The sequence below is a fragment of the Gilliamella sp. Occ3-1 genome (genome assembly GCF_001690655.1).
In the GTDB taxonomy this organism is placed as follows: domain Bacteria; phylum Pseudomonadota; class Gammaproteobacteria; order Enterobacterales; family Orbaceae; genus Gilliamella; species Gilliamella apicola_P.
Genome location: NZ_LZHQ01000025.1, coordinates 1 through 52,240 on the forward strand (window position 1 = coordinate 1; position 52,240 = coordinate 52,240).

Below are 52,240 nucleotides of genomic sequence, written 5' to 3' on the forward strand. Positions count from 1 at the left end.
GACAGTTCGGTCCCTATCTGCCATGGGCGTAGGAAAATTGAGAGGGTTTGCTTCTAGTACGAGAGGACCGAAGTGAACGCACCGCTGGTGTTCGGGTTGTGATGCCAATTGCATTGCCCGGTAGCTACGTGCGGAATAGATAAGTGCTGAAAGCATCTAAGCACGAAACTAGCCTTGAGATGAGTTTTCCCTGAAGAGATTCAGTAAGGTCCGTTTGAGACTAAGACGTAGATAGGTCAGGTGTGTAAGTGTAGTGATACATTGAGCTAACTGATACTAATGAACCGAGAGTCTTAACCTTACAACTCGGAGTTGTTTTGGGTTACGCGATATTGAGTTGATTAAAAGTTGAAAGAACAGTTTGTTCCGGATTGAGAGATGAGTATTGATATGAGATAATGAATAGATATTGATACTGATTGAGAGAGACAGGATATGTCTGGCGGTAATAGCGCGGTGGTCCCACCTGACCCCATGCCGAACTCAGAAGTGAAACGCCGTAGTGCCGATGGTAGTGTGGGTATTACCCATGTGAGAGTAGGGTGCCGCCAGACTTTTAAATATAGAGAGCCTAGCAGCAATGCTGGGCTTTTTTGCTATTTATAGAAAATTATTGAATAGTATGTTACCGATTGTTTATATTAATTCTATTACTATAATAAATATTTAATAAATGAATACTTTAATAGCTTTTAATAAACCATCTAATGTTACGACTCAATTTTCGCCGCATGAAAAGTATCAGACATTAAAAAATTTTATAAACTTACCTAGGTTTTATCCTGCAGGTCGGTTAGATACTGATAGTGAAGGGCTATTATTGTTAACGAATGATGGTAAATTACAAGCTAAAATTAGCTCACCAAAATTTAAATTACCAAAAACCTATTGGGTGCAAGTTGAAGGACTTATCAATCAAAAGGCTATATATAAACTAAGAAAAGGTATACAATTAAAAGAATTTTATACTGCGCCAGCTACAGTAACCTTTCTTGACGAACCAACACAATTATGGAAAAGGGTTCCTCCCATTAGAGAACGTAAAACAATACCTACATCTTGGATTAGTATTACCATTTCTGAAGGCAAAAATCGACAAGTTAGACGAATGTGTGCTGCAGTTGGTTTTCCTTGTTTAAGACTGGTTAGAGTACAGATCGGTAAATACAATTTATTTGATCATCAGTTATTGTTAGGTGAATGGCGATATATCACAACTCAAAATCTTTATATCTAAAAAGTATTACTCATTGTTTATAAATAACTTATTATTCTTTTTATCATTGCGCAAAAAGATCTGGTAAAGAAACAAGACAGTCTTTTTTAGAATACATTGGGCTTTATTCTAAAATGAGATAAAATTATCTTAGAAATGATCATGGGATAAATTATTTATGGTTGAACAAAAAAAAGAAGGTTTTTTCTCTCGTTTAAAAAAAGGTCTTTTTAAGACTAAACAAAATATTGGTTCTGGTTTTCTCAGTTTATTTAAAGGGAAAAGGATCGATGATGCTTTATTTGAAGAATTAGAAGAGCAGTTACTTATTGCCGATGTGGGTTTTGACACAACACAAAAAATTATTGATACCTTAACTAAACAAGCATCAAGAAAAGAACTAAAAGATGCTGACGCATTACATGGTCTTTTAAAACAAGAAATGAAATCTATTTTAGATGGAGTAGACAAGCCCTTTGATATAGAAAGTCATAAGCCATTTGTAATATTGATGGTTGGTGTTAATGGTGTTGGAAAAACAACAACAATTGGTAAATTGGCTCGTCAATTTCAACAACAAGGCAAATCGGTTATGCTTGCGGCGGGTGATACCTTTCGGGCAGCGGCTGTTGAACAATTACAAGTTTGGGGAGAACGGAATAACATCCCAGTTATTGCACAACATACCAATGCAGATTCTGCTTCTGTCATATATGATGCAATACAAGCAGCAAAAGCAAAAAAGATAGATATATTAATAGCTGATACCGCAGGACGCTTACAAAACAAATCTCATTTAATGGATGAGCTAAAAAAAATAGTACGCGTAATTAAGAAACACGATGAAACAGCCCCGCATGAAATTATGTTAACTATTGATGCTGGTACTGGCCAAAATGCAATTAGCCAAACCAAGCTATTTAATGAAGCTGTTGGTGTCACAGGGATGACCTTAACTAAATTAGATGGTACTGCAAAAGGGGGAATTATCTTTAGCATTGCCGATCAGTTTAATATTCCTATTCGTTATATTGGTGTCGGGGAAAAAATTGAAGATCTAAGGCCTTTTATTGCTGATGATTTTATCAATGCTCTGTTTGATGAAACAGATGAATAGAGATCAATCATGATTCAATTTCAGCGTGTAAGTAAAGTGTATTCTGGTGGAAAACCTGCACTACAAAATATTAGCTTCACTTTATTACCTGGTGAAATGGCTTTTTTGACTGGACACTCTGGTGCAGGTAAAAGTACGCTAATGAGATTAATCTGTGGTTTAGAGAGAGCGAATGATGGCAACGTACTGTTAAATGGCGTTGATGTTTCAAGTTTAAGACGCCAAGAAATGCCATTTTTACGTCGCACAATTGGTATGATTTTTCAAGATCACCAATTACTGATGGATCACACTGTTTATGATAACGTGGCTATTCCATTAATCATTTTAGGCAAACCTGCTGAAGAAATTAAAAGAAGAGTTTCCGCTTCACTGGATAAAGTTGGATTACTCAATAAGATGAAATTTTATCCGATACAGCTATCAGGTGGTGAACAGCAACGAGTGGGTATTGCTCGCGCTATTGTTAATCGCCCGAGTGTTTTGCTTGCTGATGAACCGACGGGTAATTTAGATGACAAACTTTCAAAAGATATCTTAAAGCTTTTTGAGGAATTTAATCAAGCTGGTGTAACGGTTTTGATGGCAACGCATAATATGGGACTTATACGACGCAAACACCATCGGATACTGCATTTAACTCAAGGGCATTTAGAGGTTAAAAATTAATGACTTTTGCTAATATTAAACCTACTAAATCGAAGAATAAAGACGAAAATAGCTTTTTTTCTCGTTGGAAAAGACAAATCGGTTATGCTTGGCGCAACACGTTTAATGACTTTTCTCAGCATATTATTGCCTCACTACTGACCATTTTTGTTATTGCCATTTCAATTACTTTACCAACTATCAGCTATTTACTTTGGAAAAACGCCAATCAAACAGCACAGCAATGGAACCCAACGCCTAATTTAACTGTTTATATAAATAAAGCGTTAACATCAGAACAAACGACTGAATTGGTCACTAAACTTAAATCTTATCATGAAGTCGATCGTGTCAAATATCTTTCTCAAGATGAAACAAAAGAAGAATTTCAAACATGGTCTGGATTTAGTAATGCACTAGATTTACTAGACGAAAATCCATTACCTGCAGTAGCAATTGTTATACCAAAAGACGAAGCAAAAAAGACAGTTATATTGCATCAATTGCAAACGGAATTACTTACTATTGATGGTATTGATGATATAAAATTAGATGATAGTTGGTTTACTCGTTTAACTGCGTTAACTAATATGGTTAAATCTATCGTATGGATTATTTCTATATTTATGATTATAGCTGTATCCCTTGTGATAGGTAACAGCATCCGTTTAAATATATTCTCTAGAAAACAGACGATCATCGTTATGCAATTAATTGGAGCAACAGAAGGATTTATTTTGCGTCCTTTTCTTTATAGTGGGATTTTTATAGGCTTTATTAGTGCTATTATATCGTTACTGTTATCAGAAATATTTATTTATCAAATAGAGTCAATTATATTGAAAGTTTCAGATGCTTTTGGAACAATAATTCATATTGAAGGACTATTATGGGATGAAAGTTTATTGATTATACTTATAACCATTAGTATTGGATGGCTTTCATCATTAATTGCGACTAAAAAATATTTAAAAATAGCGCAAATTGTTTAGTTATTTTAGCTAAAATAATGAACTAATTTATAATTTATTGGTCTAATCTTTAACGAACGGTAGTTTAACGTTTTATTGTTGCATACTTAATGTAGCAAAATTTATTATTTAAAGGGGGAATTAAATGAGTACTGATTTAAAAATGCAAGTAGGTGCTTTAATCCCACAAGGAAATATAGAATCATACCTTCGCATGATTAACACCTACCCAATGTTAACTGCAGAAGAAGAAAAATCATTAGGTGAAAAACTCTATTATCACGATGATGTAGATGCAGCTCGCCAGTTAATTTTATCTCATTTACGATTTGTGGCACATATTGCCCGTGGTTATTCAGGTTATGGCTTACCACAAGCGGACTTAATTCAAGAAGGTAATATTGGCTTGATGAAAGCGGTACGTCGATTTAATCCTGAAATGGGCGTTCGCTTGGTCTCATTTGCTGTGCACTGGATAAAAGCTGAAATCCACGAATACGTATTGAAAAATTGGCGTATTGTTAAAGTTGCAACAACAAAAGCGCAAAGAAAGTTATTTTTTAATCTAAGAAAGACTAAACAACGTTTAGGATGGTTCAGTAATGCTGAAGTGGACATGGTGGCTGATGAGCTAGGTGTAAGTCGTAAAGATGTACTTGAAATGGAATCACGTATGTCAGCACAAGATATGTCATTTGATATAGATAGTGATGACGATGATAATTCAATTATTGCACCGGCGCTTTACTTAGAAGATAGCAATTCTGATTTCTCAAAATCAATTGAAAATGATAATTGGGAAAATGATGCAACAGATAAGCTACACGATGCATTATTAAAATTAGATGAACGTAGTCAAGATATAATTAAAGCACGTTGGTTGGATCCTGATGAAAGCAAATCAACACTACAAGTTTTGGCTGATAAATATAGTGTTTCAGCGGAGCGTATTCGCCAACTTGAAAAAAATGCAATGAAAAAATTAAAAGTTGCTATTCAAGCATAATTTTTATTAATGTTAACTTCCTAAGCCTTACTTTTAAAAAAGTAAGGTTTTTTTTATAATTTAAAAAATTCAAACAATAAAAACTTATCGTTTTATTTTAATTTTTTATTGTTTAATAAACTCCCCAATGCTATACTGTGTTCACTTTTTATAAAACGAAAGGATCTAAAAATGAACACAGATATGACTAAAACACATTCTCGATTGAATCAATATTGTCGATTTATGACATTATTAACATTAATTCCAATTCTAATTTTGTTAATTAGCGCAGTGTCTCCACTCTTATATTATTTTTTTGATATACCAAATCTTGGACTTGAATTCGCAGGGTTTTCTTTTTTCACTAGTGGGGGAGATTATGTTGATCCTAAATCCTTAGCAGGATGGCAAGCGGCTATCGCAACATTAATGGATACTTCATTAATACTTCTTTTAGTTTATGCGTTTTATCAACTTAGACTACTGTTTATCAATTACAGTCAATCCGAATATTTCTCAGTAAAATCAGCCAACCATTGTTACATCTTTGGCAAATTGCTTGTTTGTTGGGTGGTTATAAGTTTTTTATCTGAACCTTTATTAACAACGATCTTAACTTATAATCAAGAGGAATCAGCACGTTACTTTTCTATTTCTTTTTCTAGTGATGAAATTATAACGTTATTTCTTGCGATTAGTATTATGCTCATTGGTCAAATACTAAAAAAGGCCTGCCAACTAGCTGAAGAAAATAAACAATTTATTTAAAAGGAGTCATCTGTGCCAATTATAATAAATTTAGACGTAATGCTTGCTAAACGTAAAGTTAAATCAAAAGATCTAGCGGTAGCAGTTGGTATTACAGAACAAAATTTATCATTACTTAAGCAAGGTAAAGTAAAAGGATTTAGACTAGCAACACTCGAAGCAATCTGCAAACATCTAGATTGCCAACCAGGTGATATACTAGAATATACCAACGAAGAATAACTTATTAACTTATTAACTTATTGCAAGTAATGCTGCCTCTTGTGCGTGAATTAAGGCTGTATCAAAAAAAGGTATATTACGATCGGATTGAGAGATTAATAACCCAATTTCCGTGCAGCCTAAAATAACACCTTCTGCGCCATTTTTAACGAGTTTATCAACAATATTAAGATAGGCTTGCTTAGAATCAGGCTGAATAATACCTTTGCAAAGTTCATCATAAATGATCTCATTAATAATATTTCTGTCTTGAGATTCAGGAATAAGCACATTTAAATTTTTATCGATCAGTTTAGATTTATAAAAGTCCTGCTCCATTGTATATTTAGTCCCTAACAAAGCGACCGATTTAATATTTTGTGCGAGTAAATGTTTAGCTGTCACATCGGCAATATGAATAATCGGAATATTAATTGCTTTTTGGATTTGATCTGCAACTTTATGCATAGTATTGGTACAAATAACAATAAAATCTGCACCAGCTAATTCAACTCTTTTAGCCGCATCAATTAAAATTTCTGCGCTTTTGTTCCACTCATTATTGGCTTGGCAACTTTCAATCGCTTGAAAATCAACACTATATAAAATTATTTTTGCTGAATGCAGGCCACCTAATGATTTGGCAATAGTTTTATTAATAACTTGATAATAAGTTGTGGTGCTTTCCCAACTCATCCCCCCGATTAAACCGATTGTTTTCATTTTTCATATACCTAAAATTTATTTATTTTTTGTTAACTCGTTTTACTAAATAGTAGAATAGCTATGTTATAAAGTCTATATAAAAAATAATGTAGTTATAAATATGGCCTTTAAGGTAACAATCTCAAATGAAGAAAGGAAAAAAACAGTTATGGCTTGCATTGATTATTTATTTCATACTTTCCTTGCCCTGCTTTGCCGATCTCAAAGTGATTCTTTGTGATAACAAATATCAAAAGATAGCACCTGTTCCAAAGGCGATAGGTAACGGTCAAGATCCCAAAAACAACCTTTATTGGGCCGTGGCTTATGGCTTTAAAACCTATTTTGCTAAACAAAAAGAGTGTCAAGTTGTACAAATTAATCGACCAAGATCAGGAAAAATATTAGAAGAAATAATTTACAAACACCAAGACAAAGATGTCTATCTAATTGCACAGGCGTATAATGGCAAATATATTAATAATACGGTTGATGATTTTATTGATTATTCAGCAGGCAAAAAGGCAAAAGCGTTTAAATTAGATAATAAAACAGTGATAGCGGGGGGAAGTGCAGATCTGGTTATCTATATTGGTCATGATTCACTAATGGAATGGTCATGGAAAAAATATTTACCTGATAGCTGGCGCTGGGAAACGTTATCAAAAGAACAACAAGAAAAACAAAAATCACGTTATGCGGCAGTATTTGCTTGCAAAAGCCAACAATATTTTACGTCACCACTATCGAGACTAGGTATTACCCCACTTATTTTAACTTTGCACCGTATGGCGCCCGAAGCTTATAGTGTACACGCAATGATTAACAGTTGGTTAAATGGTGAATCAAAGGCTGATATTCGATTAAAAGTGGCAAGCACCTACAGTCAATATCAAAAACTCAGCAAGCCTGCTTTGCATATTTTTACCACAGAATACAGCCAATAATTGGCTAATATTTTGTTTTCAATAACCTTAGATAAATTGTAAAGGTGTAATGAATTATGACAATACCAAAAATAGTTATTCTAACCGGTGCTGGTATTTCTGCCGAATCGGGTTTATCAACCTTTCGTGCCCAAAATGGATTATGGGAAGGTTATGATGTTAATGATGTAGCAACTTACGAAGGCTATATACGCAACCCAACAGCGGTACATGATTTTTATAATATGTTACGCCGTAAATTACAAAATCCAGACGTAAAACCGAACGCAGCCCACTTTGCGCTAGCTGAATTAGAACAGAAATTAGGTACTGATAACGTCTTAATTGTGACACAAAATGTGGATAACTTACACGAACAAGCCGGATCTAAAAATATTATTCACATGCATGGTGAATTATTAAAAGTCCGTAATGAAAAAACAGGACAGATAATTGGTTGCTTTAACGATGTGAATTATCAACAAAACAAATTCATTCGCCCACACATAGTCTGGTTTGGTGAAATTCCGCTACAAATGGAACAAATTTATAATGCGCTTTTGCAAGCAGATTACTTTATATCCATAGGCACATCTGGCAATGTCTATCCTGCTGCTGGATTTGTACAAATGGCTAATCAAGCTGGCGCTAAATCGATTGAACTTAATTTAGAGCCCAGCTTAGGTGAAAGCCTGTTTCAAACCAAAATTTACGGACCAGCAAGTAAAATTGTTCCTGAATTTATTAAAAAATTTATCTAACTATTATTCAAGTTTATCTAAATAATACTTACCACCCAAATTATTTATTTGGGTACGAATCCATTTTGCTTTTCTTTGAATATTGCTATTGGGCTTAACAGGACTCCATTTTCTTGGATTGGGTAAAATAGCAGCCAGTAAACTTGCCTGAGTGGAAGTTAATTGGTTAGCACTAACGTTGAAATAGTGGCGAGAAGCTGCTTCAATACCAAAAACTCCCTCATCCCATTCAACGCTATTTAAGTAAATTTCGAGTATGCGCTGTTTAGACCAAGTAAGCTCAATCCAAAGCGTAAACCACGACTCAAACCCTTTACGAACCCAGCTACGCGATGGCCATAAAAAAATATTTTTGGCAACTTGCTGTGTAATTGTGCTGGCGCCGTGAATTTTCTTATTATTTTGATTATGTTTTAAAGCACGATTAATTGCCTTTAAATCAAATCCCCAATGATTAGAAAAGTTTTGATCTTCGGCAGCAATAACTGCCATTTTAATATTATCAGAGATTTGCTCCCAATCTTTCCATGTGCGTTGTTGATTAATATCCCAATGAGTGATTTTTCTTTCTACCATTAGCATAGAACCAAAAGGATTAACCCAACGCATTAATAGAACAAGGAAAACGGACAATAGCATAAATCCAATTATCACTTCTTTAATTGTTCTCAAGATTTTTTTGAATAAAGGTTTCATGCTGATTCAGATAAAATAACGTAAAAAATTAGCAAATAAGATACGATATATTATTGATTAAATAAATAACTTTTTATGAATTCAACAATCTGAATTGGTTTATTTATATCAAAAACTGGTAAAGAAATATCTAATGGCTCATCACTCACTACCGCTATTGTAAACTCGTCAATATAGAGTGCTTTTTTATTTATTTTACGATGGCAAATAATTTTAGGAATCTTTTCGTTTTTAAATCCTTCAATCAATATAATTTCAACATCTTTAAATTGGTTAATTAATGTGATTAAATCTATTGGTTTGTTTTGTGTTTCGCAAATCAAAGCATATCGATTATCACAAGCAACAATTGTTTGTAACGATCCAGCTTTACGTAATTCATAGCTATCTTTACCAGGAATATCGATGCCAATATCGTGATGAGCATGTTTTAAAGTACCCACTTTAAAATTTTGTTCAACGAGTAACGAAACGATTTTTTTCAATAATGTTGTTTTACCACTACTACTATAGCCACTAATGCCGATAATTTTTTGGTTGTTCATAGAATCCTTTTTTCAAAAGTGTTATATTGCAATGTGCAATTAATATTGCATCATTTTATACAATGCTAACGATAAAGGTAACCATATGTATGATTTTTTGAATGATTATAATCAGACTGTCCATCCCAAATTGCTCAAGAGTTTTATTGATATTACTGAGCAAAAATTTAGTGGTTATGGTTTAGACCAATGTTGTAATCAAGCAAGAGAAAGCATAAAAAAACAATTACAGTCGCCCAATGCTGATATTCATTTTATGCTTGGTGGTACTATTACTAATTTGACGGTAATTTCTCATATTTTACGACCTTATCAGGCGGTAATTGCTGCTGATACAGGGCATGTAAATGTACATGAAACAGGTGCCATTGAAGCAACGGGCCATAAAGTATTAACAGTCCAAACTGAAGATGGAAAATTAACTCCTGAACTACTCAAGTCGGTGTTAACTTATCATTGTGATGAGCATATGGTACAACCTAAGCTTGTATATATATCAAATACAACTGAACTAGGTACTATATATACTAAGCAAGAACTAAAGAGATTATATCAATTTTGCCAAAAAAATCACCTTTATCTTTACTTAGATGGTGCTCGTTTGGCAATGGCTTTAGCTGCAAATGGTAATGATATATCTTTTCCTGACTTAGCAAAATACACAGATGTATTTTATATTGGTGGTACAAAAGTTGGTGCTTTTGCTGGTGAAGCGGTAGTGTTTAATAACTTATCAGTTAATCAAAATTTCCGTTTCAGTATGAAACAAAAAGGAGCAATTTTAGCAAAAAGCTGGATTGTGGGTTCACAAATGAATGTATTGATGCAAAATAATCTTTATTTAGAACTGGGTAAACACAGTAATAACATGGCTAATAAATTAAAACAACTTTTTGAAAATATTGGATTAACATTTATAACGAAACCACAAAGTAACCAGTTGTTTGTTAATTTTCCTAATAAGCTAGCTAAAAAAATTCTTACACATTATGCTGTTGATAATCTTGGTCAAACGGACTCTAACCATATCGGTTTGCGGTTTTGTACTTCATGGTCTACTCAAGATGAAGATATAGAGTTGTTTGCTAAACAATTAAGAAAGTGGTTAGCATAACATATTGATAAGCATAATAAGATTAGATAAATAATCAATTATATTGGTTATATTATCAATTGATTATACATTTATCTTATTTTGGTTACTTTGCTTGCTGATTTGCCCGTTTTAGTTCTTCAAGTGTATTAATATTAATAAAACAAGACGCTTTATCATTAAAGTCGACTGATTTTGCATTAACTTGTTCTAAAAATAACATTAATTTACGATTGCCTTGTTCTAAATAAATTTTTAGTTGCTGGGCAACTGTTTTATGAATAAGCAGAATGATTGGATGGTGGTATTTCTCATCAAAAGGATAGATTGCTTGATGATTTTGCATATATTTTGATAAACGTGTGATTAAATCATTAGGCAAAAATGGCGTATCACAACTGACAAATAAATTCCAATCGGTTTTGCTGCGTAATAAGCCACTGTAAATACCCGATAACGGCCCGCAAAATCCTGCTATGTCATCACTAAATACCGGATAACCAGCTATTTGGTATTGTTCAGTATGACGATTGCAATTAATCATAATTGCATCAACGTGAGGTTTTATGCAATCAATGACATGTTGGTAAAGTGGTTTTTGATGTAATAATAACAGTCCTTTGTCGTTGCCATTCATGCGGGTACTTTTACCTCCAGCTAGAATGATTGCAGTAATAGAGGGTTTTTCCATAAATTATTTCTCTTTTACGTTGCGAAAAAACAAAATAACATTACTATATAGCAAAGTTATTGCAAGTCGTAGCGTATCATTTTTTTATGATTGCTTAATTATCATTATCTTCGAAAGGTTTGAAGATTTACTAAAGGTAACAATTATGAAATGTCATCGTATTGATGAAGTAATGGAATTATTGCAATCCGCATGGGAAGGCGATTCTGATCTTAATTTATTACAATTTTTAGCTAAATTAGGTAAAGAGGCTGGTTTTGAAGGTGAATTAAAAGATTTGAGTGATGAAGTTTTAATTTATCATTTAAAAATGCGAGGTTCGGATAAGAATGATGTTATTCCGGGTCTAAAAAAAGATTATGAAGAAGATTTTAAAACCGCATTGTTAAAAGCTCGTGGGATTATAAAAGAATAAGGAGAATCATTAAAATGAAAAAAACACTTATCGCAATTAGTATTTTACTTTTTTCTGTAAACTGTTTTGCAAATGAAAGCCCAACTATTACTAAGGCTGACACGTCAACGAATGTATTTGAGCCGATTGAATTAGGTAAACAATATGCTGCGCTACCAACTAATCCATCGCCAGACAAAGAAGTTATTGAGTTCTTTTCGTTTAATTGCCCAAGCTGTTTTAGATTTGAAATTCAAAATCAAGGCTCCCAAACGATTAGTAAAGCTTTACCAGAAGGAGTCAAATTTAAACGCTACCACTTAGAAGATTTTGGACCATTAGCTAAAGATCTTGCGCAAGCATGGGCTGTGGCTAATGTACTAGGTATAGAAGATAAAGCTTCAGATGCACTTTATAATGCTGTTCAAAAAGATAAAACAATAAAAACAGCAGATGACATTAAAGCTGTTTTTGAAAAATTAGGTGTTAGTAATGAAGTGTACGATAAAACTAAAGATAGCTTTTTGGTTAATGCGTTTATGGCACAACAAGCAGATGCGATTAAAGAGATGAAACCAGATTCAATCCCTATGGTTATTGTTAATCGTAAGTTTTTTATCATATCAAATCAACTTAATGTAACTAGTGATGATGCATTTATTAATGATTATGCAAGAGTTACTGCATTTGTAGCAGGGTTAGATCCTCATGCAAAAATAGAAGAAAAAGCGCATTCTGATAAAAAATAAATGGTTAAAAAGTTTAGAAACAACATAAGTTAATCACTTATGTTTGACGTTTTAAGTCCCATTGTACCATTTTGTACAATGGGATTTTTTATTATAGTAAAATTGCTATTCTCGTTCTAAAGCATAAATTGGATCGAGTTTAGCTGCCCGTCTAGCAGGGAAATAACCAAAAATAATACCAATTATGCTTGAAAAACTAAATGCCGCTATAATAGCTATTGCCGAGAAATTCATTGCAAATGATGTAACAACAGAATTAAAAATAAACCCGATGGCAAACGAGAGTACAATACCTATTGTTCCGCCAATTAAACATACTAATACAGCTTCAATTAAAAATTGCTGTAATATGTCGCTTGACCGAGCACCAACGGCCATTCGTACGCCAATTTCTCGAGTTCTTTCTGTGACTGATACTAACATGATATTCATCACACCAATACCGCCAACAACGAGTGAAATCAGCGCAATAGCCGAAACCAATAACGTCATTACCCAAGCGGATGAGTTGATTGTTTCTCGTATATTGTCGGAATTAAAGATGAAAAAATCTTTTGTACCATGTCGTTGTAACATAATTCGATTAATAGCTTGTTCGGCAACAGATAAATTAACATTATCTTTAACACGTACCGTAATGCTTTTTAAAGATGTTTGACCTACCATGCGGTTAATTACAGTAGTATAAGGTAACCAAACATTCAGGCTTTCATTGCTACCAAATCCTTGCTGTTGTTTAGTTGCAACACCAATTATTCTTACTGGTAACTGTCCAACCATTAAAATTTTTCCAATTGGGTTTTGATTTGCAAATAACCGTTTAACAGTATTGTCATCAATCACTGCATCTTGTGCCGAGGCAATAATACTTGCTTCATCAAAAGATTTTCCTTGAGAAATAGTGTAACCACGAACCGCAAAAAATTGCTCCCCTACACCATTTACTGTTCCAGTTACTGCTAAATTATTAATTCGGAAATAAACACTGGTTGCAAGGTTAGGAGTCGTACTGTGGACAAAGTTTTGTTGCGCCAAAAAATCTGCGTCTGATGAGCGTAATGTAGTAATTTTATCCGCATTACGATCACCAAAGCCCGATCCTGCATAGATTTCTAACGTGCTAGTTCCTAATGAGTTAATGTTAGATAAAATTTTCTGCTTTGTACCTTGTCCTAATGCAACAACAGAGACTACCGAGGCAATACCAATAATTATGCCTAACATGGTTAAAAATGTCCGTAGTCGCTGCGAAAGCATTGATAGCATAGCCATTTTAAAAGCATCGCGAAAACGGTAATATTTTGCCAGTAGATTATCTTGGGTTCTGGTTGCTTCGATTTGCTTAACTTGCCGATTATCATTTTGTTTAGATTGATAATTAGGGTTAATAGAATCAGAAATAATATTACCGTCACTAATTTCAACAATCCTTTGGGCACTTTGGGCAATATTTGAATCGTGGGTAACAATAATAACAGTGTGACCTTGTTGATGTAATTCTTGTAATATAGCCATCACTTCTAAACCGCTTTTACGGTCGAGTGCTCCCGTTGGTTCATCAGCTAAAATGATTTGTCCACCGTTAATTAAAGCTCTGGCAATACTGACCCGCTGTTGTTGCCCTCCAGATAACTGGTTAGGTTTATTGTGGATTTTTTCGGCAAGCCCTAAACGTGTTAAAATTTCGCCCGCTCTTTTTTGACGTTGTTCATTGGTAACACCAGCATAAATAGCAGGAATTTCTACATTACCTTGTGCGGTTAATGCATTTAATAAATGGTAACGTTGAAAGATAAAACCAAAATGCTCTCGGCGTAACTGAGCTAACTCATCAGGTGACAATTCACTTGTTGTGCGTCCTCCAATAGAATAAGTGCCTGAGGTTGGTTTATCTAAACAGCCTAAAATATTCATCAAAGTGGATTTACCCGATCCTGATGAGCCAATAATCGCCACCATTTCACCTGCATTAATTGTCAGATTTATGCTTTTAAGAACCTGTATGGTTGAATCGCCTGCTGGAAATTCACGAACAATATTCTCAAGCTTAATAAGAGGTATATTATTGACCATATTAGAATCGAATCCTTGGGGCTCTTGCATTATTACCACCTAGTGAAGCACCATTAGTGCCACTGACCACAACCATATCACCCTCTTTAATCCCTGATTTTATCTCAACATTGACATTATTATCGATACCCAAAGTAACTTCATGTTCTTCGATCTCATTATGTTTATCTAACAGGTAAATAATGGCTTTATTATTGCTCAATTTTTTTTGAATTGCTTGAGATGGAATGGTTAGTACATCTTTTGCTTCAGACAAGACAATATAAACTTGCGCTGTCATTGAAATTCTTAACACATGGTCGGGATTATCTACATCAAATAATCCATTATAATAAATTGCGCTTTTTGTTGTTGATGATGAACTTAACGAGGTTGTTTCAGTATTAATTGAGTCTGGTGCAGGCTCTATAGCCCTTAGCGTTAAACCATCAAAACGTCTATTAGGTTGGCCTAAAATGGTAAAGTAAACAGGCATTCCTTTTTTTACATTGATCACATCGGCTTCAGAAATTTGCGCTTCAATGGTCATTTTATCAAGTTGCGCTACTTTAACAATGGTTGGTGCACTTTGAACAGAGTTAACAGTTTGTCCTTCATTGACTGGAATTGCAACAATCACTCCATCAATGGGAGAGCGAATTTTAGTATATCCCAAATTAACTTTGGCGGTATCGACTGCAATTTGTGCTTTAACAATATCAGCATCAAGTGCTGCAATATCGGCTTTGATTGCATCGAGTTCGGCTTTTGCAGCATCTAACTCCGATTGAACGCCAACGCCTTTATGAACGAGTTTATACTGGCGATCATAGGTTAATTGATTGTTAACAAACCTCGCTTTTTTTGCTTCACGTTGTGCCTCTAAACTATTAAGTGACGCTTCAGATTGTTTTAAATCATTGCTTTGTTTAAGATCGTCAATCTCAGCAATCATATCGCCTTGTTTAACTTCATCGCCCAATTCAACATAGAGTTTTTTAATTTGTCCAGAAACCTGCGCACCAACACTAACTTGTTTAAAAGCACTAATTGTTCCATCAGCTAGTACGGTTTTTTCAATATTACCTTTGGTAACTGGTGAGGTAATATAATCAACTTTAGGTTCTGAATCAGATATAGCTAAGTATGCAATATAAATAATTGCAAAGAAGATAGTAGCTATAACGATATATTTAATTTTAATCGACTTTAACAATCCTTTTCATCCTTTAATTTATTTGAATTTTTTATATTTTATCTTATTAAATAAAATGGTATTGATAATCATTCTTAATAAATTGTAATAATTATGAAAATTATCTAGTACAAATTCTCTATTTTAGGCTAAAACAACATAATTTCCTGAATTTTTTTACAAAAATTGAAGTATTCAATAAGCGATAACGCGATCTTTATTCGGATTTATTGGTGATTACGCTATAATGGCACAAATTTTTGTAATTGGTAAAGTTAGAAGAACAATGGCGTTAAAAATAACCAATAAATGTATTAATTGTGACATGTGTGAGCCTGAGTGCCCAAATGAGGCAATCTCAATGGGGTTTGATACTTATGAAATTGATCCCAATAAATGTACAGAATGTGTCGGTTATTATGATCATTCGACTTGTCAGCGAGTCTGCCCTATTCAAAATGCCATTATTGCGGATCCTGAACATATTGAAACAAAAGAAGAGTTATTAGTAAAATTTGAGGGGCTTAAGTCTTCTTAAATCAGTTTAATTTAATATCAATTCGAAGTTCTTTTGGAATTTCAAAAGTGATATTTTCTAAAATGCCATCTGTCTCAATAAGCGATGTACAACCTAAGTTTTTTAAATGATCAATCACCTGCTGTACTAAAATCTCAGGCGCAGAAGCTCCTGCTGTTACGCCGATCGTATGTGTGTTTATTAACCACTCTTTTTGGATGTCAGATGCAAAATCAATTAAATAAGCTTGTTTGCTGTTTCGCCTTGCTAGCTCGGCTAGGCGATTTGAATTAGACGAATTTTTAGAACCTACGACTAAAACAATGTCTGCGCGTGATGATAATTGTTTCACTGCTTGCTGGCGATTGGTTGTGGCATAGCAGATATCATTTTTGCGTGGGCTGCGAATATTAGGAAAACGTTTTTTTAAAGCATCTATAATTTGAGCCGTATCATCAACGGATAACGTTGTTTGAGTGGTAAAGCAAAGATTATTTTCGTTTTTTACCTGTAGCTTTTTTACATCATCAATTGATTCGATTAAATAAATACCACCTTCGGGATTGCTATATTGTCCCATTGTACCATCTACTTCAATATGCCCAGCATGGCCGATTAAAATAACTTCTTCACCACGATAACTCGATCTAGCCACTTCCATATGTACTTTGGTTACAAGTGGGCAAGTGGCATCAAAAACACGGAGTTTACGTTGTTTGGCTTCCTCACGGATAGCTTTAGACACTCCATGCGCTGAAAAGATAAGAATTGAGTTATCGGGTACTTCGCTAATATCTTCAATGAAAATTGCCCCTAATTCTTTTAGGCGATTAACGACATAGCGATTGTGTACTACTTCGTGACGGACATAAACTGGTGCGCCAAACAATTCTAGTGCGCGTTCAACAATTGTGATAGCACGATCAACACCAGCGCAAAAACCGCGAGGATTGGCCAAAATAATTTGCATACTATACAGTCTTCTTTGGTTTTTTATAATTACTGAAAATAAATAGTCCAATACCAACGCAGATTGCACAGTCAGCAATATTAAAAGTTGGATAGTGCCAGTCACCAAAATTGACATCTAAAAAGTCAATCACAAAACCATGATAAAGACGATCAAATAAATTACCTAATGCACCGCCTAAAATCATTGATAACGACAAGTTCTCTAATTTTTGTTGGCGAGTGTTGCGGTATAACATATGTACTATCACGGCACTGATAATTAAAGCGATAGCAGCAAGCATCATACGTTGCCCTTCAAAAATGCTAAAGGCAGCGCCAATATTGCGTACATAAGTGATAGAGAAGAATGGCAAAAGATTCACTGATTCAAATAACGAGAAATTATTCAAAATCCAAAATTTACTTGCGATATCAATGATAAAAACAATGATTGCAAATAATAACCAATAAAGTCCATTATCTTTTTTCATATAGTTTGTGCTCATTATTATGTTTCCGCCGACAATCGTCGGCGGAAAGGGTACTAGATTGCTTAAGGGATTGGCATAGCCCCATTTAATTTACTAAATAGATTGCTATGCGAAATGCCTTACCTCGCCTTTGCCGTGAATGTTTTCTTCACAACGTTTGCATAAATGTGATGTTGGCTCATTATCGACAGTATAGTGCCAGCAACGAGGGCATTTATCACCTTGTGCTTTAGCGAGTTCAATTTTCAGTCCCTGAATATCGCTTTGCACCGCATTTTTTGGTGCTTCTTGTAATGGTTTTACGCTAGCTTGTGATGTTAGTAATACAAAGCGTAATTCGTTTTCTAATTTAACTAATGTTGCTGCAATATCTTTATCAGCATAAAGCGTAACAGCAGCTTCAAGTGCACCACCAATCACTTTATCATTACGACCTTGTTCAAGTACTTTATTCACTTCGCTACGAATGGCTAAAATCTGAGCCCAATATTCGCTATTTAATGCTTCGCTTTCTGGCAATGTAAATAGTGCTGTATACCACTCATCTTCAAAAACAAATTCTTGTTTATCAGCCATTGGCAGATATTGCCAAATTTCATCAGCAGTGAATGATAAAATAGGTGCAATCCAACGAACCATTGCTTGCGCAATATGATATAAAGCAGTTTGGCAACTGTGACGGGCAATACTATCACTTTTTGCTGTGTATTGGCGATCTTTAATAATATCTAAATAGAATGATCCCATTTCGATTGAGCAAAATTGCATAATACGTTGTACAACTTTATGGAAATCGTAATTTTCATAAGCCTGAATAATTTGTTCTTGTGCTTCTTTTGCCATACTAACTGCCCAGCGATCAAGAACAACCATATCCTCTGGTTTTACCATATCTTTAGCTGGATCAAATCCATTTAAATTCGCCAGTAAAAAACGTGCGGTATTACGAATACGGCGATAACTATCGGCAGCTCGTTTGATAATTTCTTCCGAATAACTCATTTCGCCTGAATAATCAGTAGATGCAATCCATAAGCGTAAAATATCAGCCCCAAGTTTGTTCATCACTTCTTGTGGTGTCACAATATTACCTAGTGACTTAGACATTTTACGGCCTTGACCGTCAACCACAAAACCATGTGTTAATACTTGTTTATAAGGGGCTTTATTATCAATTGCTGTTGATAACATTAATGAAGACATAAACCAACCTCGATGTTGATCTGAACCTTCTAAATAAAGTTCTGCATCATGTCCTTCAAATTCAGGGCGTGCACGCACAACAGAAGAGAATGTTGATCCTGAGTCAAACCAAACATCTAACGTATCAGGTACTTTACGATAATCATCAGCATCAGGGCCTAAAAGATCTTTAATATCAGCATCCCACCAAGCTTGAATGCCATCTTTTTCAACTAACTGTGCAACTTTTTCAACTAATGCTAGTGTATCTGGATGAAGTTCTTCGGTCTCTTTGTGAACAAACAACGTCATAGGTACACCCCATGTGCGTTGGCGAGAAATACACCAATCAGGGCGATTAGTAACCATGGTTTCAATGCGTGCTTGTCCCCAATCAGGGATCCAACGAACTTGTTTAATTTCTTTTAATGATTGCGTTCGCAGACCTTGTTTATCCATGCTAATAAACCATTGTGGTGTAGCACGATAAATAACAGGTGTTTTATGACGCCAACAACATGGATAGCTATGTTCAATATTTTCAAAGTGTAATAGTGCGTTATGTTCTTTTAACATTTCAACGACAACTTTATTCGCTTTGAACACAAATAACCCATCGAGACCAGCGCCCGTTCCAGGCAAGTAACAACCATTACCACCAACTGGATTTGCCACTTCAAGACCATATTTTTGACCGACCATAAAGTCTTCTGTACCATGTCCTGGTGCGGTATGCACAGCTCCTGTACCTGCATCAATTGTAACGTGTTCGCCAAGTACAACTGGTTCATCAAAATCAAGGAATGGGTGTTTAAAACGTAACAACTCAAGAGCATTACCTTGACAGCTACCTAATACTTTCCATTGGTCGATATTGGCGCGTTGCATCACAGACTCAACTAAATCAGTTGCTAAAATTAAGCACTCTTTATCATTGATTTGAACAAGTTGATATTCAAAATCAGCATTTAAAGCTATCCCTCGGCTAGCTGGTAATGTCCAAGGCGTGGTTGTCCAGATAACAGCATAAATGGTTAAATCAGTATTGATACCAAATTTATTTGCTACGGCTTGATTATCAACAGCTTTAAATTTCACATCAATTGCTGGCGATGATTTATCATAATATTCAACTTCTGCTTCGGCTAAAGATGACATACAATCGGTACACCAATAAACAGGTTTAGCACCTTTAACTAAATGACCATTTTTTATCACTTCACCTAACGCACGGATAATATTCGCTTCGGTATTGTAGTCCATTGTACGGTAAGGGTTTTGCCAATCACCTAGTACGCCCATACGGATAAAATCAGCCTTTTGTAGTTCAACTTGTGAAGCGGCATAATCGCGGCAAATTTGACGAAACTCAGCAGGTGTTACTTTTACACCAGGTTTTCCAACTTGCTCTTCAACTTTTTGTTCAATCGGTAAGCCATGACAATCCCATCCTGGAATATAAGGGGAATTATAACCGCTTAACCCTTTTGATTTGATAATAATATCTTTAAGGATTTTATTAACGGCGTGACCAATATGTAGTTTTCCGTTTGCATAAGGAGGGCCATCATGCAGAATAAAGTTTTTTTTACCTTTTTTGACCAAGCGAATTTTGCGATAAAGTTCTTTATCGTACCAATTTTGTAACATTGCTGGTTCGCGTTTAGCAAGATCACCTCGCATTGGGAATCCAGTTTCCGGTAGATTCAATGTATTTTTATAGTCTGTCATGCTGATTTATTCCAGTTAAATGTGTTGATACTACTTTATTATTGGTTAATTTTGCACTGATCTTTTTCGCAGTGCAAATATCTTGTGTAATTTGTTGTTTTAATTCTGCTAATGAGTCAAATTTTTTCTCATCGCGTATTTTTTTGATGAACGTTATGTCTAAATATTGTCCATATATATTACCCGAAAAGTCAAAAAGGTTTACCTCAAGTATTGCGGTTTTTCCATTAATAGTTGGTCTTATCCCAATATTGGCAATACCGTTATAATGCTGATTATTGCAGATATTTTTGACTTTAACAAAATAGACTCCTTGTAGTGCAGGCTTTTTTCGATGTAAGTGAATATTTGCTGTTGGAAATCCCAATTCCCTTGCTAAAGCATTGCCATGAACTACGCGACCTTGAATTGTATAATCACGGTCTAATAGACAATGAGCCAATTCAAAATCACTATTCAAAAGTGCTTGGCGAATAGCAGTACTACTTATACGAAAATTATTCCAAACAAATGTTGGTATGCTTTCTACTACAAAATCATGATTTCGCGAATATTGTTGTAGAAGGTTGATATCACCTTTACGTTCAAATCCGAACCGAAAATCATCACCAATTGTAATGTATTTAGCTTGTAGCTTATTGATCAACCAATCTTGAATAAAATGATCGGCAGACATATTGGCAAAAGTTTGGGTAAATGGAATAGCAATAATATAGTCGATACCTAATTTTTCAATAAAAATAACTTTTTCATGAAATGAAGTTAAACGTGACGGCGCATTATCTTGGGCAAAAAACTCTAGTGGTTGCGGCTCAAATAACATCACAACAGTGGGAAGATTGAGTTTTTTACCTTGTTTAATAATATGGTTAATTAATTGTTGATGTCCTAAATGCACGCCATCAAAATTTCCCAAGGTTAGAACACATTGAGAAAACTGATTTTTTAGATTAGTTATACCACGGATAATCTTCATGAAAACAATGTTATTTATATTAAGTAACCAAGAATTATACCAATCTTTCTTGAAGATGCACGCAATATAAAGTTGGATTTTATCGCTTTTCTTCAAGCATTTTCACTGTTTGAGATAAAATGCTAAGTGACTTGGTCATACTTTAAACTGTTGTGATTCAAACATACTCATTTATAAAATTAATAATGGTTTAGTGCTCGCAAAAATTCTTGCCTTGTGCTTGGATTTGTTTTAAATCCTCCTCCGAGCGCAGTTGTTGTTGTAATACTATTGGAGTCTTTAATGCCTCGGGCTTTAACACAATAATGGGTTGCATCAATAGAAACTGCCACATTAACCGTACCTAGTAGTGTTTGTAGTGCCACTAAAATTTGTTGTGTTAATCTTTCTTGTACTTGAGGACGTTGGGAAAAAAAAGTTACAATTCGATTAATTTTCGATAAACCAATGACTTTATCTTTGGGAATATAAGAAACCGTTGCTTTACCATCTATTGTGACAAAATGGTGTTCACAGATACTAGTTAGTGTAATATCGCGAACCGTTATCATTTCATCAACTTGCATTTTATTTTCGATTAACGTAATTTTTGGAAAATTTTCGTAATAAAGACCAGAAAAAATCTCATCAACATACATTTTCGACACGCGGTGAGGAGTTTGTGCAAGGCTATCATCAGATAAATCAAGTTCCATTAGCTTCATAATTTCACGAAAATGCGACTCGATTTTTGCTTTACGCTCATTATTATCTATAACTAAACGGCATAATGGTGTTTCAAGATTTTTAGCTGCAAGGGCTTCTTTGACTTTTTGCGCGGCAGGGCTTAATTGTGTCATTTATTACATACTCAAGCGAAAATGAATACGTTATTATATAACACTCATTATGCAATATACAGTTGTTTACAGATGATTTATACTGAAACACATGCTTTTCTGAAACTTTTTGACATGATATTATCTCCTTCGTAAGAATATTATTGCTAATTAGGTTATACTATCAGCTATAAAATTAAATAACGTTTAGGTAACCATAATGCCAAATAAAACACCAATTATTTTAATTGATGGATCATCTTATCTTTATCGCGCTTTTTTTGCTTGTCCCCCATTAACCAATGCTAAAGGTGAACCAACAGGTGCTATTTTTGGCGTAATTAATATGATTCGTAGTTTACTTAATCAATATAATCCTACACATATTGCAGTGATCTTTGATGCTAAAGGAGGATCTTTCCGTAACGAGATCTATAGTGAATATAAAGCCACTCGGGAGGCAATGCCAGAAAATCTTCGACCACAAATTGAACCTATTCATACTATTTTGAAAGCCATGGGGTTACCCCTGCTTTGTATTAAAGGTGTTGAAGCGGATGATGTAATTGGCACATTAGCAAGACAAGCTGAACGGGAAAATCTAGAGGTATTAATCAGCACTGGTGATAAAGATATGGCACAACTAGTAAGTGATAAAATCACATTGATTAATACGATGAATAATACAAAACTAGATCCACAAGGAGTAATGGATAAATTTGGTGTTCCACCAGAAAAAATTATTGATTATTTAGCGTTAAGAGGTGATTCTTCCGATAATATCCCTGGTGTACCTGGTATAGGGGAAAAGACAGCTCAAAGCTTATTGACTGAATTTAACAGTGTCAAAGATATTTATACTCATCTAGATGATATAGAAAAATTACCTATCCGAGGAGCTAAATCATTAAAGCAAAAATTGAAAGATAATCAAAAAGAGGCTGAAGTTTCTTATCTATTAGCAACGATCAAAACCGATGTTAAGTTAGATTTTACCAATGAACAACTGCTTGCTGGTGATGTTGATATTAATGCATTAGTTGAATTATTTACTTATTACGGTTTTCATCGATGGCAAAAAGAGTTAATTACTGGCATGTTCTTAAAAAAACAAAAAAATCTAACGACAGAAGTTAAAGATAATCAATCTTTATTTGATACGGATGATAAAGCTGTTAAACAAAAAGTGGCAATTGATTACCAATGCATTTTAACTCATGAGCAGTTAGATAATTGGGTTGATAAATTAGCTAAGAGTAAACAATTTGCTTTTGATACAGAAACGAATAGTATTGATCATGTACATACAAAGTTAGTCGGTATTTCAGTAAGTGTTAATCCTAATGAAGCTGCTTATATTCCACTCGCGCATCAATATTTAGGTGTGCCACAGCAGTTACCACTAGATGATGTAATAACTAAATTAAAACCAATATTTGAAGATCCAGAAATCAAAAAAATAGCCCAAAATGCAAAATTTGATTACAGTGTGCTGGCAAACTATGGAATAACAGTGCAAGGGATTGCGTTTGATACTATGATTGAATCTTATGTATTAAATAGCACCGAGCGTCATGATATGGACAGCATGGCTAGTCGTTATTTAAATTATAACACCATTACCTATGATGAACTAACCAAAGTTAATAAAAAACAATTTACTATTGATGAAATCGAGTTAGAAAAAACAACAAAATATGCTGCTGAAGATGCCGACATTACTTTGCAACTACATCAAAAATTATGGCCAATTCTCGAAAAAAATCAAAAATTTACTAAGCTATTTACTGATATTGAGATACCTCTTGCGATAGTGTTAGCTGAAATGGAAAGAACGGGTGTACTTGTGGATGCTAAACAGCTCAACAAATTTTCTAATGAACTTAGTAAGCAATTACACGATACAGAAATTCAATTGCAATTACTTGCAGGAGAAAAATTTAATCCTGCATCACCTAAACAGATTCAAACGATTTTGTTTGATAAGCATCAATTGCCCGTATTAAAAAAGACACCAAAAGGCGATCCTTCAACTAGCGAAGAAGTATTAAGTGAGCTTTCTCGCGAATATGAATTGCCAAGAATGATTTTGTTTCATCGTGGTCTGGCTAAACTTAAAAATACTTATACTGATAAATTGCCCTTAATGATTAGCCCTAAAGATGAAAGGATTCATACCAATTATAACCAGATTGGAACTATAACGGGTCGATTGTCATCAAATGACCCTAATTTACAAAATATTCCAGTGCGAAATGAAGAAGGGCGACGAATTCGCCAAGCTTTTATTGCACCAAAGGGATATAAAATTATTTCGGCAGACTACTCGCAAATTGAATTACGTATCATGGCGCATCTATCACAAGATAAAAGTTTACTTGATGCTTTTTCTCATGACAAAGACATTCACCGTGTTACGGCTAGTGAAATTTTAGGTAAAACTGAATCTGAAGTGACTTCTGAAGAGCGAAGACGTGCAAAAGCGGTTAACTTCGGATTAATTTATGGTATGAGCGCCTTTGGTTTATCCAAACAAATTAATATTGCGCGTAAAGAAGCCCAGTTTTATATCGATCGTTATTTTGAGCGCTACCCAGGTGTTCAAGCGTATATGGACCAAATTCGCCAACAAGCTGCTGAACAAGGTTATGTTGAAACCCTATCTGGTCGACGTTTATATCTTCCGAAAATAATATCAGGGAGTGGTATTGAACGACGTGGTGCTGAGCGTGCTGCCATTAATGCCCCAATGCAAGGTACAGCGGCTGATATTATTAAAACAGCAATGATTAAGGTAAGTGAATGGATAAAAAGCTTACCTGTAGATAATATTAGAATGGTTATGCAAGTACACGATGAGTTAGTATTTGAAGTAAAAGAAGAATTAGTTGAGCAATATAAAGCTCAGATAAAATCGATCATGGAAAATTGTTACCAACTATCTATACCATTAAAAGTGGATGTAGGTTTCGGTAATAATTGGGATGAAGCACATTAATTATACTAAATTCGTACTAAATAATTCAGCCTTATCTGTCTAGTTAAGGCTGATATTATACTTAAACATATACTTTCCTTAAACTTTTTAACAAGTTAAATTAACCTGTTAACTATAATGGAACTATTGCCGAAACCTTTTGGCGTGTTAGAATAAGCAACTAAATTGAATTGATACAAACATATTATTCTGCTTGTTAATATATGGCAGAATCAAAGGAAATGGTGCTGGTATTCATTTCGTTGTTAAAGCTCTATTTTCGTTATTATTAGGATTATTTCATGAAAATCAAAACCCGTTTTGCACCTAGCCCAACAGGCTATTTACATGTAGGTGGTGCTCGTACAGCACTTTATTCTTGGCTCTATACTCGCCATGCAAAAGGTGCATTTGTATTACGCATTGAAGATACCGATCTTGAGCGCTCAACGCCTGAAGCGATTGAAGCAATAATGGAAGGTATGAATTGGTTAAAATTATCATGGGACGAAGGTCCTTATTATCAAACTAAACGCTTTGATCGTTATAATCAAGTCATCGATGAAATGTTAGCCAAAGGCACAGCTTATCGTTGCTACTGTTCTAAAGAACGTCTTGAAAAATTGCGTGAAGAGCAGATGGCAAAAGGTGAAAAAGCGCGTTACGATGGGCATTGCCGTTGTGCTTCAGTACAACAAGAGCATACACATGATGAGCCACATGTTGTTCGTTTTGCTAACCCTACTGATGGCACCGTTATTTTTAATGATTTAATCCGTGGTCCAATTGAGATTGCTAATAAAGAGCTTGATGATCTTATTATTCGCCGCACTGATGGTTCACCAACTTATAATTTCTGTGTCGTTGTTGATGATTGGGATATGGAAATTACCCATGTTATTCGTGGTGAAGATCACATCAACAACACACCACGCCAGATCAATATCCTAGAAGCATTAGGAGCGCCAATTCCTAAATATGGTCATGTATCAATGATTTTAGGGGATGATGGACAAAAATTATCTAAACGTCACGGAGCGGTTAGTGTCATGCAATATCGTGATGATGGTTATTTGCCCGAAGCATTACTTAACTATTTAGTGCGTCTTGGTTGGTCACACGGTGATCAAGAGATATTTTCTGTTCCGGAAATGATTAGTTATTTTTCATTAGATGCGGTTAGTAAATCAGCCAGTGCCTTTAATACAGAAAAATTACTTTGGTTAAATCACCATTATATCAACCATCTTGATGCGGATTATGTTGCTCAACATTTGATTTGGCATATGAACCAACAAGGATATGATTTATCAAAAGGCCCTGATCTTATCACTATTATTAAGTTATTTGGTGAACGTTGTAAAACGCTTAAAGAGATGGCTGAATCATGTGCTTATTGCTATCGAGATTTTGAAGATTATGATGCCGATGCGGCTAAAAAACATTTGCGCCCAGTTGCCAAAGAGCCATTAGAAACAATTAAAGCAAAAATTGAAGCTATTGCTGACTTTGATTGGCAAATTGATAAAATTCATCATGCGATTGAAGCAACTGCAACCGAGCTTAATGTTGGTATGGGTAAAGTTGGCATGCCATTACGCGTTGCTGTAACAGGTATCGGGCAATCGCCATCGGTTGATGCAACTGTTTTTGCGGTAGGCAAAAAACGAGCGCTTGCTAGAATTGATAAGGCTTTGGCATATATTAATCAACGTGAGCAATCTCAAAATTAATATATTTATTGCAGGGAAATCCCTGCAACCCTTTTTGTCAAAGTGAGAACTTCTATGGTTCGCTTAAAAAAACGCTATTGGATCTTACTCAGTATCTTATTTTTCCTCATACTGTTTTGCTTGTTTGGGTGGCATTATTGGCAGACTTTCAAGCAGAAAAATGGGATTATTGTCGATTGGCATGGTGCTAGCGTTGGCTTTAAAGGTCTTACTTTTGACGAACTTACTGTCAGTAAACCATCCCAAGTTTCTATAACTGCTAAAAATTTATCAATTTCATTATCGCAGTTAACTGCAAATAATTTAGATATCTATTGGCAACCCAATGAATCTGAAATAGCTTTAGAAACTATTGAAAATACGGTTGATACAACGACCGAAACGCTTAATCAATCTGATCCCGATCTCTCTTTGATTTCAACTATTATTTATTGGTTACCTAAAACGATTCATATAGATACACTGCGACTTTATGAACAAAATAAAGCGAGATTAGATTTAAAAGTTGATATAAATAAACAGCAAGAAGCAATACAACTTAATTTATCAACCAATACCCAAGAAATAACACAATTGTCTGCCACTTTATTGTTTAATCAACAGGCTTTGCGGATTGACATACAAAACGGCCTTTTTAAAACATCCCTAAATCAATTTGGTTTACAAAATAGTAATTTAGTATTACCGTTTACTGGTTGGCTATCTAGTCATCAATTGGAATTAACAACTTCGGATAAAGCATCAATTAGTTTAGAAAAAGCAAATCTTTCTGATGATTTAATCCTTGGTTCTTCCAATGGGGATTTCAATTTTCAACTTAAATCAAACATTCCATTTGATAGTAACCAACTATCTGCTATAGCAACATTAACCATTAATAAACTCAATGGTATTTATAAAACTAGTGAAATCAAATCGGTTACAGGCGATATCAATATTATTATCAAAGATAACCAATTTACTATTTCAACACCGGCATTAAATATTCAAGAAGTAAATATGGGGATCGCTTTTGAAAAGATTAAATTAGTTGGAAACTATTTAGCTTCGTTTAAAGCACCAAACAAAGGAACGGTTACATGGAAAAAAGCTCAAGCTAATATCTTCTCTGGTTTGGTTTTTATTGAAGAAAATAAATTGAATTTAGCTAAATTACCCCAACAATTTAATTTAAGGTTAAAACAGATACAACTAAAAGATATTTTTAAGCAATATCCTTCTGAAGGGCTTGCTGGTGATGGTGCAATTGATGGTGTTTTACCTATTACGTTATCAGAGATAAAGAAAAAGGGTGAAACAGCTTTAAAATTTGTCATTAAAAATGGCAAGTTAGTTACGATCAACGAGGGTTATTTACAATTTGAAAATTCTGCCCTCAAAAGCTATGGGCAAAATAACCCCAATATGAAAATACTCACTGATATTATTAAAAATTTTCATTATACTAAGTTACAAGGCGCAGTTGATTACGCTAATGACATTGCCAAATTAAAATTGAATATTCAAGGCAGTAATTTGGATGTCGAAAATGGCAAAGCGGTTAATTTAAATATCAACCTTGAAGAAAATATGACTAAGTTGCTCATGAGTTTACAGTTATCCGATCAAATTAGTGAGCCAATCCGTAAACGTATTGAAGCTTATTTAAAAAATAAATCTTCAAAATAAGGGGTTATTTTATGGTACGAAATATTATTGCAATTATAATATTAGCAGGTGTATTAATGGGATGTTCACCAACAGTTAAAGTTCAAACACCGAGTGAACCAATTAATATCAATTTAAATGTTAAGATAGACCATGAAATTAATATTAAGGTTGATAAAGCTTTAGATAATATAATCAATAAATCTGGATTATATTAATTAATAAATTTTGTTTTTATCTGTCTTTTTGATTATAAGTATTAAAAACCCATACTCACATTTAAATAAAATATGATGTATTTATTAAGGAGTTTGTTATGAATATCTGTGAAAAAGTAACCTTGGCATTATTTTCAGTTATGTTATCTTTTTCTGCGCTTGCATTAAATTTGGATCAAGCAATGGATTCATTAAGTCAAGCCAAAGCTCAAGGGATAGTTGGTGAACAGGCTGATGGTTATTTAGGTGTAGTGAAAAACGAAGGTAACGCTTCTGAAATTGCGCAATTAATTAATCAGGCTCGTAAAGAACAATACCAAAAAGTATCAGCTGAAAGTAATGTCCCTTTAAGTGAAGTAGAAAAAAAGGCTGGTAGTAAAGCGCAAGAAAAGACCCCAGCAGGTCAATATATAAAGCGACAAGACCAATGGTTAAAAAAATAATTGCTACTTTTTTCAGTAGTAAGAAAAGTATAATCACATTATGCTTTAATTGTGTATAAATAATGTGTATTCTGTTTGTTTAAATATTTGTTTTATGTTTAACAAAATAAAAAAATTTTTATCTAGTTAGTTTTTACTTGTAACAGTATCGCTTATGCGATTTGAAATGGAGAAAATCAATGTGTTCGATTTTAGGTATTCTTGATATTAAATCAGATCCAGAACAACTACGAACAAAAGCATTAGAGCTATCATGTCTACAGCGTCATCGTGGTCCTGATTGGTCTGGTATCTTTGCGTGTGATAAAGCAATTCTTGCTCATGAACGTTTATCAATTGTAGATGTTAATACAGGATCTCAGCCTCTTTATAATAAAGATAAAACCCTAGTTTTAGCGGTAAATGGCGAAATTTATAATCATCAAGAACTCCGAAATCAGTACAAAGATCGTTATGAGTTTCAAACAGGTTCTGACTGCGAAGTGATTCTTGCTTTATATCAAGAAAAAGGTATTGATTGCCTTGATGAATTACAAGGTATGTTTGCTTTTATCCTTTATGATATCAATAAAGGCAGCTATTTTATTGGCCGTGACCATATTGGTATTATTCCAATGTATACAGGTCATGATGAAAATGGCACATTTTATGTTGCCTCTGAAATGAAAGCATTAGTGCCTGTTTGTAAAACAATTGAAGCTTTCCCTCCGGGATGCTATCTATCTAGTACTGAAGGTGAAATCAAAACGTATTACAAACGTGACTGGATGGATTACGAAAATGTGAAAGACAATAAAACGGATATTAATGCACTGCGTGTTGCATTAGAAGAGTCTGTAAAAAGTCATTTAATGTCTGACGTGCCATATGGTGTTTTATTGTCAGGTGGACTTGATTCTTCCGTCATTTCAGCAATCACTAAAAAATTCTCAGCACGTCGTGTTGAAGATCACGAAAAATCAGAAGCATGGTGGCCACAGTTACACTCATTTGCTGTAGGTTTAAAAGGTGCTCCAGATCTTAAAGCTGCACAAGCGGTTGCTGATCATCTAGGTACAGTTCACCACGAAATTAACTTTACCATTCAAGAAGGTATTGATGCGATTCGTGACGTGATTTATTTTATTGAAACTTATGATGTAACTACAATTCGTGCTTCAACACCAATGTATTTAATGGCACGTAAAATCAAAGCAATGGGAATAAAAATGGTTCTTTCTGGTGAAGGTGCTGATGAAGTTTTCGGCGGTTACCTCTATTTCCACAAAGCACCAAATGCTAAAGAGTTCCATGAAGAAACCGTACGTAAATTAGCAGCACTACATATGTATGATTGTGCACGTGCGAATAAAGCAATGGCGGCTTGGGGTGTTGAAGCTCGAGTACCATTCCTTGATAAAAAATTCTTAGATGTCGCAATGCGCATTAATCCAAAAGATAAAATGTGTGGTAGCAATGGTAAAATGGAAAAACATATTGTCCGTGAAGCATTTGAGTCTTACTTACCTGCATCTGTTGTTTGGCGTCAAAAAGAACAATTCTCTGATGGTGTTGGTTATAGTTGGATTGATACATTAAAAGAAATTGCAGAAAGTAAAATTACTGATCAGCAATTAGAAAATGCAAAATTCCGCTTCCCATATAATACGCCAACTTCGAAAGAAGCTTATATGTATCGTGAAATTTTCAATGAACTATTTCCAGTTGAAAGTGCGGCTCATTGTGTACCTGGTGGTCCAACTGTTGCATGTTCAACTGCTAAAGCAATTGAATGGGATGAATCATTTAAGAACTTAAACGATCCATCTGGACGTGCGGCGGTTGGTGTTCATAACGACGCTTATAAAAAATAATTGGTTTTAGCGATAATTATTTGATATAAAAAAACGGGGAATATTCCCCGTTTTTTATTAACGATAGACCAAATTAAATTATTAATGTGCAGCGCCTTTAGGTGCACCAATCGGTAAAACCGTACGACCAAATTGCTCATTAATCACTTCTGCCATTGCTAAATAAACAGCACTTGCTCCACAAATAATGCCTTCAAAACCTGCAATATGAATAATGCCATGGTTACCTGAAATATTACCAATAGCTAATAAAGCAAATAAAACGGTTAAACTAGCAAAAACAAATTGTAATGCGCGGTTGCCTTTTAATGTACCAATAAACATAAAGCCAGTGAAAATTCCCCATAACGCAAGGAAAATACCAACAAAAGTGGCATCAGATGGTGCTGTCGCTGGTGAAGTTGGTAAATACCAAATACCCACTAACGCAATCCAAAAGAAACCATAAGAAGTAAATGCCGTTGTACCAAACGTATTACCTTTTCGAAATTCTAAAATGCCAGCAATGACTTGCGCAAGGCCTCCATAAAAAATACCCATTGAGACAATTACTGTCATAGCAGGAAAAAATCCAGCATTATGAATATTCAATAAAATTGTTGTCATACCAAATCCCATTAAGCCAAGAGGGCCAGGATTTGCAAGTTTTGTTTGTTCCATAAGGATCCTATAAATTAAGTAAGATGATTAAAGAGCGGCAATAATAAGTGTAGAAAACGCTATAATCAAGGTTTTAGAAAAATTATTTTTTTTTGCCCCTTGATATTAATAATAACGTTCCCATTTATGTGAAAACAAAAAGCATTTCTTTGTGAAGTAACGGATTGAAAATTAAAATTTAAGACTTATATACAAGAAATAAAATACAGGTTTTGAGGAGAAAAGATTATGGGTAAAATTATTGGTATTGATTTAGGTACAACAAATTCATGTGTTGCTGTAATGGACAATGGTCAAGCAAAAGTATTAGAAAACGCTGAAGGCGATCGTACAACCCCCTCCATTATTGCTTACACACAAGATGGAGAAATCTTAGTTGGTCAACCAGCAAAACGTCAAGCAGTAACCAATCCACAAAATACACTATTTGCAATTAAACGTTTAATTGGTCGTCGTTTTGAAGATGCCGAAGTACAACGTGACGTTAGCATCATGCCATATAAGATCGTAAAAGCTGACAATGGCGACGCATGGGTTGATGTTAAAGGTCAAAAAATTGCACCACCACAAATTTCTGCTGAAGTATTGAAAAAAATGAAAAAAACAGCAGAAGATTATCTTGGTGAAGCAGTGACTGAAGCGGTTATTACTGTACCTGCTTATTTTAACGATGCACAACGTCAAGCAACTAAAGATGCTGGTCGTATTGCAGGACTTGATGTAAAACGTATCATCAACGAACCAACAGCTGCAGCGCTTGCTTATGGTTTAGATAAAGATGTAGGTAACCGAACTATAGCGGTTTATGACCTTGGTGGTGGTACATTTGATATTTCTATTATCGAAATTGACGATGTTGATGGCGAAAAAACCTTTGAAGTATTAGCAACAAATGGTGATACTCACTTAGGTGGTGAAGATTTTGACTCACGCTTAATCAATTATTTGGTTGACGAATTTAAACGTGAACAAAACTTCGATCTAAAAAATGATCCGCTAGCAATGCAACGATTAAAAGAAGCGGCAGAAAAAGCGAAAATTGAATTATCATCAGCGCAACAAACTGATATTAATTTACCTTATATCACTGCTGATGCAAGTGGTCCAAAACATTTAAATATTAAAGTGACTCGCGCTAAATTAGAATCATTAGTAGAAGATTTAGTTAAACGTTCAATGGATCCTGTAAAAACAGCATTACAAGATGCAGGTCTTTCTGTTTCTGACATTAAAGACGTTATTCTTGTTGGTGGACAAACTCGTATGCCAATGGTTCAAAAAGCGGTTGCTGACTTCTTTGGTAAAGAGCCACGTAAAGATGTAAACCCTGACGAAGCGGTTGCTGTTGGTGCAGCTGTTCAAGGTGGTGTACTTGGTGGTGATGTTAAAGATGTTTTATTACTTGATGTAACTCCATTGTCTTTAGGTATTGAGACTATGGGTGGTGTAATGACAACTTTAATTGAAAAGAACACAACTATTCCAACAAAACATAGTCAAGTGTTCTCAACAGCTGAAGATAATCAATCAGCAGTAACCATTCATGTATTGCAAGGCGAACGTAAACGTGCGGGTGATAACAAATCATTAGGTCAATTCAACCTAGACGGTATTCAACCTGCACCTCGCGGTATGCCACAAATTGAAGTTACTTTTGATATTGATGCTGATGGTATTTTGCATGTATCTGCGAAAGACAAAAATACTGGACGTGAACAAAAAATTACGATTAAAGCCTCTTCAGGATTAAGTGAAGAAGAGATTCAAAAAATGGTAAACGACGCAGAAGCAAATGCCGATGCAGACCGTAAATTTGAAGAACTAGCTCAAACTCGTAACCAAGCAGATCATCTAGTTCATTCAACACGTAAACAAGTGACTGAAGCGGGTGATCAGTTATCAGCTGATGATAAAAAAGCGATTGAAGAAGCAGTAAGTGCTTTAGAAACTGCCTCTCGTGGCGAAGATAAAGCAGAAATTGAAGCAAAAATTAATGCATTAATGGAAGCTTCTAAAAAATTGCTTGAATTAGCACAACAACAAGCTCAAGCAGCTCAAAGTGCAGAAACAAATAGTGGAAGCTCCACCGCGCAAGATGATGTTGTTGATGCTGATTTCAAAGAAGTTGATGATGATAAAAAATAATCATTATTAATTACTATTTTTATAATGAGTTATTTCAACAAGTTTTAAACATGTAATACATTAAACGGGCGCGAGGTAACTCAAGCCCGTTTAGTTGTTTATGAAAACAGATAATAATAAAGGTTAATTATGGCGAAGAAAGATTATTATGAGACATTGGGCGTTAGTAAAAGTGCCAGTGAAAGTGAGATAAAAAAAGCCTATAAACGCCTAGCCATGAAATATCATCCCGATAAAAATCAGGATAACAAAGCCGAAGCTGAAGCAAAATTTAAAGAAGTTAAAGAAGCTTATGAAATCTTAACTGATCCGCAAAAAAAAGCCGCTTATGATCAATATGGTCATGCTGCTTTTGAACAAGGACAAGGTGGAACTGGAGGATTCGGCGGTTTTGGCGGTTTTGCAGGCGGAGCGTTTGATGACATATTTAGTGATTTTTTTGGCGGTGGTCGTAGGGGCAGTCAAACCGAAACTCGAGGCAATGATTTACAATACAATATCACACTATCATTAGAAGAAGCTGCTGCCGGTGTTAGTAAAGAAATTAAAGTCCCAACATGGGTAAGCTGTGATACTTGCCATGGACAAGGAGCCGAAAAGTCTTCTGATGTGGTAACGTGTAACACATGTCATGGTACCGGTGTTGTACAAATGCGCCAAGGCTTTTTTGCTGTGCAACAAGAGTGTCCAACTTGTCATGGTCGTGGTAAAGTTGTTAAAAATCCATGTAAAAAATGTCACGGTGAAGGCCGAGTACAAAAAACAAAAACATTATCTGTTACTATTCCTGCTGGTGTTGATACAGGAAATCGTATCCGACTTTCTGGTGAAGGTGAAGCTGGATTAAATGGTGCGCCATCTGGTGATTTATACGTACAAGTGCAAGTTAAATCACATGCTATTTTTGAACGAGACGGTACAAACTTACATTGTGAAATTCCAATTAATATTGTATTAGCATCACTTGGTGGCGAAGTTGAAGTGCCGACCCTTAATGGCAAGGTCAGCTTAACAATTCCTGCTGAAACTCAAACAGGAAAAATGTTCCGACTACGAGGCAAAGGCATAAAATCATTGCGTGGTAATGCTATAGGTGATCTTTACTGCCATGTTGTGGTTGAAACACCAGTTAATTTAACCAATAAACAAAAAGAGTTGCTTAAAGAATTAGGCGAAAGCTTTAAAGCCGATAAAAACGCTAAACATAGCCCCAAAGAAAAAAACTTTTTTGATAAAGTAAAAACGTTTTTTGGTTAATATCGCAATATAAAAAGCAAAGTAATAATAGCGTGGTTGAAGTCATGGTTATTCTACCAGCCACGCTAATTATTAAAATAGTAAACCCTATCTATGCCAATGAATAAATATTCTCTGGTTTCTGATTTCTTTAATTTTTAAGTAAAAGTAAACATTTTGTGTCTACAAATAGTCGTTTTCCCGAATAGTTTTTATTATAGTGTTTTAGCTTGTTGCCTTAATTTATTTTCAGCAAATTTTTCAAATTTAAATGAATATTTAATTCAATAATTAATGGTTTTATAACGTTTGTTTTTACACTGGCTTAAGTGACGAATAGCTTTAATCAGGTTTTTTTAGCAAGTTATAAAAATGGTTGGACAACTGATACCATAAAACATTTGCTCAAATCGGGGATGGTTATTTATTCCTTAATGATATACGCCATATCTCTTATCCTAGTCAGTAATTTCTCAAATTGCTGCAATCAACGTGGGTAATTTCTAAAATAGATAAACAAGGATTGTTTTAATAATATAATGTTACGTTAACAATCCTCTTAAAACTAACTAATTTAACACTCAAAATTTTTAATAATGTCTCTCTTAAAAAATATGCATTAGTGTAGCTCACCTAAGTTTCACTTTGTTAGTTGTCATTTGATAGTGATATTTACTTAACCAAACTATATCTTTTAAGGTGTCACACAAGCTAATCCGGCAATACTATCAGGATTATTTAAAAAAATTTGTCCATAACTCATGATGATATACTGTTTGTCTTGATACGACTCAGATGCCCAGTATGGTGGAAAATTCCAATCACTAACATTAGTATTAAAAGATCCCCACTCATTAAATAGACCACCTATCCATCGATTACCTCTTTGGTAACTGAGTTGTCTCAAACTTTCATTTTTTTGCCCTGGCTCGCCCCACATCCAAGAATAACCGTCATTCGCATTGGTATAATCCCCAACGCTAGGAACACGATAATTACTACCTAAACCATTACAAAAATTTTTAGCTTGGTTATAATCTGTACCCAAATCCGGTTTCGCTATATACCAACGCTCTAACTTAAAACTATAAAGTAGCTGGTTGTGGTTACTGTCTGCGTAAAGTTTAAACAAAGAGGGATTAAAGTTTTTATTATTTGAATCTTTATTTGGGCCTTTTAATGTTATTTTTAATTGTAATTTATTTTGATTTGAATTTTGGTTAAGTTTTTCTGCACTTAATAATATATTCACCGAACTACCTCCACTTACAGCTGAAACCGTAGTGCCATTAGCATTGATTACTTGTTGAGGTGTAATACCTGTTAACAGTAAATAAAAACTGAGATTATCTGCCCCCGTAGTTGGAAAATTATCCTTTGGATTATTAATATTATTTACATGAAAGCCATGCAAGTTGTTCCAGTTTTTACCTGGCATACCATACATTCCCAGAGGTTGGGCATAACAAATCCGTGCTTCATTTGCTGATATTTTTGGATTAAGAATATATGTTTGACTTGCACTACCAAGACTCCACGACGTACCAAAATTTGTTATCTTGGGTTCGCCATACAAAGTCGATAGTTGAGCATCTCTTACTTTAAGATGTAACTGATAAGGTGCTGAGCAGGGATCAAATTTACTCGTAGGATTGTTTTTGATAGTGTTTGTAATGTCAACACTATTTACATCATACCATATAAGCTCTAGTAGACCAGTCATATCGACATTATTATCGCCATCATCATCCACCCAATAATTATTTGTCACTATTAGATCTCTTAAATTAATCTTCGGGTAACTGCTATTACTCGATAACGGTATAAGAGTTTGGATACTGTCAAAAGATTCTGCACTACTTGGTAACTCAATTATCTCATCCGGAGAAGCTATCATAGCATTTGGGTATAAATTTGACCTGCCCATTTCTGGCACATACTCACGCCCATCAGATAGTCTTATGCCTAATAATGCTTGAATTTCTCCTTTGGTAGCGCCACTATCAAAAGAAAGATAGGGGGCATGACCGTGTATCACATCTAATGTCTTAGCTGTTAACGCATTAGCATAATAGGTATGGGAGATCATTAAAAATAAGCATAATACAAAATAATGTAATATATATTTTGTTTTATAAAATTGTTTTTTAAAAGAATGAAAAAAAGAGGTAAAAATCGAAACGATAAAATGCTTATAATTGCTATTGAATTTCCTAAATTGGTAAATAACTGTTTTTAACATTATTAATTTCCTTTTCCAATATTGATTTTATTATTTTTATTTTATCTTTTTATTAAAAAGTCAAAATAAATCCATGAAATAAGTACTAATTAACAACTAACATCAGGAGCAAGTATAAATGTTTCTGAATTTTTATAAATAAATTTTATTTTACTTCTTAAAAAAATTGTATTGTTTAGGTTACCTTACCTAATTGATAGCTTATATTGTCACTTTGTTAAGCGCCTTAACCATTGACCTTGGTCTTATTGTGCAAAGATTGGTATAATAGCCGTCATTTATTCGAATAAATAGAAATTATGTCGCAATCTACTTATAATGCCGTTGATATTGAAGTCTTAAAAGGGCTTGATCCAGTTCGTCATCGACCTGGAATGTACACTGACACAAGCCGACCAAACCATTTAGGGCAAGAAGTCATTGATAACAGTGTTGATGAAGCTATCGCAGGTCATGCTCGTAAAATTAAGGTTACCCTTTTTCAAGATAATTCACTAGAAGTTATCGACGATGGGCGAGGAATGCCGGTTGATATTCACCCTGAAGAAGGTGTACCCGCGATTGAATTATTGCTTTGTCGTTTACATGCTGGCGGAAAGTTCTCGAACAAAAATTACCAATTTTCAGGTGGCTTACATGGTGTAGGTATTTCGGTAGTCAATGCATTATCAAAACGTGTTGAAGTTACAGTTCATCGTGATGGACAAGTGTACGAAATAGCTTTTGAAAACGGTAATAAAGTTGAAGATCTGCATATTACGGGCACTTGTGGTCGTCGTAATACAGGTACCAAAGTTCATTTTTGGTCTGACGAAAAATATTTTGATTCGCCTAGATTTTCTGTCCCACGCTTATCACATCTACTAAAAGCTAAAGCGGTGCTTTGCCCTGGCCTTGAAATTATTTTTAAAGATGAAATCAATAATACCGAACAACGTTGGTGTTATGAAGATGGCCTAAAAGATTATCTAATGGAATCTGTCAGCGGTTACTCTCTTTTACCTGAAACGCCTTTTACAGGTAATCATACCGGCGAAACAGAAGCCGTAGAATGGGCACTGCTTTGGATGCCAGAAGGTGGAGAATTATTAACTGAAAGTTACGTTAACTTAATCCCAACCGTACAAGGTGGCACCCATGTTAATGGTTTACGCCAAGGATTATTAGACTCAATGCGTGAGTTTTGTGAGTTTCGCAATTTGTTACCACGAGGACTAAAATTAACCGCCGATGATATATGGGAACGCTGTGCCTATGTTATTTCAGTCAAAATGCAAGAGCCTCAGTTTGCGGGTCAAACTAAAGAGCGCTTATCATCGCGCCAAAGTGCGGCATTTGTTTCGGCTATTGTGAAAGATGCATTTAGTCTTTGGTTGAATCAAAATGTACAAATAGCCGAATTACTAGCTGAAATGGTAATTTCAAGTGCACAAAAACGCTTAAAAGCGTCCAAAAAAGTCATTCGAAAGAAATTAACCAGTGGTCCAGCATTACCAGGCAAATTGGCCGATTGCTCATCACAAGACTTAAGTCGTACTGAACTGTTTTTAGTGGAAGGAGATTCTGCGGGAGGTTCGGCTAAACAAGCACGAGATCGTGAATATCAAGCCATTATGCCTCTTAAAGGCAAAATCTTAAATACATGGGAAGTCTCGTCCGATGAAGTACTAGGCTCACAAGAAATCCATGATATTTCTGTTGCTATCGGTATCGATCCAGATAGCGATGATTTAAGCCAATTACGTTATGGTAAAATCTGTATTTTAGCCGATGCCGACTCAGATGGACTACATATTGCAACATTACTTTGTGCTTTATTTGTTCGGCACTTTCGTACCATGATTGAACATGGGCATGTCTTTGTTGCTATGCCGCCGCTTTACCGTATCGATTTAGGAAAAGAAGTTCATTACGCCCTAGATGAAGAAGAAAAAGAAGGCATTTTAGAACAGCTTAAACGTAAAAAAGGCAAGCCCAATGTGCAGCGCTTTAAAGGTCTAGGTGAAATGAATCCACTACAACTACGCGAAACAACAATGGATCCCAATACGCGTCGTTTAGTGCAGCTTTCGCTTGATGATGCTGAGCAAACGATGGCATTAATGGATATGCTACTTGCTAAAAAACGCTCAGAAGATCGCCGCGAATGGTTACAAGAAAAAGGCGATCAAGTTGAACTTGATGTCTAACAAACAGAATGATTTAGAGGAACAATAATGAGTGAGATAACTCATGACGGAGTAGAAATCCAGTCGTTACGCACTTTTACCGAAAGTGCCTATTTAAACTACTCAATGTATGTCATTATGGATCGTGCCTTGCCATTTATTGGGGATGGCTTAAAACCAGTGCAACGACGCATTGTTTATGCTATGTCTGAATTAGGACTTAACGTACAAGCCAAATTTAAAAAATCTGCGCGTACCGTCGGGGATGTGCTTGGTAAATATCATCCTCATGGTGATAGTGCCTGTTATGAAGCGATGGTGCTCATGGCGCAACCATTTTCATATCGCTATCCATTAGTTGATGGGCAAGGTAACTGGGGGGCTCCTGATGATCCTAAATCATTCGCCGCTATGCGTTACACTGAATCACGTTTGTCAAAATATGCCGAACTACTATTAGGTGAACTAGGACAAGGAACGGTTGATTATACGCCTAACTTTGATGGTACTTTACAAGAACCTAAAATGTTACCGGCTAGATTACCCAACATTTTATTAAATGGTACAACAGGTATCGCGGTCGGCATGGCAACTGATATACCACCTCATAACCTCCGTGAAGTCGCGAATGCGGCAATTATGCTTGCTGATAACCCCAATGCGACGATCAACGAAGTAATGGCTCACATACAAGGCCCCGATTTCCCAACAGAAGCTGAAATTATTACTTCACCAGAAGACATAGCGAAAATCTATAAAACGGGGCGTGGTTCAATCCGTATGCGTGCTGTTTGGAAGAAAGAAGAAGGTGATATTGTAATTACAGATCTGCCTCATCAAGTTTCGGGTGCTAAAATCTTAGAACAAATAGCTTCTCAGATGCGAGCCAAAAAACTACCTTTAATTGAAGATTTACGTGATGAGTCTGATCACGAAAATCCAACTCGTCTGGTTATTGTGCCACGTTCAAATCGAGTAGATTTAGAGCAAGTGATGAATCATCTATTTGCCACAACCGATCTCGAAAAAAGTTATCGGGTTAATATGAATATGATTGGGCTTGATAATCGCCCATCAGTAAAAGGCTTAGTTGAAATTCTAACTGAATGGTTAGAGTATCGAAAAAATACCGTCACTCGACGTTTAAATTACCGTTTAGATAAAATATTAAAAAGACTCCATACTCTCGATGGCTTATTAATTGCTTTTTTAAATATTGATGAAGTCATCGAAATTATTCGTCACGAAGATGAACCTAAACAAGAATTAATTAATCGTTTTGCCTTAACTGAAATTCAAGCCGAAGCGATTTTAGAGTTAAAACTTCGCCATTTAGCCAAACTTGAAGAGATGCGCATTAAAGGCGAACAAAGTGAGCTTGCAAAAGAGCGTGATCATCTGCAAGCTTTGTTAGCTTCACCTAAAAAATTGAGTAATTTAATTAAAAAAGAGCTAAAAGAGGATGCTGAAAAATATGGTGATGACCGTCGTTCTCCAATTGTTGAGCGCAGTGAAGCTAAAGCTATTAGTGAACAAGAGTTAACACCATCTGAACCTGTTACTGTCGTTTTATCTGAAATGGGTTGGGTAAGAACAGCAAAAGGTCATGATATTGATCCTACTGGTTTAAGTTATAAATCCGGTGATAGTTTTAAAGCTGCCGCCAAAGGCAAAAGTAATCAACCTGTTATTTTCATCGATTCAACGGGACGTAGTTATGCTATAGAGCCAAACACGTTACCATCAGCACGAAGTCAAGGCGAACCATTAACTGGTAAATTAGCACTACCCGCTGGTGCAACAGTTGAACATGTGCTCATGTCTCAAAATGATAACCAAAAATTATTACTTGCTTCAAGTGCTGGTTATGGATTTATTGGTCAATTTAGTGATTTGGTTGCTCGCAATCGTAATGGTAAAGCAATTATTAATTTGCCTAAAGAATCTAAAATATTACCACCAATTGAAATCACATCTGAAGATAGTTTACTACTATCAATCACCAAAGCAGGGAGAATGCTCATATTTCCTGTAAAAGATTTACCTGAGCTCGCTAAAGGTAAAGGAAATAAAATTGTATCACTTTCAGATGCTGATGACTGCCTTGCTTATACTCTATTAATTAAGCAAGACAACTCAATAACGTTATATGCTGGTAAACGCAAACTTACATTATATCCTGCTGATTTACAAAAATTTAAGGTAGAGCGAGCACGAAAAGGTACACCATTACCGAGAGGTTTACAAAAGATAGATAAAATAGAGGTGAACGAATAATATGTCTTTTATCTGGGCAATAATTGCAGGCTTTGTTTTGAGCACTGTATTAAAAACAGGATGGGGATTTATTCTTGGGCTTTTTGTTGGGCCAATGCTTTACCGCACGTTTTGTAATAAATTGACCGAACAAAGAACACAAGCAAATCCAACACTTTATTTAACTGTTGTTTTTGAAGTTCTAGGTCACTTAAGTAAAGCTAAAGGGGTCGTCACACAAGATGATATTAATCTTGCTAGTCAATTTATGGATAGATTACAACTTGACCGAAACGGCCGAAAACTAGCACAAGATTCATTTAATAATGGTAAAGCAAGTGACTACCCACTAAGATCTCGTTTGGCTGAGCTATACGCACAATATCGTTTTCGACGTAATGTGTTAAATATTTTTTGTGAGCAATTGATCCAAGCCGCATTAGTTGATGGCGTTTTAGACGAGAAAGAACAACAAATTTTATTTATTGTGGCTGAAGAATTTAATATTCCGCGTCAACAAATGGCAATATATATCCAAATGATGATGGGAAGTTATCACTTCCGTCAAAATGGCTATAGTAACCAACACGGACAACGAGGCCAATACCAACGCAGTAATAATTATGGAAATTATCAAGGTCGCTCACCACAATCCGACCTACAAAATGCTTACAAAATTTTAGGTGTTGCAGCTACAGCTGAAATCTCAGAAATAAAAAGAGCTTATCGTAAATTAATGAATGAGCATCATCCTGATAAGTTAGTATCGAAAGGCTTACCGAAAGAGATGCTTGAAGCCGCCAAAAAACGTGCACAAGAGATTCAAGCGGCCTATGATCTTATCAAAGCATCACGTGGATTTAAGTAGAGACTATCATCATGATGCATTGGCGATCAATTTTACGAATTATCGGTTTATTAGTATCCCTATTATCGATATTCATGTTATTACCAGCACTTGTTGCATTAATCTATCGCGATGGGGCTGGTACAATTTTTGTTCGCTCTTTTTTTGTTGCCTTAATTTTAGGAATTGCACTATGGTTTCCTAATCGTAATCATCGCCACGAGCTGAGCACACGTGAAGGCTTTTTTATCGTCGTACTATTTTGGGTTGTTCTAGGATCAATTGGCGCTTTTCCTTTTATTTTTGATACACATATTAATTTAAATTTAAATACTGCATTTTTTGAATCATTTTCAAGCTTAACCACAACAGGTGCCACCACAATTGTTAAGTTAGATCATCTACCTAAAGCTTTACTTTTCTATCGCCAATTATTGCAATGGCTTGGAGGGATGGGGATTATTGTGCTAGCTGTTGCTATCTTACCATTACTGGGGGTAGGGGGAATGCAACTTTATCGTGCCGAAATTCCCGGTCCGCAAAAAGACAGTAAAATGCGTCCACGTATTGCTGAAACAGCTAAAACACTTTGGTCAATTTATATTTTGCTAACAACGCTTTGTGCTATTTGTCTCTGGCTGGCCGGTATGAATGTATTTGATGCTGTGTCACATAGTTTCTCTACAATATCAATGGGAGGGTTTTCAACCCATGATGATAATTTAGCCTATTTTAATAGTCCGGTAATCAATTACATTGTCACCCTCTTTTTGATTTTATCCGGCTGTAATTTTGCGCTCCATTTTGCCGCACTAAGTGGCTTTTCGATTAAAGAGTACTGGCGTGATCAAGAGTTAAGAATATTTATATTTATTCTACTGATACTAGTTGCTATCTGCACAATTGTTATTTATTTCTATAAACCACACCGCCTGAGCATTGATAAAATTATCTTACAAGTAGTATCCATATCATCAACAGCAGGCTTTAGTGTCGATGATATCAACACATGGCCATCATCATTACCAATCTTTTTATTGTGCGCTTCATTTATTGGTGGTTGTGCGGGATCAACGGGTGGCGGTTTAAAAGTGGTTCGTGTGTTAATTTTGTTTATGCAAGGCTCACGTGAACTAAAGCGCCTTATTCATCCTAACGCTATTTATACTTTAAAATTAAATAATCGCGTGGTTTCTGAACGCATAATCGAAGCGATTTGGGGATTCTTTTCTGCATATACGTTGGTCTTTTTAGTTAGCTTATTTATTATTATGGCAACAGGCATTGATGCCACTGACTCTTTTTACATAGTAGCATCATCACTTAACAATTTAGGGGTCGGTCTTGGTAGTGTAAGTGATAATTTTGCTAGTGTCAGTGATATAGTAAAATGGGTAATGGTGGTTGACATGTTATTTGGGCGATTAGAAATATTTACCTTACTAGTTTTATTCACACCAACATTTTGGAAAAGCTAAATTTATACTGAAACATATAGTTACCGGAAAGTTTTTAACAGGATATGCAATTTTTATAAATATTTTATTGATTATTTGCTCAATTACAGACAGAATTACAACGCAGCATGTGCTGTATTTATTAGAGGTAATCACCTGACATATGGAATGGATCATGGATCCTACAATCTGGATTGGCTTATCCACTCTGGTTGTACTTGAAATCGTCCTTGGTATTGATAACATTGTTTTTATAGCCATTCTTGCCGAGAAACTTCCCCCCCAACAACGAGATAAAGCCCGCGTTACCGGTCTTGCTTTTGCATTAATCACTCGAATTTTATTATTAATGTTTACGGGTTGGTTAGTCACACTTACTACACCGCTATTTTCGATATCCGAGATCAGTTTTAATGCCCGACAACTAATTATGCTAATTGGTGGTATATTTTTGCTATTTAAAGCTACCATGGAGCTAAATGAACGCCTTGAAGGCACATCAAATGAAGATGGTAAACCTAAAAAGACATCTCACTTCTGGACTGTCGTTGCTCAAATAGTTGTACTTGATGCTGTGTTCTCGCTTGATTCAGTCATTACAGCTGTTGGAATGGTCGAACATATCCCTGTGATGATTATTGCCGTTTGCATAGCAATAGGCATTATGATGGTTGCAAGCAAACCATTGGCTAATTTTGTCAACGCCCATCCAACCATTGTGATCCTATGTTTGAGCTTCTTATTAATGATAGGATTTAGCCTTGTTGCCGAAGGTTTTGATTTTATTATTCCAAAAGGTTACTTATATGCGGCGATCGGTTTCTCAATCATGATTGAATTTTTTAATCAATTAGCCATACTAAATCGCCGTAAAGCATTAAATAAAAAACCGCTACGAGAACGTACTGCAGAAGCTATTTTACATCTACTAAAAGGTGATGCTGAGGAAGATCCAGATACTCATAATATTGATATCGTATCTGATACTAATAAAAAAGTATCAGTGTTTAATCATCAAGAACTCAGCATGGTTGAACGAGTACTTGGACTTGCACAGCGTTCGGTCAGTAGCATTATGACATCTCGACTTGATGTTGATATGGTCAATATTAATGACGATCGTGATGTTATAATAAAAGAAATTTTTGATAATCCTCATTCTCGTTTAGTTGTCACTGATAATGACTCAATTGATGAGCCTTTAGGTATTATCCAAGTTAATGACCTTTTAAAAGATGTACTACAAAGCAAAGCACCGATCGATATACACTCACTAATCAAACAACCTTTAATCTTTCCAGAAACCGTATCGTTACTGGTTGCATTAGAACAATTTAAAAAGGCCAAAACTCATTTTGCTTTTGTGGTTGATGAATTTGGTTCAATGCAGGGGGTTGTCTCGGTAACAGATATTATCGAAACCATTGCTGGTGATTTTCCAACAGAAGAAGAGGAAATTGATGCTAAACATGATATTCAATGTCTAGATGATAATAGCTGGATTGCTAATGGTTATATTCCAGTTGAAGAGCTAGTCCGTTTTGTACCAATACCGATCGATGATAAACGTGAATATCATACCCTAGCGGGGCTATTAATGGAAAAAGCTCAACATTTACTCAATGTTGGTGAAACCTTGCAAATTGGCGATTATTTATTTGAAGTAGCTGAAGTAGAAAGTCATAGAATTCTTAAAGTAAAAATCACGTTAAATAAACCTGATTCTGTAGCATTATAATACAGCAAAGAGAAATAACTAGAATAACGCTTGACCAAAATAAATAACTAGCAATAATTGACGCTGGAAAATTTTTGTTTATTTGAAGGTGCGGAGTAAATACTCCTCATCTTTTTTATTTTTCCCCTTTAGTAAAAAATAGGTAAAACTGTTTATAAACTTTTACTCTTACTTATCAATCTAAATTAGGCCTAAACTTATGAAGTCAATATTCGAAAAAACCTTTCAATTGAAAGAGAAAAAAACAACTATCGGTACTGAAATTATCGCTGGTTGTACTACCTTTTTAACAATGGTTTATATCATCTTCGTGAATCCTTCCATCTTATCAGCAACAGGTATGGATACTTCTGCTGTTTTTGTTCTAACTTGTATCGTAACAGCCTTTGCTACCATTTTAATGGGGCTATTTGCCAATTTACCAATTGCATTAGCACCTGCCATGGGGCTTAACGTCTTTTTTGCCTATGGCATATGTGGGGCAATGGGCTATTCTTGGCAAATTGGTATGGGAGCGATATTTTGGGGTTCTTTAATCTTTTTTGCGTTATCACTATTTAAAGTTCGTCACTGGTTAATTGAACATATTCCACAATGTCTGCGTGTAGGTATTAGTGCAGGTATTGGACTATTTATTGCTTTTATGGGATTTCAAAATATGGGCATTGTAGTCGCTTCTCCTTCTACACTATTAACTATGGGGAATATCTTATCGCTTAAAGTCCTATTAGGATCACTAGGTTTTTTCATCATTGTTATTTTAGCGGCGCGTAACTTTCATGCAGCAGTATTAATTTCAATTTTAGTTGTAACTTTATTAGCACTATGGCTCGATCCAAATATCACTTACCAAGGTATTATATCTATGCCACCAAGTGTAACTAGTGTTGTTGGTCATGTAGATTTAGCAGGTTCGCTTAATATCGGTATCATGGGCGTTATTTTTTCAATAATGATTGTCAGCTTATTCGACTCATCAGGCACTATTTTAGCACTAACAGATAAAGCAGGAATTAGTGACGAAAAAGGTCGATTCCCCAAAATGCGTCAAGCGCTGTTAATTGATAGTTTTAGCTCCTCTTTGGGTGGATTATTTGGTACATCATCAGTGTTAACTTATATTGAAAGTTCCGCAGGTATCTCTGTGGGCGGTCGAACAGGATTAACCGCAGTAGTAGTTGGACTATTATTCTTATTGGTAGCCTTTTTCTCGCCACTGGCACATTTAGTACCTACCTATGCAACATCAGGCGCACTTATCTTTGTTGGGATCTTAATGGTTTCCAGCCTAGTTAAAGTTAACTGGTCTGACTTAACAGAGGCAACACCCGCTTTTATTACAGCAATTATGATGCCATTTGCCTTTGCAATTACTGAAGGGGTTGCACTAGGTTTTATCTCTTATGTAGTGTTAAAAACCTTTACTGGCAAATTTAAACAATTAAATCTTTGTGTAATAATTTTTGCTTTACTATTTGCTTTAAAATTTATTTTTATTGATCATCATTAAAAATGCCCCCCATCGTTACTTACGATGGGGAAATTTTTCTAAGATACCTAACGCACTTATTGTGCTATACCCAGTACCTAATTATAAAAATTAAAATCTAGTGTCTTTCTATTAAAATAGCGACCGCCTTCGATAAATAATTAACACCAAGATCAAGAACTTATTGATCGCAAAAACTTGACATTATCTCCCCTGGGGTCTAGAATCTTGCGACCCAGAACTTATACACATAGGTTTTGGTCTACAGTTATTAATTACGTATCTAAAAAGCAATTTTAAATTTATTTTAATTAATCAGGAGCTTATTAATGGCAACAATTAATCAGCTGGTACGCAAACCAAGAGCACTAAAGGAAGCAAAAAGCAACGTTCCTGCCCTTGAAGCATGCCCGCAAAAACGCGGTGTTTGTACTCGTGTTTACACAACTACACCGAAAAAACCAAACTCAGCATTACGTAAAGTATGTCGTGTACGTTTAACCAACGGTTTTGAAGTTACTTCTTATATCGGTGGTGAAGGTCACAATCTACAAGAACATAGTGTAATTTTAATCCGTGGTGGTCGTGTTAAAGACTTACCTGGTGTTCGTTACCACACTGTTCGCGGTGCATTAGACTGCGCAGGTGTTAAAGATCGCAAACAAAGCCGTTCTAAATACGGTGTTAAACGACCTAAAGCTTAATGGAACTCCGTTAAGTAAGGCCAAACTATATAATTCCATTTAACTCATTTGAGTTTTGGGTAAACCTGAAAATTTATAACATATAAACGGAGTATTCCAATGCCACGTCGTCATGTTGTCGGTCAAAGAAAAATTCTTCCTGATCCGAAGTTCGGTTCAGAGTTACTGGCGAAATTTGTAAATATTTTAATGATAGATGGTAAAAAATCTATCGCAGAATCAATCGTATATTCAGCTCTTGATAAATTAGCTGAGCGTAGTGGAAAAGACCACTTAGCAGCTTTTGAAGTTGCATTAGATAACGTAAGACCAACTGTAGAAGTTAAGTCACGTCGCGTTGGTGGTTCTACATACCAAGTTCCTGTTGAAGTGCGTCCAGTTCGTCGTAATGCACTTGCAATGCGTTGGATTGTAGATGCTGCACGTAAACGTGGCGATAAATCAATGGCTTTACGCCTAGCGAATGAACTTATGGATGCTTTTGAAAACAAAGGTACTGCTGTGAAAAAACGCGAAGATGTTCATCGTATGGCTGAAGCTAATAGAGCGTTTGCACACTATCGTTGGTAATATTCTCTCTTATAGTTGTATAAGTGACTTGAATTAGGACTGATAGCCCTTATCTGCTATTAGTCACCAAAATGATGTTTTATTAAGCAAACGATTCTAAACAGAGGATTAATATGGCTCGTACAACCCCTATAGCACGCTACCGTAACATCGGTATCAGTGCACATATTGACGCAGGTAAAACAACAACGACTGAACGTATTTTGTTTTATACTGGTGTTAGTCACAAAATTGGTGAAGTTCATGATGGCGCAGCTACCATGGACTGGATGGAACAAGAACAAGAACGTGGTATTACTATCACATCTGCGGCAACAACAGCATTCTGGTCAGGTATGGGACAACAATTTGAACCACACCGTATCAACATCATCGACACACCAGGACACGTTGACTTTACAATCGAAGTTGAACGTTCCATGCGTGTTCTTGATGGTGCAGTAATGGTTTACTGTGCGGTTGGCGGTGTTCAACCTCAATCAGAAACTGTATGGCGTCAAGCAAACAAATATAAAGTTCCACGTATTGCATTTGTCAACAAAATGGACCGTATGGGAGCCAACTTCTTACGTGTTGTTGATCAAATTAAAACTCGTTTAGCAGCAGTTCCAGTTCCTTTAGTTTTACCAATCGGTGCTGAAGAAGGATTTACTGGTGTTGTTGATTTACTTAAACGTAAAGCAATTAACTGGAATGATGCTGATCAAGGTGTAACGTTTACTTATGAAGATGTGCCAGCGGACATGGTTGACCAAGTTGAAGAATGGCGTTCTTTCTTAATAGAAACTGCAGCTGAAGCAAGTGAAGAGTTAATGGAAAAATACCTTGGCGGTGAAGAGTTAACTGAACAAGAAGTAAAAGCGGCATTGCGTGAGCGCGTACTTGCCAACGAAATCATCTTAGTAACTTGTGGTAGTGCCTTTAAAAACAAAGGTGTACAATTCATGCTTGATGCGGTTATTGAGTATTTACCAGCACCAACTGATGTACCTGCAATCAAAGGTGAATTACCAAATGGTGAAGCTGCTGAACGTCACTCAAGTGATGATGAACCATTCTCATCTTTAGCGTTCAAAATTGCAACAGACCCATTTGTTGGTAACTTAACATTTTTCCGTGTTTACTCTGGTGTTGTTAACTCTGGTGATACTGTTCTTAACTCTGTAAAAGATAAAAAAGAACGTTTTGGTCGTATCGTTCAGATGCATGCTAACAAACGTGAAGAAATTAAAGAAGTTCGTGCGGGCGATATTGCTGCTGCAATTGGTCTTAAAGATGTCACAACAGGTGATACTCTTTGTGCTGAAAGCGCACCAATTATTCTTGAAAGAATGGAATTCCCAGAACCCGTAATTTCGGTTGCTGTTGAACCAAAAACTAAAGCTGACCAAGAAAAAATGGGTCTTGCTTTAGGTAGACTTGCTCAAGAAGACCCTTCATTCCGTGTTCACACTGATGAAGAGTCAGGTCAAACTATTATTTCTGGTATGGGTGAGCTTCACTTAGAAATTATCGTTGATCGTATGAAACGTGAATTTAAAGTGGAAGCAAATGTCGGTAAACCACAAGTTGCTTACCGTGAAACAATTCGCAATGAAGTAGAACAAGAAGGTAAATTTGTTCGTCAGTCTGGTGGTCGTGGTCAGTACGGTCATGTGTGGTTAAAAATAAAACCATTAGAGGCTGGTGGCGAAGGCTACAAATTCAACAATGAAATTGTTGGTGGTGTGGTTCCTAAAGAATACATCCCTGCAGTTGACAAAGGCTGTCAAGAACAAATGAAAAATGGTGTTCTTGCTGGTTACCCAATCGTTGATGTTGAAGTTACTATCTTTGATGGTTCTTACCATGATGTTGACTCATCAGAAATGGCATTTAAAATTGCTGGTTCAATGGCATTTAAAGACGGCTTCATGAAAGCTAAACCTGTGCTTTTAGAACCAATTATGAAAGTAGAAGTCGAAACTCCAGAAGATTATATGGGTGATGTTATCGGTGATTTAAATCGCCGTCGAGGTATGATCGAAGGAATGGATGATACTGCAACTGGTAAAACAGTTAAAGCACAAGTTCCACTTTCAGAAATGTTTGGTTACGCAACAGATCTTCGTTCACAAACTCAAGGTCGTGCTTCTTACTCAATGGAGTTTTTGAAGTACAATGAAGCACCAACAAATATTGCAACCGCAATTATTGAAGCTCGTAAAGCGAAATAATTTTTATCTAAATAAAGTAACGCTCCCCTTAATAACTTAAGGGAAGCGATTTAATAAAGGAACATTAAGATGTCTAAAGAAAAATTTGAACGTACAAAACCCCACGTTAACGTTGGTACAATCGGCCACGTTGACCACGGGAAAACAACTTTAACAGCTGCAATTACAGCTGTACTTGCAAAAAAATACGGCGGTCAAGCTCGTGCATTCGATCAAATCGATAACGCACCGGAAGAAAAAGCACGTGGTATCACCATCAACACTTCACACGTTGAATACGATACACCAACTCGTCACTATGCACACGTAGACTGCCCAGGCCATGCTGACTATGTTAAAAACATGATCACTGGTGCTGCACAAATGGATGGTGCTATCTTAGTAGTGGCAGCAACAGATGGTCCTATGCCACAAACTCGTGAACACATCCTTTTAGGTCGTCAAGTAGGTGTTCCTTACATCATCGTATTCTTAAATAAATGTGATATGGTTGATGACGAAGAATTATTAGAATTAGTTGAAATGGAAGTACGTGAACTTCTATCTCAATATGATTTCCCAGGTGATGATACACCAGTAATTCGTGGTTCTGCGCTTAAAGCGTTAGAAGGCGATGCAGCATGGGAAGACAAAATTGTTGAATTAGCAGAAGCATTAGATAGCTATATTCCAGAGCCAGAGCGTGATATCGACAAACCATTCCTATTACCAATTGAAGACGTATTCTCAATTTCAGGACGTGGTACAGTAGTAACTGGTCGTGTTGAACGCGGTGTAATTAAAGTTGGTGAAGAAGTTGAAATTGTTGGTATCAAGCCAACTACTAAAACAACTTGTACTGGTGTTGAAATGTTCCGTAAATTGCTAGACGAAGGTCGTGCAGGTGAAAACGTTGGTGTATTACTACGTGGTACAAAACGTGAAGAAATCGAACGAGGTCAAGTACTTGCAAAACCAGGTTCAATCACTCCACATACTGATTTTGAATCAGAAGTGTATATTTTAAGCAAAGATGAAGGTGGTCGTCACACTCCATTCTTCAAAGGTTACCGTCCACAGTTCTACTTCCGTACAACTGACGTAACTGGTACTATCGAATTACCAGAAGGTGTAGAGATGGTAATGCCTGGAGATAACATTAAAATGACAGTATCCTTAATTCACCCAATTGCAATGGCAGAAGGTTTACGTTTTGCGATTCGTGAAGGTGGTCGTACTGTTGGTGCAGGTGTTGTTGCTAAAGTTATTAAGTAATCAAA

The 52,240-nt window shown here is 35.5% G+C and carries 43 protein-coding genes, 2 rRNA genes and 1 pseudogene; 33 read left to right on the forward strand and 13 right to left on the reverse strand.

Annotation, left to right across the window (positions count from 1 at the left end; all coding sequences use genetic code 11):
- The 9 genes and pseudogenes from A9G43_RS07180 to A9G43_RS07220 all read left to right on the forward strand — a co-directional run.
- A 23S ribosomal RNA gene (locus A9G43_RS07180) occupies nucleotides 1-301 on the forward strand; the annotation flags it as partial.
- A 137-nt stretch (nucleotides 302-438) separates the two neighbouring features.
- A 5S ribosomal RNA gene (rrf, locus tag A9G43_RS07185) occupies nucleotides 439-554 on the forward strand.
- Nucleotides 555-673: 119 nt separating this feature from the next.
- Nucleotides 674-1,237: a pseudouridine synthase gene (locus A9G43_RS07190; RefSeq protein WP_065607851.1), complete on the forward strand. Its 564-nt coding sequence runs from the start codon at nucleotides 674-676 to the stop codon at nucleotides 1,235-1,237.
- 172 nt (nucleotides 1,238-1,409) lie between these two features.
- A pseudogene (ftsY, locus tag A9G43_RS07195) lies at nucleotides 1,410-2,333 on the forward strand (signal recognition particle-docking protein FtsY); the annotation flags it as partial.
- 9 nt (nucleotides 2,334-2,342) lie between these two features.
- The gene (gene ftsE / locus A9G43_RS07200; protein WP_065607853.1) at nucleotides 2,343-3,002 is read left to right on the forward strand and encodes a cell division ATP-binding protein FtsE; all 660 of its coding nucleotides are present in this window, start codon (nucleotides 2,343-2,345) and stop codon (nucleotides 3,000-3,002) included.
- Entirely contained in the window at nucleotides 3,002-3,973 is a 972-nt protein-coding gene (ftsX, locus tag A9G43_RS07205) for a permease-like cell division protein FtsX (RefSeq protein WP_065607855.1), read from the forward strand. The genes ftsE and ftsX overlap by 1 nt, the downstream gene beginning before the upstream one ends.
- A 124-nt stretch (nucleotides 3,974-4,097) precedes the next feature.
- On the forward strand, nucleotides 4,098-4,958 hold the full coding sequence (rpoH, locus tag A9G43_RS07210) for an RNA polymerase sigma factor RpoH (protein ID WP_065607857.1): 861 nt from the start codon (nucleotides 4,098-4,100) through the stop codon (nucleotides 4,956-4,958).
- 171 nt (nucleotides 4,959-5,129) lie between these two features.
- Entirely contained in the window at nucleotides 5,130-5,708 is a 579-nt protein-coding gene (locus A9G43_RS07215) for a DUF2975 domain-containing protein (RefSeq protein WP_065561295.1), read from the forward strand.
- 12 nt (nucleotides 5,709-5,720) lie between these two features.
- Nucleotides 5,721-5,930, forward strand: a complete 210-nt coding sequence (locus A9G43_RS07220; RefSeq protein ID WP_034910784.1) for a helix-turn-helix domain-containing protein — start codon at nucleotides 5,721-5,723, stop codon at nucleotides 5,928-5,930.
- Nucleotides 5,931-5,942: 12 nt separating this feature from the next.
- On the opposite strand, the gene A9G43_RS07225 is transcribed toward A9G43_RS07220, so the two are convergent.
- A complete protein-coding gene (locus A9G43_RS07225) occupies nucleotides 5,943-6,632 on the reverse strand; it encodes an aspartate/glutamate racemase family protein (protein ID WP_065607859.1) in 690 nt (229 codons plus the stop codon).
- 128 nt (nucleotides 6,633-6,760) lie between these two features.
- Here A9G43_RS07225 and A9G43_RS07230 point away from each other — a divergent pair, with 128 nt between their 5' ends.
- Complete coding sequence (locus tag A9G43_RS07230; protein ID WP_065607860.1) at nucleotides 6,761-7,561, forward strand: hypothetical protein; 801 nt, start codon at nucleotides 6,761-6,763, stop codon at nucleotides 7,559-7,561.
- Between the two features lie 56 nt (nucleotides 7,562-7,617).
- Nucleotides 7,618-8,301 carry a Sir2 family NAD+-dependent deacetylase gene (gene cobB, locus A9G43_RS07235; protein ID WP_065607862.1) on the forward strand — a complete coding sequence of 228 codons (684 nt, stop codon included), beginning with the start codon at nucleotides 7,618-7,620 and terminating at the stop codon, nucleotides 8,299-8,301.
- A gap of 3 nt (nucleotides 8,302-8,304) precedes the next feature.
- Here the strand turns inward: cobB and mtgA are convergent, their stop codons facing one another.
- The gene (mtgA, locus tag A9G43_RS07240; protein WP_065607864.1) at nucleotides 8,305-8,997 is read right to left on the reverse strand and encodes a monofunctional biosynthetic peptidoglycan transglycosylase; all 693 of its coding nucleotides are present in this window, start codon (nucleotides 8,995-8,997) and stop codon (nucleotides 8,305-8,307) included.
- 50 nt (nucleotides 8,998-9,047) lie between these two features.
- Entirely contained in the window at nucleotides 9,048-9,542 is a 495-nt protein-coding gene (mobB, locus tag A9G43_RS07245) for a molybdopterin-guanine dinucleotide biosynthesis protein B (RefSeq protein WP_065607866.1), read from the reverse strand.
- An 85-nt stretch (nucleotides 9,543-9,627) separates the two neighbouring features.
- Between mobB and A9G43_RS07250 the strand changes: the two genes are divergently transcribed.
- Nucleotides 9,628-10,656 carry a threonine aldolase family protein gene (locus tag A9G43_RS07250; RefSeq protein WP_065607868.1) on the forward strand — a complete coding sequence of 343 codons (1,029 nt, stop codon included), beginning with the start codon at nucleotides 9,628-9,630 and terminating at the stop codon, nucleotides 10,654-10,656.
- A gap of 85 nt (nucleotides 10,657-10,741) precedes the next feature.
- Here A9G43_RS07250 and mobA read toward each other — a convergent pair whose 3' ends face one another.
- Nucleotides 10,742-11,326: a molybdenum cofactor guanylyltransferase MobA gene (gene mobA, locus A9G43_RS07255; RefSeq protein ID WP_065607870.1), complete on the reverse strand. Its 585-nt coding sequence runs from the start codon at nucleotides 11,324-11,326 to the stop codon at nucleotides 10,742-10,744.
- Nucleotides 11,327-11,471: 145 nt separating this feature from the next.
- On the opposite strand from mobA, the gene A9G43_RS07260 reads away from it, so the two are divergent.
- Both A9G43_RS07260 and A9G43_RS07265 read left to right on the forward strand, forming a co-directional pair.
- A complete protein-coding gene (locus A9G43_RS07260) occupies nucleotides 11,472-11,741 on the forward strand; it encodes a YihD family protein (RefSeq protein WP_065607872.1) in 270 nt (89 codons plus the stop codon).
- Between the two features lie 14 nt (nucleotides 11,742-11,755).
- Complete coding sequence (locus A9G43_RS07265; RefSeq protein ID WP_065607874.1) at nucleotides 11,756-12,469, forward strand: DsbA family protein; 714 nt, start codon at nucleotides 11,756-11,758, stop codon at nucleotides 12,467-12,469.
- A gap of 105 nt (nucleotides 12,470-12,574) precedes the next feature.
- Here A9G43_RS07265 and A9G43_RS07270 read toward each other — a convergent pair whose 3' ends face one another.
- A complete protein-coding gene (locus A9G43_RS07270; protein ID WP_255308759.1) occupies nucleotides 12,575-14,572 on the reverse strand; it encodes a MacB family efflux pump subunit in 1,998 nt (665 codons plus the stop codon).
- Nucleotides 14,544-15,737, reverse strand: a complete 1,194-nt coding sequence (locus A9G43_RS07275; RefSeq protein ID WP_065607876.1) for an efflux RND transporter periplasmic adaptor subunit — start codon at nucleotides 15,735-15,737, stop codon at nucleotides 14,544-14,546. Before A9G43_RS07275 ends, A9G43_RS07270 begins: the two co-directional genes overlap by 29 nt.
- Nucleotides 15,738-15,963: 226 nt before the next feature.
- On the opposite strand from A9G43_RS07275, the gene A9G43_RS07280 reads away from it, so the two are divergent.
- Nucleotides 15,964-16,254, forward strand: a complete 291-nt coding sequence (locus tag A9G43_RS07280) for a YfhL family 4Fe-4S dicluster ferredoxin (RefSeq protein WP_255306917.1) — start codon at nucleotides 15,964-15,966, stop codon at nucleotides 16,252-16,254.
- Nucleotide 16,255: 1 nt separating this feature from the next.
- On the opposite strand, the gene ispH is transcribed toward A9G43_RS07280, so the two are convergent.
- From ispH to folE, 5 genes are all read right to left on the reverse strand, one after another.
- Nucleotides 16,256-17,203, reverse strand: a complete 948-nt coding sequence (gene ispH, locus A9G43_RS07285) for a 4-hydroxy-3-methylbut-2-enyl diphosphate reductase (RefSeq protein WP_065607878.1) — start codon at nucleotides 17,201-17,203, stop codon at nucleotides 16,256-16,258.
- 1 nt (nucleotide 17,204) lies between these two features.
- Nucleotides 17,205-17,690, reverse strand: a complete 486-nt coding sequence (gene lspA / locus A9G43_RS07290) for a signal peptidase II (RefSeq protein ID WP_218056329.1) — start codon at nucleotides 17,688-17,690, stop codon at nucleotides 17,205-17,207.
- A gap of 90 nt (nucleotides 17,691-17,780) precedes the next feature.
- Nucleotides 17,781-20,588: an isoleucine--tRNA ligase gene (gene ileS / locus A9G43_RS07295; protein ID WP_065607880.1), complete on the reverse strand. Its 2,808-nt coding sequence runs from the start codon at nucleotides 20,586-20,588 to the stop codon at nucleotides 17,781-17,783.
- Entirely contained in the window at nucleotides 20,575-21,564 is a 990-nt protein-coding gene (ribF, locus tag A9G43_RS07300) for a bifunctional riboflavin kinase/FAD synthetase (protein WP_065607882.1), read from the reverse strand. Before ribF ends, ileS begins: the two co-directional genes overlap by 14 nt.
- Nucleotides 21,565-21,743: 179 nt before the next feature.
- Nucleotides 21,744-22,403, reverse strand: coding sequence for a GTP cyclohydrolase I FolE (folE, locus tag A9G43_RS07305; protein ID WP_065607884.1), 660 nt, complete (start codon nucleotides 22,401-22,403; stop codon nucleotides 21,744-21,746).
- A gap of 199 nt (nucleotides 22,404-22,602) precedes the next feature.
- Between folE and polA the strand changes: the two genes are divergently transcribed.
- The 6 genes from polA to asnB all read left to right on the forward strand — a co-directional run bounded on the left by polA (nucleotide 22,603) and on the right by asnB (nucleotide 31,253).
- Complete coding sequence (gene polA / locus A9G43_RS07310) at nucleotides 22,603-25,380, forward strand: DNA polymerase I (protein WP_065607886.1); 2,778 nt, start codon at nucleotides 22,603-22,605, stop codon at nucleotides 25,378-25,380.
- A 281-nt stretch (nucleotides 25,381-25,661) separates the two neighbouring features.
- Nucleotides 25,662-27,092, forward strand: coding sequence for a glutamate--tRNA ligase (gltX, locus tag A9G43_RS07315; protein WP_065607888.1), 1,431 nt, complete (start codon nucleotides 25,662-25,664; stop codon nucleotides 27,090-27,092).
- Nucleotides 27,093-27,146: 54 nt separating this feature from the next.
- Nucleotides 27,147-28,760 carry an intermembrane phospholipid transport protein YdbH family protein gene (locus tag A9G43_RS07320; RefSeq protein WP_065607890.1) on the forward strand — a complete coding sequence of 538 codons (1,614 nt, stop codon included), beginning with the start codon at nucleotides 27,147-27,149 and terminating at the stop codon, nucleotides 28,758-28,760.
- Between the two features lie 11 nt (nucleotides 28,761-28,771).
- The gene (locus tag A9G43_RS07325; protein WP_065607891.1) at nucleotides 28,772-28,957 is read left to right on the forward strand and encodes a YnbE family lipoprotein; all 186 of its coding nucleotides are present in this window, start codon (nucleotides 28,772-28,774) and stop codon (nucleotides 28,955-28,957) included.
- Between the two features lie 98 nt (nucleotides 28,958-29,055).
- On the forward strand, nucleotides 29,056-29,400 hold the full coding sequence (locus tag A9G43_RS07330) for a YdbL family protein (protein WP_065607893.1): 345 nt from the start codon (nucleotides 29,056-29,058) through the stop codon (nucleotides 29,398-29,400).
- A gap of 179 nt (nucleotides 29,401-29,579) precedes the next feature.
- Complete coding sequence (gene asnB / locus A9G43_RS07335; protein ID WP_065607895.1) at nucleotides 29,580-31,253, forward strand: asparagine synthase B; 1,674 nt, start codon at nucleotides 29,580-29,582, stop codon at nucleotides 31,251-31,253.
- 81 nt (nucleotides 31,254-31,334) lie between these two features.
- Here the strand turns inward: asnB and satP are convergent, their stop codons facing one another.
- Complete coding sequence (satP, locus tag A9G43_RS07340) at nucleotides 31,335-31,913, reverse strand: acetate uptake transporter (protein ID WP_034911261.1); 579 nt, start codon at nucleotides 31,911-31,913, stop codon at nucleotides 31,335-31,337.
- Between the two features lie 228 nt (nucleotides 31,914-32,141).
- Between satP and dnaK the strand changes: the two genes are divergently transcribed.
- Nucleotides 32,142-34,058: a molecular chaperone DnaK gene (dnaK, locus tag A9G43_RS07345; RefSeq protein WP_065607897.1), complete on the forward strand. Its 1,917-nt coding sequence runs from the start codon at nucleotides 32,142-32,144 to the stop codon at nucleotides 34,056-34,058.
- 129 nt (nucleotides 34,059-34,187) lie between these two features.
- Nucleotides 34,188-35,315, forward strand: coding sequence for a molecular chaperone DnaJ (dnaJ, locus tag A9G43_RS07350; protein WP_065607899.1), 1,128 nt, complete (start codon nucleotides 34,188-34,190; stop codon nucleotides 35,313-35,315).
- 673 nt (nucleotides 35,316-35,988) lie between these two features.
- Here dnaJ and A9G43_RS07355 read toward each other — a convergent pair.
- On the reverse strand, nucleotides 35,989-37,383 hold the full coding sequence (locus A9G43_RS07355; RefSeq protein WP_141674045.1) for a hypothetical protein: 1,395 nt from the start codon (nucleotides 37,381-37,383) through the stop codon (nucleotides 35,989-35,991).
- Nucleotides 37,384-37,835: 452 nt separating this feature from the next.
- Between A9G43_RS07355 and parE the strand changes: the two genes are divergently transcribed.
- The 10 genes from parE to tuf all read left to right on the forward strand — a co-directional run bounded on the left by parE (nucleotide 37,836) and on the right by tuf (nucleotide 52,235).
- The gene (gene parE / locus A9G43_RS07360; RefSeq protein WP_065607903.1) at nucleotides 37,836-39,725 is read left to right on the forward strand and encodes a DNA topoisomerase IV subunit B; all 1,890 of its coding nucleotides are present in this window, start codon (nucleotides 37,836-37,838) and stop codon (nucleotides 39,723-39,725) included.
- Between the two features lie 27 nt (nucleotides 39,726-39,752).
- On the forward strand, nucleotides 39,753-41,981 hold the full coding sequence (parC, locus tag A9G43_RS07365) for a DNA topoisomerase IV subunit A (RefSeq protein WP_065607905.1): 2,229 nt from the start codon (nucleotides 39,753-39,755) through the stop codon (nucleotides 41,979-41,981).
- Nucleotide 41,982: 1 nt separating this feature from the next.
- Nucleotides 41,983-42,828, forward strand: a complete 846-nt coding sequence (djlA, locus tag A9G43_RS07370; protein ID WP_034913354.1) for a co-chaperone DjlA — start codon at nucleotides 41,983-41,985, stop codon at nucleotides 42,826-42,828.
- Between the two features lie 14 nt (nucleotides 42,829-42,842).
- Nucleotides 42,843-44,285: a TrkH family potassium uptake protein gene (locus A9G43_RS07375; RefSeq protein WP_065607913.1), complete on the forward strand. Its 1,443-nt coding sequence runs from the start codon at nucleotides 42,843-42,845 to the stop codon at nucleotides 44,283-44,285.
- 142 nt (nucleotides 44,286-44,427) lie between these two features.
- Nucleotides 44,428-46,002, forward strand: coding sequence for a TerC family protein (locus A9G43_RS07380; RefSeq protein WP_065607907.1), 1,575 nt, complete (start codon nucleotides 44,428-44,430; stop codon nucleotides 46,000-46,002).
- A 199-nt stretch (nucleotides 46,003-46,201) separates the two neighbouring features.
- Nucleotides 46,202-47,512, forward strand: coding sequence for an NCS2 family permease (locus tag A9G43_RS07385; RefSeq protein ID WP_034913348.1), 1,311 nt, complete (start codon nucleotides 46,202-46,204; stop codon nucleotides 47,510-47,512).
- Between the two features lie 308 nt (nucleotides 47,513-47,820).
- Nucleotides 47,821-48,195 (forward strand): 30S ribosomal protein S12, encoded by a 375-nt coding sequence (gene rpsL, locus A9G43_RS07390; protein WP_034883792.1) that lies wholly within the window; start codon nucleotides 47,821-47,823, stop codon nucleotides 48,193-48,195.
- Between the two features lie 99 nt (nucleotides 48,196-48,294).
- Complete coding sequence (rpsG, locus tag A9G43_RS07395; protein WP_034915550.1) at nucleotides 48,295-48,765, forward strand: 30S ribosomal protein S7; 471 nt, start codon at nucleotides 48,295-48,297, stop codon at nucleotides 48,763-48,765.
- Between the two features lie 113 nt (nucleotides 48,766-48,878).
- A complete protein-coding gene (gene fusA, locus A9G43_RS07400; RefSeq protein ID WP_065607909.1) occupies nucleotides 48,879-50,981 on the forward strand; it encodes an elongation factor G in 2,103 nt (700 codons plus the stop codon).
- A gap of 69 nt (nucleotides 50,982-51,050) precedes the next feature.
- On the forward strand, nucleotides 51,051-52,235 hold the full coding sequence (gene tuf / locus A9G43_RS07405; protein ID WP_065605820.1) for an elongation factor Tu: 1,185 nt from the start codon (nucleotides 51,051-51,053) through the stop codon (nucleotides 52,233-52,235).
- The last annotated feature ends 5 nt before the right edge of the window (nucleotides 52,236-52,240 follow it).

Excerpts from the sequence above, each read along its gene's own strand:
- asnB (WP_065607895.1), top strand. The coding sequence starts at position 29,580 with ATGTGTTCGATTTTAGGTATTCTTGATATTAAATCAGATCCAGAACAA.
- A9G43_RS07260 (WP_065607872.1), top strand. The coding sequence starts at position 11,472 with ATGAAATGTCATCGTATTGATGAAGTAATGGAATTATTGCAATCCGCA.
- A9G43_RS07320 (WP_065607890.1), top strand. The coding sequence starts at position 27,147 with ATGGTTCGCTTAAAAAAACGCTATTGGATCTTACTCAGTATCTTATTT.
- A9G43_RS07190 (WP_065607851.1), top strand. The coding sequence starts at position 674 with ATGAATACTTTAATAGCTTTTAATAAACCATCTAATGTTACGACTCAA.
- rpsG (WP_034915550.1), top strand. The coding sequence starts at position 48,295 with ATGCCACGTCGTCATGTTGTCGGTCAAAGAAAAATTCTTCCTGATCCG.
- gltX (WP_065607888.1), top strand. The coding sequence starts at position 25,662 with ATGAAAATCAAAACCCGTTTTGCACCTAGCCCAACAGGCTATTTACAT.
- A9G43_RS07250 (WP_065607868.1), top strand. The coding sequence starts at position 9,628 with ATGTATGATTTTTTGAATGATTATAATCAGACTGTCCATCCCAAATTG.
- rpoH (WP_065607857.1), top strand. The coding sequence starts at position 4,098 with ATGAGTACTGATTTAAAAATGCAAGTAGGTGCTTTAATCCCACAAGGA.
- rpsL (WP_034883792.1), top strand. The coding sequence starts at position 47,821 with ATGGCAACAATTAATCAGCTGGTACGCAAACCAAGAGCACTAAAGGAA.
- folE (WP_065607884.1), bottom strand. The coding sequence starts at position 22,403 with ATGACACAATTAAGCCCTGCCGCGCAAAAAGTCAAAGAAGCCCTTGCA.
- A9G43_RS07375 (WP_065607913.1), top strand. The coding sequence starts at position 42,843 with ATGCATTGGCGATCAATTTTACGAATTATCGGTTTATTAGTATCCCTA.
- dnaK (WP_065607897.1), top strand. The coding sequence starts at position 32,142 with ATGGGTAAAATTATTGGTATTGATTTAGGTACAACAAATTCATGTGTT.
- satP (WP_034911261.1), bottom strand. The coding sequence starts at position 31,913 with ATGGAACAAACAAAACTTGCAAATCCTGGCCCTCTTGGCTTAATGGGA.
- tuf (WP_065605820.1), top strand. The coding sequence starts at position 51,051 with ATGTCTAAAGAAAAATTTGAACGTACAAAACCCCACGTTAACGTTGGT.
- A9G43_RS07280 (WP_255306917.1), top strand. The coding sequence starts at position 15,964 with ATGGCACAAATTTTTGTAATTGGTAAAGTTAGAAGAACAATGGCGTTA.
- ileS (WP_065607880.1), bottom strand. The coding sequence starts at position 20,588 with ATGACAGACTATAAAAATACATTGAATCTACCGGAAACTGGATTCCCA.
- A9G43_RS07270 (WP_255308759.1), bottom strand. The coding sequence starts at position 14,572 with ATGCAAGAGCCCCAAGGATTCGATTCTAATATGGTCAATAATATACCT.
- fusA (WP_065607909.1), top strand. The coding sequence starts at position 48,879 with ATGGCTCGTACAACCCCTATAGCACGCTACCGTAACATCGGTATCAGT.
- ribF (WP_065607882.1), bottom strand. The coding sequence starts at position 21,564 with ATGAAGATTATCCGTGGTATAACTAATCTAAAAAATCAGTTTTCTCAA.
- A9G43_RS07215 (WP_065561295.1), top strand. The coding sequence starts at position 5,130 with ATGAACACAGATATGACTAAAACACATTCTCGATTGAATCAATATTGT.
- cobB (WP_065607862.1), top strand. The coding sequence starts at position 7,618 with ATGACAATACCAAAAATAGTTATTCTAACCGGTGCTGGTATTTCTGCC.
- A9G43_RS07355 (WP_141674045.1), bottom strand. The coding sequence starts at position 37,383 with ATGATCTCCCATACCTATTATGCTAATGCGTTAACAGCTAAGACATTA.
- A9G43_RS07325 (WP_065607891.1), top strand. The coding sequence starts at position 28,772 with ATGGTACGAAATATTATTGCAATTATAATATTAGCAGGTGTATTAATG.
- mtgA (WP_065607864.1), bottom strand. The coding sequence starts at position 8,997 with ATGAAACCTTTATTCAAAAAAATCTTGAGAACAATTAAAGAAGTGATA.
- parC (WP_065607905.1), top strand. The coding sequence starts at position 39,753 with ATGAGTGAGATAACTCATGACGGAGTAGAAATCCAGTCGTTACGCACT.
- A9G43_RS07330 (WP_065607893.1), top strand. The coding sequence starts at position 29,056 with ATGAATATCTGTGAAAAAGTAACCTTGGCATTATTTTCAGTTATGTTA.
- A9G43_RS07230 (WP_065607860.1), top strand. The coding sequence starts at position 6,761 with ATGAAGAAAGGAAAAAAACAGTTATGGCTTGCATTGATTATTTATTTC.
- ftsE (WP_065607853.1), top strand. The coding sequence starts at position 2,343 with ATGATTCAATTTCAGCGTGTAAGTAAAGTGTATTCTGGTGGAAAACCT.
- parE (WP_065607903.1), top strand. The coding sequence starts at position 37,836 with ATGTCGCAATCTACTTATAATGCCGTTGATATTGAAGTCTTAAAAGGG.
- A9G43_RS07225 (WP_065607859.1), bottom strand. The coding sequence starts at position 6,632 with ATGAAAACAATCGGTTTAATCGGGGGGATGAGTTGGGAAAGCACCACA.
- dnaJ (WP_065607899.1), top strand. The coding sequence starts at position 34,188 with ATGGCGAAGAAAGATTATTATGAGACATTGGGCGTTAGTAAAAGTGCC.
- djlA (WP_034913354.1), top strand. The coding sequence starts at position 41,983 with ATGTCTTTTATCTGGGCAATAATTGCAGGCTTTGTTTTGAGCACTGTA.
- A9G43_RS07385 (WP_034913348.1), top strand. The coding sequence starts at position 46,202 with ATGAAGTCAATATTCGAAAAAACCTTTCAATTGAAAGAGAAAAAAACA.
- ispH (WP_065607878.1), bottom strand. The coding sequence starts at position 17,203 with ATGCAAATTATTTTGGCCAATCCTCGCGGTTTTTGCGCTGGTGTTGAT.
- polA (WP_065607886.1), top strand. The coding sequence starts at position 22,603 with ATGCCAAATAAAACACCAATTATTTTAATTGATGGATCATCTTATCTT.
- mobA (WP_065607870.1), bottom strand. The coding sequence starts at position 11,326 with ATGGAAAAACCCTCTATTACTGCAATCATTCTAGCTGGAGGTAAAAGT.
- lspA (WP_218056329.1), bottom strand. The coding sequence starts at position 17,690 with ATGAGCACAAACTATATGAAAAAAGATAATGGACTTTATTGGTTATTA.
- A9G43_RS07380 (WP_065607907.1), top strand. The coding sequence starts at position 44,428 with ATGGAATGGATCATGGATCCTACAATCTGGATTGGCTTATCCACTCTG.
- A9G43_RS07265 (WP_065607874.1), top strand. The coding sequence starts at position 11,756 with ATGAAAAAAACACTTATCGCAATTAGTATTTTACTTTTTTCTGTAAAC.
- ftsX (WP_065607855.1), top strand. The coding sequence starts at position 3,002 with ATGACTTTTGCTAATATTAAACCTACTAAATCGAAGAATAAAGACGAA.
- mobB (WP_065607866.1), bottom strand. The coding sequence starts at position 9,542 with ATGAACAACCAAAAAATTATCGGCATTAGTGGCTATAGTAGTAGTGGT.